Annotated in this window: 49 protein-coding genes (2 of these 49 cut by a window edge); 20 read left to right on the top strand and 29 right to left on the bottom strand. The window is 70.1% G+C overall.

What is annotated here, in order from left to right:
- A protein-coding gene (locus OHA21_RS05585; RefSeq protein WP_328470846.1) for an IlvD/Edd family dehydratase crosses the window boundary here: on the bottom strand, positions 1-1,157 show its 5' portion. Its footprint begins 559 nt before the window's first position; the window shows 1,157 of its 1,716 coding nt (coding positions 1-1,157); its start codon is at positions 1,155-1,157; its stop codon lies beyond the left edge, outside the window.
- A gap of 66 nt (positions 1,158-1,223) precedes the next feature.
- Between OHA21_RS05585 and OHA21_RS05580 the strand changes: the two genes are divergently transcribed.
- From OHA21_RS05580 to OHA21_RS05570, 3 genes are read left to right on the top strand one after another with little or no spacing between them, the layout of a single operon-like run.
- Positions 1,224-2,075, top strand: coding sequence for an SMP-30/gluconolactonase/LRE family protein (locus tag OHA21_RS05580; protein ID WP_328470844.1), 852 nt, complete (start codon positions 1,224-1,226; stop codon positions 2,073-2,075).
- Positions 2,075-3,079, top strand: a complete 1,005-nt coding sequence (locus tag OHA21_RS05575; RefSeq protein WP_328470842.1) for a zinc-dependent alcohol dehydrogenase — start codon at positions 2,075-2,077, stop codon at positions 3,077-3,079. Before OHA21_RS05580 ends, OHA21_RS05575 begins: the two co-directional genes overlap by 1 nt.
- 58 nt (positions 3,080-3,137) lie before the next feature.
- Entirely contained in the window at positions 3,138-3,731 is a 594-nt protein-coding gene (locus OHA21_RS05570) for a hypothetical protein (RefSeq protein WP_328470840.1), read from the top strand.
- A 62-nt stretch (positions 3,732-3,793) separates the two neighbouring features.
- On the opposite strand, the gene OHA21_RS05565 is transcribed toward OHA21_RS05570, so the two are convergent.
- Positions 3,794-6,790, bottom strand: a complete 2,997-nt coding sequence (locus tag OHA21_RS05565; protein ID WP_328470838.1) for an NACHT domain-containing protein — start codon at positions 6,788-6,790, stop codon at positions 3,794-3,796.
- Positions 6,791-6,831: 41 nt separating this feature from the next.
- Positions 6,832-7,656 (bottom strand): SAM-dependent methyltransferase, encoded by an 825-nt coding sequence (locus OHA21_RS05560; RefSeq protein ID WP_328470836.1) that lies wholly within the window; start codon positions 7,654-7,656, stop codon positions 6,832-6,834.
- A gap of 149 nt (positions 7,657-7,805) precedes the next feature.
- Between OHA21_RS05560 and OHA21_RS05555 the strand changes: the two genes are divergently transcribed.
- Positions 7,806-8,306: a carboxymuconolactone decarboxylase family protein gene (locus OHA21_RS05555; protein ID WP_328470834.1), complete on the top strand. Its 501-nt coding sequence runs from the start codon at positions 7,806-7,808 to the stop codon at positions 8,304-8,306.
- Here OHA21_RS05555 and OHA21_RS05550 read toward each other — a convergent pair.
- Together OHA21_RS05550 and OHA21_RS05545 are read right to left on the bottom strand one after the other, a co-directional pair.
- Positions 8,285-9,760, bottom strand: a complete 1,476-nt coding sequence (locus OHA21_RS05550; protein WP_328470832.1) for a hypothetical protein — start codon at positions 9,758-9,760, stop codon at positions 8,285-8,287. The two genes, OHA21_RS05555 and OHA21_RS05550, sit on opposite strands and share 22 nt — an antisense overlap.
- A gap of 32 nt (positions 9,761-9,792) precedes the next feature.
- Positions 9,793-10,425 carry a hypothetical protein gene (locus tag OHA21_RS05545; RefSeq protein WP_328470830.1) on the bottom strand — a complete coding sequence of 211 codons (633 nt, stop codon included), beginning with the start codon at positions 10,423-10,425 and terminating at the stop codon, positions 9,793-9,795.
- A 250-nt stretch (positions 10,426-10,675) separates the two neighbouring features.
- Between OHA21_RS05545 and OHA21_RS05540 the strand changes: the two genes are divergently transcribed.
- Entirely contained in the window at positions 10,676-11,113 is a 438-nt protein-coding gene (locus OHA21_RS05540; protein WP_328470828.1) for a hypothetical protein, read from the top strand.
- A 53-nt stretch (positions 11,114-11,166) separates the two neighbouring features.
- Here the strand turns inward: OHA21_RS05540 and OHA21_RS05535 are convergent, their stop codons facing one another.
- Both OHA21_RS05535 and OHA21_RS05530 read right to left on the bottom strand, forming a co-directional pair.
- A complete protein-coding gene (locus OHA21_RS05535) occupies positions 11,167-11,466 on the bottom strand; it encodes an STAS domain-containing protein (protein ID WP_328470826.1) in 300 nt (99 codons plus the stop codon).
- Position 11,467: 1 nt separating this feature from the next.
- On the bottom strand, positions 11,468-15,592 hold the full coding sequence (locus OHA21_RS05530) for a SpoIIE family protein phosphatase (protein ID WP_328470824.1): 4,125 nt from the start codon (positions 15,590-15,592) through the stop codon (positions 11,468-11,470).
- Between the two features lie 304 nt (positions 15,593-15,896).
- On the opposite strand from OHA21_RS05530, the gene OHA21_RS05525 reads away from it, so the two are divergent.
- Positions 15,897-17,855, top strand: coding sequence for an ABC1 kinase family protein (locus tag OHA21_RS05525; protein ID WP_328470822.1), 1,959 nt, complete (start codon positions 15,897-15,899; stop codon positions 17,853-17,855).
- Positions 17,856-17,889: 34 nt separating this feature from the next.
- Positions 17,890-18,225, top strand: coding sequence for a hypothetical protein (locus OHA21_RS05520; protein WP_328470820.1), 336 nt, complete (start codon positions 17,890-17,892; stop codon positions 18,223-18,225).
- Here the strand turns inward: OHA21_RS05520 and OHA21_RS05515 are convergent, their stop codons facing one another.
- The gene (locus tag OHA21_RS05515; protein ID WP_328470818.1) at positions 18,226-19,332 is read right to left on the bottom strand and encodes a LacI family DNA-binding transcriptional regulator; all 1,107 of its coding nucleotides are present in this window, start codon (positions 19,330-19,332) and stop codon (positions 18,226-18,228) included.
- 90 nt (positions 19,333-19,422) lie between these two features.
- On the opposite strand from OHA21_RS05515, the gene OHA21_RS05510 reads away from it, so the two are divergent.
- Entirely contained in the window at positions 19,423-20,592 is a 1,170-nt protein-coding gene (locus OHA21_RS05510) for a Gfo/Idh/MocA family protein (protein WP_328470816.1), read from the top strand.
- A gap of 11 nt (positions 20,593-20,603) precedes the next feature.
- Entirely contained in the window at positions 20,604-21,602 is a 999-nt protein-coding gene (locus OHA21_RS05505) for a sugar phosphate isomerase/epimerase family protein (protein WP_328470814.1), read from the top strand.
- Positions 21,603-21,613: 11 nt separating this feature from the next.
- Here the strand turns inward: OHA21_RS05505 and OHA21_RS05500 are convergent, their stop codons facing one another.
- Positions 21,614-22,582: a hypothetical protein gene (locus OHA21_RS05500; RefSeq protein WP_328470812.1), complete on the bottom strand. Its 969-nt coding sequence runs from the start codon at positions 22,580-22,582 to the stop codon at positions 21,614-21,616.
- A gap of 870 nt (positions 22,583-23,452) precedes the next feature.
- On the opposite strand from OHA21_RS05500, the gene OHA21_RS05495 reads away from it, so the two are divergent.
- Positions 23,453-24,247: an endonuclease/exonuclease/phosphatase family protein gene (locus tag OHA21_RS05495; protein WP_328470810.1), complete on the top strand. Its 795-nt coding sequence runs from the start codon at positions 23,453-23,455 to the stop codon at positions 24,245-24,247.
- Positions 24,248-24,400: 153 nt separating this feature from the next.
- Here the strand turns inward: OHA21_RS05495 and OHA21_RS05490 are convergent, their stop codons facing one another.
- A complete protein-coding gene (locus OHA21_RS05490; RefSeq protein ID WP_328470808.1) occupies positions 24,401-24,619 on the bottom strand; it encodes a hypothetical protein in 219 nt (72 codons plus the stop codon).
- Between the two features lie 322 nt (positions 24,620-24,941).
- Between OHA21_RS05490 and OHA21_RS05485 the strand changes: the two genes are divergently transcribed.
- Both OHA21_RS05485 and OHA21_RS05480 read left to right on the top strand, forming a co-directional pair.
- Positions 24,942-28,619, top strand: a complete 3,678-nt coding sequence (locus OHA21_RS05485; protein WP_328470806.1) for an nSTAND1 domain-containing NTPase — start codon at positions 24,942-24,944, stop codon at positions 28,617-28,619.
- A gap of 82 nt (positions 28,620-28,701) precedes the next feature.
- Positions 28,702-30,078 carry a cellulase family glycosylhydrolase gene (locus tag OHA21_RS05480; RefSeq protein WP_328470804.1) on the top strand — a complete coding sequence of 459 codons (1,377 nt, stop codon included), beginning with the start codon at positions 28,702-28,704 and terminating at the stop codon, positions 30,076-30,078.
- 48 nt (positions 30,079-30,126) lie between these two features.
- Here the strand turns inward: OHA21_RS05480 and OHA21_RS05475 are convergent, their stop codons facing one another.
- Complete coding sequence (locus OHA21_RS05475) at positions 30,127-31,782, bottom strand: methyl-accepting chemotaxis protein (protein ID WP_328470802.1); 1,656 nt, start codon at positions 31,780-31,782, stop codon at positions 30,127-30,129.
- Between the two features lie 348 nt (positions 31,783-32,130).
- Between OHA21_RS05475 and OHA21_RS05470 the strand changes: the two genes are divergently transcribed.
- Complete coding sequence (locus OHA21_RS05470) at positions 32,131-32,499, top strand: YciI family protein (RefSeq protein WP_328470800.1); 369 nt, start codon at positions 32,131-32,133, stop codon at positions 32,497-32,499.
- A gap of 10 nt (positions 32,500-32,509) precedes the next feature.
- Here OHA21_RS05470 and OHA21_RS05465 read toward each other — a convergent pair whose 3' ends face one another.
- Positions 32,510-33,280 (bottom strand): helix-turn-helix domain-containing protein, encoded by a 771-nt coding sequence (locus OHA21_RS05465; protein WP_328470798.1) that lies wholly within the window; start codon positions 33,278-33,280, stop codon positions 32,510-32,512.
- Between the two features lie 4 nt (positions 33,281-33,284).
- Positions 33,285-33,830 carry a carboxymuconolactone decarboxylase family protein gene (locus OHA21_RS05460; RefSeq protein WP_328470796.1) on the bottom strand — a complete coding sequence of 182 codons (546 nt, stop codon included), beginning with the start codon at positions 33,828-33,830 and terminating at the stop codon, positions 33,285-33,287.
- 61 nt (positions 33,831-33,891) lie between these two features.
- Between OHA21_RS05460 and OHA21_RS05455 the strand changes: the two genes are divergently transcribed.
- On the top strand, positions 33,892-34,554 hold the full coding sequence (locus OHA21_RS05455) for a GNAT family N-acetyltransferase (protein ID WP_328470794.1): 663 nt from the start codon (positions 33,892-33,894) through the stop codon (positions 34,552-34,554).
- A 221-nt stretch (positions 34,555-34,775) separates the two neighbouring features.
- On the top strand, positions 34,776-35,567 hold the full coding sequence (locus OHA21_RS05450; protein WP_328470792.1) for an alpha/beta hydrolase: 792 nt from the start codon (positions 34,776-34,778) through the stop codon (positions 35,565-35,567).
- Between the two features lie 74 nt (positions 35,568-35,641).
- Here OHA21_RS05450 and OHA21_RS05445 read toward each other — a convergent pair whose 3' ends face one another.
- A complete protein-coding gene (locus OHA21_RS05445) occupies positions 35,642-36,235 on the bottom strand; it encodes a hypothetical protein (protein WP_328470790.1) in 594 nt (197 codons plus the stop codon).
- Between the two features lie 233 nt (positions 36,236-36,468).
- Here OHA21_RS05445 and OHA21_RS05440 point away from each other — a divergent pair, with 233 nt between their 5' ends.
- From OHA21_RS05440 to OHA21_RS05425, 4 genes are all read left to right on the top strand, one after another.
- Complete coding sequence (locus OHA21_RS05440) at positions 36,469-37,401, top strand: carboxypeptidase-like regulatory domain-containing protein (RefSeq protein WP_328470788.1); 933 nt, start codon at positions 36,469-36,471, stop codon at positions 37,399-37,401.
- A 101-nt stretch (positions 37,402-37,502) separates the two neighbouring features.
- A complete protein-coding gene (locus OHA21_RS05435) occupies positions 37,503-38,324 on the top strand; it encodes a phosphotransferase (protein ID WP_328470786.1) in 822 nt (273 codons plus the stop codon).
- A gap of 169 nt (positions 38,325-38,493) precedes the next feature.
- Positions 38,494-38,883, top strand: coding sequence for a pyridoxamine 5'-phosphate oxidase family protein (locus tag OHA21_RS05430; protein ID WP_328470784.1), 390 nt, complete (start codon positions 38,494-38,496; stop codon positions 38,881-38,883).
- A 46-nt stretch (positions 38,884-38,929) separates the two neighbouring features.
- Positions 38,930-39,307, top strand: a complete 378-nt coding sequence (locus tag OHA21_RS05425; protein WP_328470782.1) for a VOC family protein — start codon at positions 38,930-38,932, stop codon at positions 39,305-39,307.
- 11 nt (positions 39,308-39,318) lie between these two features.
- Here OHA21_RS05425 and OHA21_RS05420 read toward each other — a convergent pair whose 3' ends face one another.
- The 12 genes from OHA21_RS05420 to iolC form a co-directional block, all read right to left on the bottom strand.
- Positions 39,319-40,998, bottom strand: a complete 1,680-nt coding sequence (locus tag OHA21_RS05420) for an insulinase family protein (RefSeq protein WP_328470780.1) — start codon at positions 40,996-40,998, stop codon at positions 39,319-39,321.
- The gene (locus OHA21_RS05415) at positions 40,995-41,948 is read right to left on the bottom strand and encodes a hypothetical protein (protein ID WP_328470778.1); all 954 of its coding nucleotides are present in this window, start codon (positions 41,946-41,948) and stop codon (positions 40,995-40,997) included. The genes OHA21_RS05420 and OHA21_RS05415 overlap by 4 nt, the downstream gene beginning before the upstream one ends.
- Positions 41,949-42,007: 59 nt before the next feature.
- Complete coding sequence (locus tag OHA21_RS05410) at positions 42,008-42,871, bottom strand: sugar phosphate isomerase/epimerase family protein (RefSeq protein WP_328470776.1); 864 nt, start codon at positions 42,869-42,871, stop codon at positions 42,008-42,010.
- On the bottom strand, positions 42,868-43,881 hold the full coding sequence (locus OHA21_RS05405; RefSeq protein WP_328470774.1) for a Gfo/Idh/MocA family protein: 1,014 nt from the start codon (positions 43,879-43,881) through the stop codon (positions 42,868-42,870). The genes OHA21_RS05410 and OHA21_RS05405 overlap by 4 nt, the downstream gene beginning before the upstream one ends.
- Positions 43,878-44,786 (bottom strand): TIM barrel protein, encoded by a 909-nt coding sequence (locus tag OHA21_RS05400; protein ID WP_328470772.1) that lies wholly within the window; start codon positions 44,784-44,786, stop codon positions 43,878-43,880. The genes OHA21_RS05405 and OHA21_RS05400 overlap by 4 nt, the downstream gene beginning before the upstream one ends.
- Positions 44,783-45,631: an ATP-binding cassette domain-containing protein gene (locus OHA21_RS05395; RefSeq protein ID WP_328470770.1), complete on the bottom strand. Its 849-nt coding sequence runs from the start codon at positions 45,629-45,631 to the stop codon at positions 44,783-44,785. The genes OHA21_RS05400 and OHA21_RS05395 overlap by 4 nt, the downstream gene beginning before the upstream one ends.
- Positions 45,628-46,692 carry an ABC transporter permease gene (locus OHA21_RS05390; RefSeq protein WP_328470768.1) on the bottom strand — a complete coding sequence of 355 codons (1,065 nt, stop codon included), beginning with the start codon at positions 46,690-46,692 and terminating at the stop codon, positions 45,628-45,630. Before OHA21_RS05390 ends, OHA21_RS05395 begins: the two co-directional genes overlap by 4 nt.
- 64 nt (positions 46,693-46,756) lie before the next feature.
- Complete coding sequence (locus tag OHA21_RS05385) at positions 46,757-47,758, bottom strand: sugar ABC transporter substrate-binding protein (RefSeq protein ID WP_328470766.1); 1,002 nt, start codon at positions 47,756-47,758, stop codon at positions 46,757-46,759.
- A gap of 8 nt (positions 47,759-47,766) precedes the next feature.
- On the bottom strand, positions 47,767-49,263 hold the full coding sequence (locus OHA21_RS05380) for a CoA-acylating methylmalonate-semialdehyde dehydrogenase (RefSeq protein ID WP_328470764.1): 1,497 nt from the start codon (positions 49,261-49,263) through the stop codon (positions 47,767-47,769).
- A 16-nt stretch (positions 49,264-49,279) separates the two neighbouring features.
- Positions 49,280-51,136 carry a 3D-(3,5/4)-trihydroxycyclohexane-1,2-dione acylhydrolase (decyclizing) gene (gene iolD / locus OHA21_RS05375; protein ID WP_328470762.1) on the bottom strand — a complete coding sequence of 619 codons (1,857 nt, stop codon included), beginning with the start codon at positions 51,134-51,136 and terminating at the stop codon, positions 49,280-49,282.
- A 10-nt stretch (positions 51,137-51,146) separates the two neighbouring features.
- Positions 51,147-52,004, bottom strand: a complete 858-nt coding sequence (locus tag OHA21_RS05370; protein WP_328470760.1) for a Cgl0159 family (beta/alpha)8-fold protein — start codon at positions 52,002-52,004, stop codon at positions 51,147-51,149.
- Positions 51,988-52,923 (bottom strand): 5-dehydro-2-deoxygluconokinase, encoded by a 936-nt coding sequence (gene iolC / locus OHA21_RS05365; protein ID WP_328470758.1) that lies wholly within the window; start codon positions 52,921-52,923, stop codon positions 51,988-51,990. Before iolC ends, OHA21_RS05370 begins: the two co-directional genes overlap by 17 nt.
- 201 nt (positions 52,924-53,124) lie before the next feature.
- Between iolC and OHA21_RS05360 the strand changes: the two genes are divergently transcribed.
- Positions 53,125-53,889, top strand: coding sequence for a GntR family transcriptional regulator (locus OHA21_RS05360; RefSeq protein WP_328470756.1), 765 nt, complete (start codon positions 53,125-53,127; stop codon positions 53,887-53,889).
- A gap of 188 nt (positions 53,890-54,077) precedes the next feature.
- Here OHA21_RS05360 and OHA21_RS05355 read toward each other — a convergent pair whose 3' ends face one another.
- The 3 genes from OHA21_RS05355 to OHA21_RS05345 form a co-directional block, all read right to left on the bottom strand.
- Positions 54,078-55,748, bottom strand: coding sequence for an ISAzo13 family transposase (locus tag OHA21_RS05355; RefSeq protein WP_442875070.1), 1,671 nt, complete (start codon positions 55,746-55,748; stop codon positions 54,078-54,080).
- Positions 55,749-56,479: 731 nt separating this feature from the next.
- Positions 56,480-57,238 (bottom strand): ATP-binding cassette domain-containing protein, encoded by a 759-nt coding sequence (locus tag OHA21_RS05350; RefSeq protein WP_328470754.1) that lies wholly within the window; start codon positions 57,236-57,238, stop codon positions 56,480-56,482.
- Positions 57,238-57,420, bottom strand: the final stretch of a protein-coding gene (locus OHA21_RS05345; RefSeq protein ID WP_328470752.1) for an ABC transporter permease. It continues 846 nt past the right edge of the window; only the last 183 of its 1,029 coding nucleotides appear in the window; its start codon lies beyond the right edge, outside the window; the stop codon is at positions 57,238-57,240. Before OHA21_RS05345 ends, OHA21_RS05350 begins: the two co-directional genes overlap by 1 nt.

Genomic DNA, 57,420 nt, shown 5'->3' with positions numbered 1-57,420 from the left:
ACCACCGCCCCGTCCGGCGCCAGGTTGCCGTAAAGCACCGCGATCCCCGCGTGCGGCAACAACGGCTCCTCCCGCGGCCGGATCACCTCACGGTCGTAGACGAGAGCCCCGTCCAGGTGATCGACAAGCGGCCGGCCGGTGACCGTGATCGCCGCCGGGTCCAGCAGGTCACGGATCTCCGCGAGCACAGCATGCAGACCACCAGCCCGGTACAGGTCATCCATCAGGAACCGGCCGGCCGGCAACAGATCCACCAACAGCGGCACGTCCGCGCCGATCGTGTCGAAGTCGTCCTGGGTGAGCTCGACCCCGAGCCGCCCGGCGATCGCCAGGAGGTGCACCACCGCGTTCGTCGAGCCACCCAGCGCGGCAAGCGCGACGATCGCATTGTGAAAGGAACCGCGCGTCAGAACCGTACTCGGCCTGCGGTCCTTCTCCGCCAATTCCACAGCGAGCACACCGGTCGCATGGGCCGCTTCCAGCAGGCGACTGTCCGGCGCCGGAGTGCCCGCCACCCCCGGCAGGGTCATCCCGAGCACCTCAGCGAGCAGGCCCATCGTCGAAGCCGTACCCATGGTGTTGCAGTGCCCCCGGCTGCGGATCATCGACGACTCCGACCGCTGGAACTCGGCCGCGCTCAACGTGCCCGCCCGAACCTCTTCGGACAGCTTCCACACGTCAGTCCCGCAGCCCAGCGGCACACCCCGGAACGTGCCCGTCAGCATCGGCCCACCCGGCACCACCACCGCGGGCAGATCCACCGAGGCGGCACCCATCAGCAGCGCCGGAATCGTCTTGTCGCAGCCGCCGAGCAGCACCACCCCGTCGATCGGGTTGGCCCGCAGCATCTCCTCGATCCCCATCGCAGCCAGATTGCGCCACAACATCGCCGTCGGCCGGACCTGGGTCTCGCCCAGCGACATCACCGGCAGGTTCAGCGCGATCCCACCGGCCTGCTGAATCCCGGCGGCCACACTGCGCGACACCTCGTCGAAGTGGGCGTTGCACGGTGTCAGATCCGAGGCGGTGTTCGCGATCGCGATGTGCGGGCGCCCGTCGAACGCGTCGGCCGGCAACCCCCGGCGCATCCAGGCGCGATGGATGTAGCTGTTGCGGTCGTCCCCGGCATACCACTGGGCGCTGCGCCGCTGGGGCATCGTCGACCTCCGATCCGATGGCGGAGTTATCCGGATCATAAGTGGCGGCGACTAAGATCGGCAGTCATGAGAGCCCGCGCGGCCAGCGACGACAGCTACTTCCTCGGCGAGGGCCCGGTCTGGGACGCCGTCCGGCAGCGGCTGCTCTGGGTCGACGTCGAGGCCGGTGACGTGCACTTCGGCGCCCTCGACGTGTCGACCGGGTTGATCCGGCACACCGACCGGATCTCGTTCGAGGAGAGCACCGGCGCGGTCGCCGTCGCCGAGGCCGGCGATCTGCTGGTCGCCGAACGCGGCTCACTCACCCACGTGCATTTGGACGGCACGCGTACGCATCTCGCGCGCGTCCTGCCCGAAGGCCGCCCCGGCCGGCTCAACGACGGCGCCGTGGACCCGGCCGGCCGGTTCCTGGTCGGCAGTCTCGGCGGCGACCGGGAGGTGCTGGTCCGCTACGAGAACGGCGCCTGCACCACGATCGACGACGACCTGACCCTGTCCAACGGCCTGGCTTGGAGTCCTGACGGCGGCCGCTTCTACAGCGTCGACACGATGACCAGCACCGTCTTCGTCCGCGACTACCCCGACGGTCCGCGCCGGCAGCTGTTCACGGTCGCCGACGGCTACCCCGACGGCCTCTGCGTGGACAGCGCCGGTGACCTGTGGCTCGCCGTGTGGGGCGGCAGCCGGGTCGAACACCGCTCCCCCATCGGCGATCTGCTCGGCATCGTCGAGGTCAACGCCCCGCACACCTCCAGCGTCGCCTTCGCCGGCCCCGACCTGGACGTCCTGGTGATCACCACCGCCACCCAGCACCTGTCCGCGAGCGACCAGGAGGCGTACCCCGACTCGGGCCGGCTGTTCACCGCCCGGGTCGGCGCGACCGGCCTGCCCACCCCGTACTGGAATCCGGTTCTCTGATGCGCGCCCTGGTCTTCACCGGTCCCGGCAAAGCCGAGGTCCTCGACGTGCCGGCCCCCGTCGCCGCGGCCGGGCAGGTCATCGTCGACGTGGAACGCGCCGGCATCTGCGGCACCGACGTCGAGCTGTTCACCGGCGAGATGAGCTACCTGCACTCCGGGGTGTCGTCCTACCCGCTGCGCCCCGGCCACGAATGGTCCGGCCGGGTGACCGCCGTCGGCGCCGGCGTCGACGAATCCTGGCTCGGCAAGCGCGTCACCGGCGACACCATGATCGCCTGCGGCAGCTGCCATCGCTGCCGCGGCGGCCGCCACCACGTCTGCGACGGCATGCGCGAGCTGGGCATCCGCGACGGCCTGCCGGGCGCGCTGGCCGAGCAGTTGGCCTTCCCAGCCCCTTATCTGTACGAGCTACCCGACACCGTTGACGCCACAGTCGGCGCCCTCGTCGAACCGGGCGGCAACGCCCAGCGCAGCGTGACCGCAGCCGCCGTCGACCCCGGCGAGCGCCTGCTGATCCTCGGCACCGGCACCATCGGCCTGCTCGCCGCGATGATCGCCCGAGCCCGCGGCATCGAGGTGCACCTGCTCGGCCAGCACCTGGACTTCGCCCGCGAGCTGGGCTTCACCCAGTCCTGGACCCGCGACACCTTGCCCGCCCTGGCGTGGGACGCCGTGATCGACGCCTCCAACGCCCCGGAGTTGCCCGACCTGGCGGTCCAGCTGGTCGAGCCGGGCCGCCGAGTCGTCTGGATCGGCCTGTCCGGCACCCCGAGCACCGTCGACACCCGCGACATCGTGCTCAAGGACGTCACCGCAGTCGGCATCCTGGGCGCCTCCGCCGGACTGGCAGACGCCGTCTCCGCGTACGCATCAGGCGCTGTGAACCCCCGCCCCCTGGTCGCCGCAACCGTCAGTCTGGAAGGCATCGCCGACGCCTTGGCCGGGAACCGGCCACCGGGCGCCGGCCCGGGCCCGAAGATCCTCGCCGCCCCCCGGAAATGATCACCGCAGCACTGAGTGGCTCCTTGCGACCGACCACTGTGGACGTGATGATGCTGCGATGTCATCCATGAACATCACGCTGGGCCGGCGTCGTGCTGCGTTCCGGCTCCTTGCCGCTGTCCTGGTCGGCGTCACCGTCGCGCTCACCGCGGTGGTGACCCCGGCGCAGGCCGTGGTCGGCCGGTACAGCCGCGCCATCGGCGCCCTCTGGAGCGGCAATTGCGTATGGACGCCCGCCGATCGGGGCCGCAACGTCTACGCCGCGGCCTGCAGCAACCCGAACAACCAGTACGCCAAGTGGTGGGTGCACGAGAAGGCGGAGGAGGCGTTCCCCGGCACCCACACGGGCAAGCTGTGGGTGCTGGAGAGCCAGGGCAGCCCCGGCTCCTGCCTCGTCCATGATGCCGCCACCGAGCAGGCCTTCCTCAGCAACTGCAATTGGACGGCCAACAAGTACCTGCAGTGGGAGGCGTTCTACAACGGCGCGACCAAGCGGTACATATTGAAGAACATCGGCTCGTGGCTGCACGAGGGCAAGGACGAATGCCTGGATCAGCACTCAACAACTCACCGCATCCTGGTGAAGAGTTGCTTCGGCAACCCCAGCGGCCAGACATGGTCGATCAACGCGGCGACTCCCTACACGCCGTAGGGGTCAAAGGCCCAACGGACCGGTCGTGCGCTCGGCGCCGCGAGGCCGGCCGGTCCGGGCATTCAGTCGCGGACCAGGTGAAGCGTCTCCGACCGGCGCATCGCCCGTCGCTCCAGCACGCACATGGCGGCGGCCAGTTCGACCAGGTCCCGGTGAAGTTGGTCGCTCTTCACAGGCACCGTTCGCGCGATGAACAACGCGGGGACGCGTACGCTCGCCGCCCTCGCCGGGGTGATCGGCAGCTTGCGGGTGACCACCGGCTCGGCGGCCCGCGCCAGCCGCTGGAGGACCCGGTCGAACTCGCTCAGGCCCGGCGGAAGCGCGAGAGCCGGGTCGGCCAGACGGTCGACCGTCGCTGTCAGCGCATCCAGATCGATATAGACGGTCCAGAAACCCTCCGGTAGTAGCGCCTCCGCAAGGAGCTCGACAGTGCTGCGATCGTCCAGCGGAGACTGCCGGCCGGTGATGTCCAGGCGCCGCCCCGGGCCGAGGACGTGGTCCACCGGTGACCGCGAAGGATCATCCCCGGGCGGGCGCGCGGTCACCAGCCGCGGTGCGCCGGCGAGACTCTGTCTGATTCTCTGCAGCGTGTCGTCGATCGACCTGATGCGCAGGTTGGGCATCCTGCTGTGTCGTGGGCGGGCCTGGCTCACGATGCGATGTGCCGGCCCGAGATCGATGCCGGCGAGAGCCGCGGAAAGATCGCTGACAGCGGCGTTCTCCAGCGAGGGAAGGCACTGCAGGTCGGTGATCAGCAGATTGACGTCATGCTGGAGTGCCGACATCACCCGGGACATCGCGTCACCGACGATGCGTTCGCTGCCTTGGCGGGCGTGCAAGCGTTCGAGATCCAGGTGGGCGTAGGTCTCGTCGGCTACCGCCTGCCGCACGGCCGCCGCGACGTTGGCCGCCTCCTTGTTGACGGCGGCCGCACGGTGCCGTAGCCCGGAGATTCTGTGCTGCACCCCCTCGAACAGCGCGAACGCGAGGAGCGACGAGTTCCGAAGATCGATGGCGAGGGCTTCCCGGAGGTCGCTGCCGGTGACGCTGACGCTCCAGCCGTCCGGCCAGGTCTGCTCCGAGTGTGCGTCACTGGTCCAAACCGGCCCCGGCGGCTCCAGCAGGCGAAGCTCCGCATAGGTGGGCAGCCGGAAAGTGGATCCGCCTGAGGTGGCCGCGATCTCCTCGTTGAGCCGGCCGAGAAACGCCAGCGCCTCGCTGCGCCACATGCCGCGTGCCGGATCATCCGGAGACGATGGGCTGGCGCTCGGACGGAACAGGTCGTAGATCTGGTTGCTGACCGGATGCCGGCAGATCTCGCCGCCGCCCGGGAGTTGCATCGCGTCCGACACCAGACGGTCGACGAGCACATCCACGGCGATCCGACGCCGGGTGGCATCCGACTCGGGGGCCACACCTTTGCGCAGCACCTCGTCGAGCCTCGCACGTGCTCCGGCCGAGACGGCGAACCCGAGGTCGACGATCTCGTACGCGAAGGACAGCGCCCGGGCGGTCCCGGCTCGCACGGCGCCTAGCACGATCGAGTCGGGATCGTTCTCAGGCGAGTAGAGCAGGTGGAGCAGGGTCGTCTCCCGCCACCAGGAATCACCGATCGCCTCGAGCGGCACCTCCTGCTCGGCGTGTTCGGTGAGGTGCCGGGCGGCCAGGAATTCCTGGAAGGTCAGGTGCGCGAACGCGTACAGATCCGGGGTCTGCTCGACCAGCAGGCCGGTGGCTTCCATCTCCGCCAGGAAGTCCTCGGGCGTGATCCCGGCGAGCCACGGCCTCAGCTCGTCCAGCAACGCGCGCCGCCCGGCGTCCCGGCGCGTCGTCAGCATCCAGGAGCAGGCGAGCCGTCCCAGCAGGTCCAGACGTTCGGCGCCGGACAGGGCGAACGTGACACCTTTCTCCTGGTCGCGGCGGAACAGCATGACGTCGCAGACCTCGCTGTAGAGCGTGGCACGGTTGTCCGGCAGTTCTCCCCGGTACCGGTGAACGTACGCGATCATGGTGAGCAGCAGCGGGTTCTCGGCGAGATCACGCAGCGCGGGGCTGGCGCAGAGCTGCCGGAAGAGCCGGTCGGCAGCCGTGGTATCGACATCCGCCTTCGGTTCGGCTGCTTCATACCACTTGCGCAGGAAGATCTGGACCTGCGCTTGGGTGAACGGCAGCACCTGCACGGTGTCTCTCGTGCGGACGAACGAGTCGCGATAGCCGTGCGGCCGGGACGTGACCACGAAGTCGTTGCCCGCGTGCACGTCGACCTGCGCGTTGATCCAGGACACCACCGCCCGTCGTGTGTCTCCCTCGGCCACCTCGTCCAACCCGTCGAAAAGCACCACGCATCGCCCCGCCCGGAGCTGCTTCTCCCACCAGCCGGCCGGTTCCGTGCCGATCAGCGGGGGCACGGTCGCCCTGATCAGTTCGGGCAGGGTGATCGACAGCTTGCCGCTGATCGTCGAGGCGTGGTCGCGCAGCTGCAGCAGCACCGGCACGGGCCGCAGCTTCTCCCGGTGGGTCGCGGCGGTTTCCCGGGCGACGTGGCTGAGCAGGGTGGTCTTGCCGCCGCCGGGAGCACCGAGCACGGCCAGCACGGTGCGGTCCCGTTGATCGAGGAACTCCCAGATCGAACGCCGCTTACCGTCGCCGGTGCCGCCGCCGACGACACCGGTGGACACCTTGCTGGGCGCCTGGGACATGAGGGCCACGTTCACGAAGACGGCGTCGAGTTCGGGGCTGGACGGGCCGATCGTGGCGAGTCCTTTGGCGTCGAGGGTGCGCCGGGAGTTCCGCACCCAGCGGCGGTAGTGGTGGCCGTACCGCAACGAGCGCAGCGGCCGTCGGATCGTGCGGCCGGCGCTCAGCATCCGGGTCCGCACGATGCTGACCAGAGTGACCAGGGCCAGGCCGGCGGCCATCAGTTTCCAGTCGCGGGCCCAGGTCCAGTCGGCCGGCAGCGCGCTGGTGAAGACGTTGGTGAACACGCCGACCGCGACGACGAGCAGCACTCCGATCGCCACCGGCAGCCAGCCGGTGGCGGGACGCCCGCCGTCGGTCATCGGCTCATGATGGCAGCGACCGCTGCGCGGCGCGACCGGCCTCAGCGGCTCCCGGTGATCCGTGCGACGGCGCCGTATCCGGTGGCTTCGGCGGGGGTCGGGCGCGGGCCCGGCTGCGGCCGCCAGTCGGAGACCGAGACCAGCCCGGGCTCCAGCAGCTCGAGGCCGTCGAAGAACCGGGAGACCTCCGCGAACGGGCGGGGAGAGAACAGCGGCTTGATGTTCTTGTTCACCGCGTCCATCGCGGCGATCGTCTCCGCGTCGAGCGGGTCGAACGTCGCATGTGACAACACCAGGTAGCTGCCGGCGGGCAATGCGGCGACCAGCTGTCTCACGATCTCGTACGGATCCTCGTGGTCCTCGACGAAATGCAGCAGGGCCACCATCAGCAACGCGATCGGCTGCGAGAAGTCCAGCGTGCTCCGCAGGGTCGGATCGGCGAGGATCTTCTCCGGCGTTCTCGCGTCCGCGTCGATGTAGGCGGTGGCGCCTTCGTCCGAGCTGGTCAGCAGCGCTCGGGCGTGCACGAGCACGAGCGGGTCGTTGTCCACATAGACGATCCGCGACTCGGGGGCGATCGCCTGCGCGACGTCGTGCACGTTGTCGGCGGTCGGCAGGCCGGTGCCGATGTCCAGGAACTGCCGGATGCCCGCCTCGGCGGCGAGGAACTTGACCGCCCGCTGCATGAAGGCACGGTTCTCGCGGGCGGCCGTGCGAATGTGCGGGAAGACAGCAGCGATCGCCTCGGCCGCGTCGCGGTCGGCCTGGAAGTTGTCCTTGCCGCCGAGCCAGTAGTCGTACCGTCGCGCGGGGTGCGGTCTTGTCATGTCGATGCGGGCCGCGATGTCCGAGCGGTCGGTGCTCACCAGGATCCCCCTGTCGTCCTTGACGCGAGGCGCCCGATTCTACGAGATCGGGACCACGAGATCCATTCGCGTTCGTCGTCGCCTATCGGACGGCCCAAGGCTGGCCGTTCGGACGTGGATATCGATCGCTGAACATGATCACGTGAGGTGTGCCGCACATCGATCTGCCGCCGCTGCCCGGAATCGCCGGGTTGCTGGCCGGCTACCCCCAGACCGCAGAACCGCTCAACAGCCTCGCCGAGACCCTGCTGCGAGGCCCTTCGCCGCTCACCCCGGCACAGCGGGAAACCATTGCCGCGTACGTTTCTCGCCGCAACGAATGCACTTTCTGCGCCGAGACGCATGGCGCCGTCGCGCGGCGGCTGAGCGACGGCGAGTCCGAAACTGATCCTCTGATGGCCGCGTTGCTGGCCGTCGCCGACAAGGTCCGGGTGGACGGCCGGTCGGTGACCCCCGAGGACATCGGGCAGGCACGCGCGGCCGGCGCCGACGACCGGACCATTCACGACACCGTGCTGATCGCGGCGGCGTTCAGCATGTTCAACCGCTATGTGGACGGGCTCAACACGCTCACCCCGACCGATCCGGCCGACTATGAGAGGCATGCCGGCGCTCTCGCCGAGCACGGCTACCTGCGACCGCCGGTCTGAGTGGCCGTCGCGACGGCGGCCTGGTGCCGGAGCCTGTCGCCGGGTGACCGCAGGCTGTCGAGGATGGCCTGCCCGGACTCGAGGGCTTCCTGAGCCAGGTCGGTGAGACCGAGGTGCGCGGCAGCCTGCGTGATGAGGAAGTGTTCCTCGGTGACTCGCAGCCCCAGCCCGACCTCCCGCCAGGTGATGGCCGGGCTGGGAGGTTGCGGTGGACCGGCATCAAGGACGGCGACCGCCTGCTGAAGCGACTGCCAGGCTGCCGCGACTTCGCCACCACGGCGCTGTAAAGAGGCCAAGCTCGTGAGGGCCACACCGCGCTTGCCGGCATCGTCCTGCAGAGACGCGTGCAGTCCGCGTGCCCGGATGGCCTGCGTGAGGTCGCCGAGGGTCTCGAACTCGCGGGCTAGCGACCCGAGCAGGATCTCATCGAATGGGCCCGCGTCGTCGAGCATGCGGATCAGCGCACAACGGGCGAGTTCGTGCTGGCCCTGGCGGCGGGCCAATGCCGTCCAGGTGAGGTCGTTCTCGTCGTGCGGGTCCTGGCCGTAGTTCGACGAGTCGAAGTCGGCCGCCCACCGAGCAAGCGCTTCAGCGGAGTCCGGGAAGCCGCCGAGCAGGAAGTGGACATCGGGGTTGGCCTTGCGCAGGGAGTCCAACAGGAGGTGATCGTCTGCCTGACCGTGCAGGCCGACCAGGACCGCGGCGAGACGCAACTCCTCGGTAGCGCCGCTGCGAGCCTCGTGCTGCAGGAGCAGGCGCAGCAGCTGCAGGTCAGCCGCCTGCCGGTCGTACTGCGCGGCGCGTAGGACGGTGGCCCGCCGTACCGGATCGTCCGCGATCTCACGGTCGGCCCGCATCCGGGCAAGATCAACCTGGCCGGGAGCCAGGACCGCCTGCCAGAGCGGCGGACGATCAAGGTGGTCCAACAATGCGTACGCGCAGGCTTCGTCCGTATTCAGCAGGAGAAACTCGGGCTCCGTACGCAGAAGTGCTCCCTGAAGCCTCCGCAGCAGCTCCCGCTTCGGGAGTTGGCGCAGCCCCAGCCCGTCGAGCAGCGTGCTGCGATCAACGTCCAGCCGAGGAGCGTACGAACTTCGGATCTCGTCCTCGGTCCGGGCGAAGGCCTCCTCCACCGCCTGGTCGTCGGCCTCGAGATCGATGTAGTCGTACCAGCCCGGCAGACCGAAAAGGATCTCCAAAGCCTCGTCCATGCTCGCGCCGATGAGCCCTGCTTCGCCTTCAGAGCTCGCGTAGAGCACGGCCCCGCCGGCACAGACGAAATAGGTCCCACCGGTGTCATCGCCGGCCACGGCCGTCAGCGGCGCTCCGCTCGCCAGCCGGACCTCTTCAACATGCTCGACGCGGTCGAGATCGAAGTCGAAGGAGCCCGCAGCCAGCCGAGCCAGATCAGGTCGCTGGCGCAGCACCGCGAGTACGTCGGAGTGGCCTGTCATGGGCCGGACCGTAACAGCCACCACCGACAGAATCAGCCGAAGGGCAACGGGACCGCGGTCGACACGGGATCGCCGGTGTCCTCGGGAAAGAAGTCCTCGCCGTCGCGTGTCTTCTGGCGTTCCACCCGGATCTTGGCGTCCGCGGTCTGCTGCGCATTGAACGCGTAGACCCGGCCGGTCCGGGTCGCGTCGGCGCTGGCGTCCTCGGGGATCGTGACTAGGAACGGGTCGTCATCACCGTGCAGCTCGAACCGCGGGTAGTAGTCGGTGTTCCCGTCGCCCCAGCTCACCGCGACGACGAACCAGTAGGTCAACCCCTTCCTCGCAGCACCGGTGGACGTGGGCGTCACTTCGACGGTGTGGGCGTCGACTCGCTCGCTGTCGAGCTTGAACCGGAGCGGACCGACGGGAGGCGAGGGAGAGGGTGAGGCGCCGGCGGGTGAGGGCGAAGCACTCGATGCGCCGGAGATGGCGCCCTGTCGCTCCTTCTCGTCGCCGCGCCAGGAGGCGTAACCGATGAACGCGCTGATGATGGCGACACCGAGCCCGGCCATCCCGACCAGAGCACCGATGTGGGGAGCGCTGACCGACCTGCGCCACCCCGACGATTCGGGCGGATCGGAGGGCGGTGAAGTGGTGGCGGCTATGGAGAACACCTCCGTCATCAAGGTAGACGTTCTGCCTACCAGTGCCGTCGAGGTGCGCAAAGGGACGCCACGTCCAGTCAAGGCGATACGTTCGGCCGATCGACCGACTCGGGATGACGAGGTGGCCCGTCCGCGGGCGCTGCGGTGAACCGCTGGTGTCATCCGGGAGGGTGATGGTTGGTCAGGTGCTGAACCGTTTCGGTCGAAGTGGGGTGCTGACCAGTGAGTTCGCGAGACGCGCGGACCTACTGAGGAGCAAGGAACACCCATGGACCTTCGCCGGATCGCCGCCTTCGTCATCGCCGTCGTCCCGCTCGCCACCGTCGCGGCCCTCGGGGGCGGCACCCCCGCCTCGGCCGCGATCGGCTGTGACGGCGGCCTACGGTCGACGGCCCGCTACTGGGCCTCCATCGATGATTTCACCACACCGACCACCGAGACCTGGATCGACGGGACCAGCTTCAACAAGGTCGAACTGCGTTACAACGGTGACGCCGACTGCGCCTGGGGGCTCTACAACGGCGGCCGGAAGGCCAGTGTCTACGTGGAGTTCTGGGAGAACGGCATGCTCTCCCGGTACGACCGCCAGGACGGCAGCAAGTCTGCCTACACCGGAGTGTGGCCGATCGGCCGAAACGAGTACATCCGTGCCTGCGCCCAGGACGCGGCGCGGATCTACTGCACCAAGTGGCTCCGCGGGCGCTGAGGGCGGGACGCGGCGATTGCCGCGTCCGCCGTGCGCTGCGGAACGGGTGCGGCTCAGGCGTGCTCGACCGTGGTGAGATCGGCCAGGCCGGAGACCTCCAGCAGCGGCGCGATCAGCGGCCCGGTCCGCACCTGCAGGTGGGCCGCCTGGGCGAACAGCGCGGCCAGCCCGGCACTGTCGAGATACTGCACCCCGGTGAGGTCGACGACGAGCCGTTCCCCGTCGGCTTCGGCGACGGCCGCGGTCAGCGCGTTCGCGAAGATCTCGGCGTTGCTCATGTCGATCTCGCCCACGGCGGTGAGCTGCAACCCGTCGGGCCGGGAATCGGTGGTGAGGGTGAGCGCGGTGGTCATCTCAGGCGATCCTCGTGTGCATGTCGACGATAGTGCCGGTCTTGCCGGGAATCACGGTGACCGCTTGCATGAAGGCGTGCATCAGTTTGAGGCCGCGCCCACGGTACGGGTTCGCGGCGGGGTCCGGCGCCCGCCATTCGCCGCTGTCGGCGATGATCAGGCGCAGGTCGCTGGCGGTGGCGGCGGCCCGCAGCCGGATCCGGCCGCCGGGGCTGGCGCGGTGGCCGTGCTCGACCGCGTTGGCGCAGGCCTCGCCGACGGCGACGAGCACGTTCTGCGCGGTGGCCGGGTCGATTCCGGCGCGGTCGAGCCAGCCGCGCAGCGCCGTGCGGACCTGCGCGAGCCGGGTCGCTTCGGCCGGGAATTCCAGCTCCAGCGGGCCGGGGTGGCGGTAGATCAGCAGCGCCACGTCGTCGTCGTAGCCGCGTTCGGGAGTGAGCCGGTCCATGATCTCGGTGGCCAGGTCCTCGATCGGGGTGTGCAGGCCGTGCCGGACCGCGTCGCCGGCCTCGTCGATGCCCGCGGTCAGCGGCTGTCGCCGGCGTTCCACCAGGCCGTCGGTGTAGAGCAGCAGGGTGGCGCGCGGCGGCACCATGTACTCGGCTTCCGGCCGGTGCAGGCCGGGACGGATCGCGACCGGACGTGACCGGCCCTGGTCGAGCAGGTGGGTGGTGCCGTCGGCGTGCCCGACGATGGCCGGTGGATGTCCGGCGCTGGAGTAGGCGAGCCGGCCGCTGACCGGGTCTAGCACACCGCAGAACACCGTGGCGCAGGCGGCGCCGGGCAGCAGGGCGGCGAACCGGTCGAGGGCCATCAGCGCGCGGGACGGGCTGGAGTCCTGCAACAGCAGGGCCCGGCAGGCGCTGCGCAGCTGGCCCATCACGGTGGCGGCGCGCAGACCGTGCCCGACGCAGTCGCCGACGACGATGCCGATCCGGCCGTCGGCGAGCTGGATGGTGTCGTACCAGTCACCGCCGACCTTCAGCGGGCGGGTGGCCGGCTGGTAGCGCACGGCGAACCCGGACGGCAGCTGGGCCGGCCCGAGGATGGCGCGTTGCAGGGCGAGGGCGGTCTCGCGCTGCTCGTCGATCTGGTGGATGCGGTGCAGCCCCTGGCTGATGTGCCCGGCCAGCAGGGCCAGCAGCGTCTGGTCCTGCGCGGTGAACGGCCGGCCGCCGGCCAGCTCGATCCACAGGGCCATGGTGCCGCCCGGATGGTCCAGGGAGATGCCGGTGAGCGTGGTGGTGTCGGTGGCCGAGGTCAGCACCGGCCGGTCACGCACCGCCAGGACCGCGCTGCGCTGCTCCTCGGACAGGTTCTCCCAGGTCACGCCGGGGTCGGTGGCGGTCACTCCGGGGGTGCCGGAGTCGTCGAAGACGGCCGCCAGCACGTACCGCGCCTGCCACAGGTCGCGCAGCTCACGCAGCACGCCGCTGAGCGCCTCGGTGATGTTCTCGGCGCGCGACAGGTGCATGCCGAGCGCGGCCAGCGCGCTGTCCTGCTGCACGGCGTAGTGCTCGGCGGTGACATCGCGGAAGGTGCCGACGATGACGCGTTTGCCGGTGTCCGGGTCGACCACCTGGTTGAACGAGGCCGCGGCCCACAGTCTGCGGCCGTCGCGGTGCACGACCGGGATCGTGTACGTGCCCTGCGACTGTTCGAGCAGCATGTCGAAGGCGTCGGCGACCGCCTGGTGCCCGCCGGCGTCGAGGCTCGCGTCCGGCCACCACGGGTGGACCGGGGCGTAGGGCAGGCCCTCCGGCCCGTACCCGAGGATGTCGGTGAACGCCGTGTTGATCTCGATGACGGCGCCGCTGTCGTCGCAGACGAAGAACGCCTCCTGCAGCGAATCGATCAGGGCGGTGCGCCAGCGGGCATGGTGGTTGCGCAGGCGGGCGAGGGCGACATTGCCGCGTACGCGCGCCAGCAGCTCCGCCGCCGAGAACGGCTTGAACAGGTAGTCGTCGGCCCCCGCCTCCAACCCTTCGATGGAGGCCTCCTGCCCGGCCCGCGCCGACAGCAGCAGCACCGGCGTCCCCGCAGTACGCGGGTCGGCGCGCAGCGCGGCGACCAGTTGCAACCCGTCGAGGCGGGGCATCATCACGTCGCTGACGATGACGTCCGGCACGTCGTGGCGGGCCGCTTCCAGGGCGGCCTGCCCGTCGCTGACCGCGGTCACGTCGTGCCCGGCGGCGCGCAGCAGCCGGGTCAGGTAGTCGCGCATGTCCGCGTTGTCGTCGGCGACCAGCACCGCCGCCGCGCCGTCGGCCGGCTGCCCGGTCGGCTGCACCGCCAGCACCGCCGCATCCCCGGCCGGGCCGGAGGCGGGCAGCCAGCGCAGCGCCTCCTGCAGGAACGGGTCGGCGTTGACCGAGACCGGGGTGACGTCGTCGGGTGCGGTGACCGGGTCGTCCGGCAGGTGCGCGGTGCCGAACCGCAGCCGGATGGTGAAGACCGTGCCCTCGCCGAGGGTGCTGTCCGCGGTGATGGTGCCGCCGTGCAGGCCGACCAGCTCTTTCACCAGCGCCAGGCCGATGCCGCTGCCCTCGTTCGAGCGGGACCGCGCGTTCTCGATGCGGTGGAAGCGTTCGAACAGTCGCGGCATCTCGGCCGCCGGAACGCCGACACCGCTGTCCGCGATGGTGACGACGGCCTGGTCATCGCCGGCACGCACCGCCACCCGGATCCCGCCGTCGAAGGTGAACTTGAGGGCGTTGCTGAGCAGGTTGAGAACGACCTTCTCCCACATGCCCCGGTCCAGGTAGACCGGCTGCGGCAGCGGTGGGCAGTCCACCTCGAACGTCAGGCCGGCCCGGTCGACGGCGGAACGGAACACACTCGCCAGATCAGCGGTGGCGGCGGCCAGGTCGACCGGCTCGTAACGGGCCTGCATCCGGCCCGCCTCGATCCGGGAGAAGTCGAGCAGCGTGTTGACCAGCTTGCCGAGCCGCAGCCCGTTGCGGTGGATGACCTCCAGCTCCTCGTGCACCCGGTCGCCGGAGCCGGCCAACTGGGTCCGCAGCTCCTCAACCGGGCCCATGATCAAGGTCAACGGGGTACGGAACTCGTGGCTGATGTTGGAGAAGAAGGCGGTCTTCGCCCGGTCCAGTTCGGCAAGCTCCTCGGCCCGCCGTTGCTGAGCCTGGTAACTGCGGGCGCTGGCGATCCCCGCCGCGATGTGGCCGGCGGTCAGCTCGACGAAGCCGCGGTAGCCGTCGTCGAGTTGCCGGTACCGGTTGAGCCCGGCGACCAGGAACCCGTACGGCGCCCCGCCCTGCCGCAGCAGCGGCACCACCAGCGCCTGGGTGGGTGGCTCCGGCCAGTCCCCGGCGGGCAGAGCGGCGAACGCCTCGCCGTCGAGTGCCATCAGCACCGGCTCCTGCGCGGCCAGCGTCGCCGTCGGCCACAGCCCGGCGGCCGACGCCGGGTGCTCGGCGGTGATGCCGGTGGCCGCGGCCAGTCGCGCGCCGCCGTCCTCGCTGAACAGGTACGTCAGCGTGAACGGCAGATCCCGCAGGTTGCGGTCGAGCTGGCGGCCGGCGAAGGCCAGCATCTCCTGCTCGGTGCGCACCACGCTGGGATCCGAGCCGAGATCGCGCAGCGTCGCCATCCGCCGCTCGCCGATCACCCGTTCGGTGTCCTCGCTGACCACGCAGAGCATGCCGATCAGCGTGCCGTCGTCGTCGCGCAGCGGGCTGTAGGAGAACGTGTGGTACGACTCCTCCGAATACCCCGAGCGCTCCAGGAACAGCAGCAACGCCTCGTCCCAGGTCGCCTCGCCGGTGGTCAGCACGGTGTCGATGCGCGGGCCGATGTCGTCCCAGATCTCCGCCCACACCTCGCCGGCCGGCCGGCCCAGCGCCCACGGGTACTTACGGCCCAGCGTGTCCCGGCGGTAGGCGGCGTTGCAGAAGAACGTCAGCTGCGGCCCCCAGGCCATCCACATCGGGAACCGCGACGAGAGCAGGATGCTGACCGCGGTCTGCAGACTCTGCGGCCAGCCGGCCGGCGGGCCCAGCGGCGTCGACGCCCAGTCGACGCCGGCCAGATCCGTTCCGACCTCACGGTCGGCCGCGAAGACGTCGACCCCGGACCGTGGCGACGGCCGGTGTTCGCTACCGCTCATCCTGTGCAGATCTCCTTGCCGCGGGCCAACCCGGTCTCACGGTAACCGGCCGTGCGGCCCTGTGGGGACACGGGTCACTCGCGAGCGGTCTTGCGCGCAACGCCGTACCCAGGAAACCCGCGGTTCAAGCCGGGCCGGCGCCGTTGCCGCCCGGGCGTACCGGATCGGCTCGTCGGTGACGCCGTTGGTGAGCAGGTGCTCCGGGACCGGGTCGGCGGGCCGCGGCGGCCGCGGAGTCGGGATTGCGCCCGCTCAGGTTGTCGTCCAGCCCCTCGGTGGCAATCTGCGGATATCGTCGCTCCCCGTGGAGAACGCGATAGGGGCCACGCTGTTCATTCCGACGCTCGCGGTGACGGTGCTGCTGTTCGCCGCGGTGATCCGGCGCCTGCTCGGCGTACGCGTCGGTCCGATCCGGACGCTGGCGGCAGCCCTGCTGGCGCTGTTCATGGCCACCCCGATCCTGGCGGCGCTCGCACCGCCCGACCCGGATGCGGTCAGCGGCGGCCAGGCCTTCCTGCTGTTCCTCACCTCGGCCACCGTGGCGGCCCTGCTCGCGATGGCCGTCCTGGTCGTCCTCGAAGTGCTGCTGCCGACCGGTTCGCTGCCCGGGCCGGTGGAGATGTGGCGCAGCGCGCGCCGGCGGGTCGCCCGCACCCGGCGCTACTGGAGCATCATGCGGATCGCGCTGCGGCACGGCCTCGGCCGGTTTCTGCGCGGACGGCCCGGCCCCGGACCCGACTCCGCGGCGTCGCGGCGGCGGCTGGCCCGCTCGCTGCGCGCCGCCCTCGACGAGGGCGGCGTGACCTTCGTGAAGGTCGGCCAGTTGCTCTCCACCCGGCGTGACCTGCTGCCGGCCGAGTTCGTCGACGAACTGACCGCGCTGCAGGACAAGGCCGCCCCGGTGCCGTGGGAGCAGGTCTCGGCCGCGCTCACCGCCGAACTCGACGCACCGGTCGAGGACGTCTTCGCGACCATCGACACCGAACCGCTCGCTGCGGCGTCGGTGGCCCAGGTGCACGCGGCGCGGCTGCACGACGGCACCGACGTGGTGGTCAAGGTGCGCCGGCCCGGCATCGCCACCGTCGTCGAACGCGACCTGGACATCGTGTCGCGGCTCGCCGACACCCTGGAGACCCGCACGTCCTGGGGTCGCTCGTTCGGCGTACGCAATCTCGCCCTCGGCTTCGCCGAGGCCTTGCGCGAAGAGCTCGACTTCACCGTGGAACGCGACAACCTGCAGACCATGGCCGCCGCGCTGGCAACCTCACCCCACCGCGGGGTACGGGTACCGCGCGTGCATTCCTCGCTCAGCTCGGAACGGGTCCTGGTGATGGACCGGCTCCCCGGCACCACGCTCGGCACGGCCACGCTCGACGACGCCCAGCGCGAGACGGCGGCGGCCGGGCTGCTCGACAGCATGCTCGACCAGGTGCTGATCCACGGGGTCTTCCACGCCGACCTGCACCCGGGCAACCTGCTCGTCGACGACGACGGCAACCTCGGGATGCTCGATCTGGGCTCGGTCGGCCGGCTCGACGCGGTGACCCGGACCGCGATCGGCCGCCTGCTCGAAGCGGTCGGCCGCGGCGACTCGGTGGCCGCCAGCGACGCCCTGCTGCAGCTCGTCGACCACAGCGGCGAGGTCGACGAACGGCAGTTGCAGCGCACCATCGGCACGCTGCTGGTGCGTTACGCGGCGCCCGGCGCCACCGCCGGCGTCACCGCGGTGACCGCTCTGCTGCGCACCTTCACCGCGTACGGGCTGGGCGTGCCCGCGCCGGTCGCCGCGGTGTTCCGGGCCTTCGCCACCCTGGAGGGCACCCTGACCCTGCTGCGGCCCGGCTTCGACCTGATCGGGCAGGCCCGGGCGTCCGGCGGCCGGCGCATCGCCGAGGCCATCGCCCCGCATCGGCTGCGCGGCACCCTGGAAGAGGAGCTGCTCGCCCTGCTGCCGCTGCTGCGCGGCCTGCCTCGTCGTCTCGACCGCATCGGCGACGCCGTGGAGAACGGACGGCTGCGCCTCAACGTCCGGCTGTTCTCCGACGACCAGGACCGGCGGCTGCTCACCGGGCTGTTCCATCAGGCGCTGCTCGCGGTGATCGGCGCGTCCGCCGGGGTGATGGCCACCCTGCTGCTGGGCAGCGGCGATGGGCCGCGGACGGGCACCGGCATCGGGTTGTTCTCGCTGCTCGGGTACGGCCTGCTGATCGTCTCGGTGGTCCTGATCCTGCGCGTCCTGGCGGTCATCTTCCGCCGCGAATGATCTTCAGTGGCCGGCACCGCCTACGGTGGCGACCATGCCGGATAGATCGACACCGAAGTCGCGGGTGATAGCGCCGCTCACGATCGCTGCCCTGACCGTGGGCTGGCTGATCGGTACCGTCAGCCTGGCGCTGGTGTCCTTCTGGTTCTTCATGTCGACCTGGGGAGAGTCTCCCGGCGGCGGCGAGTCCATCGAGAGCATGGCGATCCTCACCCTGGTGGCCGCCGTGGCGTTCGTCGGCCTCGGCCCGCTGGCGATCGCCGGTGCCGCCTACTCGAGCGGTCTGCGCCGGACCGCCGTGGCCTACCTGGTGCTGGCCGCTCTGCTCTTCGTCGGGGCGGTGATCCAGCTGACCGTGTTCCTGTTCTGATCATGGCGGCGCTGTGCTGCCGCGGATCACGAGGCTGGGGACCAGGACCGTTTCAATCCGGCGGTCGCGGCCGTGGTCGAGGCGGGAGATCGCGGCCTGCACGGCGTGGTGGGCCTGCTCCGGCGCCTTCTGGTTGACCGAGGTCAGGTCGATGTGGGCGAGCCGGGCCAGGGTGCTGTCGTCGTACCCCACCACGGAGATCTCTCCGGGCACGCTGACGCCGGCCCGCAGCAGCGCGTCCATCAGGCCGACCGCGAGGCGGTCGTTGGAGGCGACGACGGCCGTCGGCCGGCCCTTCTCTCCGGCCGGGCTCCGCTCGCTTCGTTCACCGGCCGGGCTCCGCTCGCTCTTTTCGGCCGCCGTGCTTCGCTCGCTTCCTTCGCCCGCCGTGCTTCGCTCGCTTCCCTCGCCGGCCGGGCCGGTCAGCAGGGCCCGGCCGGCTCGGATGCCGCCGGCCTCGGTGTGGTCGCCGGGCAGGACCTGCTCGGGGAGCCCGGCCCGGCGCATGGCCCGGCGGTAGCCGCGGCGGCGCATCGCGGCCACCGGGCCGGCGCCGCCGTCGAGGAACGCGATCCGGCTGTGCCCGAGCCCGATCAAATGATCCAGGGCGGCCTCCACCCCCACGTCGTCGGCGGAGCGGACCACGTCGACCGCGGCCCCGCGCACGGCGGTGCCGACGGCGACGCACGGCACCTGCGCGGCCAGAGCGTCCAGCTCGGACGGCGCCGACTCGGGGCCGAGCAGGATCAAAGCTTCGCAGCGGAAGTCGAGCAGGGTCTCGGTGGCGCTGCGCTCGTCGCTGTCGCGGGTCAGGGTCGCCAGGACCACCTCGTAGCCCGCGTGGCCGGCGGCGACGTGGATCTCCTCGGCCAGCTCGGCATGGAACGGGTTGCGCACGTCCAGCATCACACCGAGCAGCTGCCGGCGGCGGCGGGCGAGCATGCTGGCCGTGCGGTCAGCGCGGTAGCCAAGCTCGGCGGCGGCCGCCAGGACCCGGTCGCGGGTCTCGGCGCTGGGACCCGGAACGCCGCGCAGGACGAGCGACACCGAGGCGGGCGACACCCCGACCCGGGCGGCGACGTCGGTCAGCCGCGGACGCTTCACCATCTGAACACCTCGCGTGACGGCATTGACACAGCTCGTGATCGACATTGAGAGTACAGGGGTCCTAAAGCGTTTTAAAGCCAGGAGCCCACGATGACACACCCCTCCCCCGGCGTCGCCGTGATCGGAGCCGGCATGGTCGGCCGGGCCCACGCGAATGCGTACCGGAATGCCGCCACCGTCTTCGATCTGGACCGTCCGCCGCCGCGCCTGGTGGCGATCGTGGACGTGTACGAGCCGTTCGCCGCCGACGCCGCCCGGCGTTACGGCTTCGAGCGCGCCCTCACCGACTGGCGCGCCGCGATCGACTCCCCCGACATCGACGCCGTCAGCGTCGCCGTCGCCAACAACCTGCACCGCGAGATCACCGAGGCCGCCCTGGCCGCCGGCAAACACGTCCTCTGCGAGAAACCGCTCGCCCCCACGGTCGCCGACGCCCAGGCCATGGTCGACGCCGCCGCGGCCGCGTCCGGGCAGGTCGACGCGGTCGGTTTCACCTTCCGCCGCTCCCCGGCGATCAACGCGATCCGCCGCGAGGTCGAGCAGCGGCTCGGCCCGGTCCGGCACTTCGTCGGCAACTACTGGTGCGACTACGGGCACGACCCGCAGCGCCCGATGAGCTGGCGCTACCAGGGCGCCCCCGGCTCCGGCGTGCTCGCCGACATCGGCAGCCACATGGTCGACCTGGCCGAGTTCTTCTGCGGCCCGACCAGCGCCGTGCAGGGCACCATGATGGCCACCCTGGTCAAAGACCGGCCCAGACCGCTCGGCGTCGCCGTCGGGCACGCCGGCGGGGTGCAGCTCAGCGACGAGCGCGTCCCGGTGGAGAACGAGGACGTCTGCACCTTCACCACCAGCTACGACAGCGGCGCGGTCGGCACCTTCTCGCTGTCGCGGGTCGCCTACGGGCACGCCAACACGCTGCGCATCGACCTGTTCTGCGAGAACGGCTCCGCCTCGTTCGACCTGACCCGCCCGGCCGAGTTCACCATCGTCGACGGCGCGCCCGCCGCCGTGGTCAACGGCCCCCGCCAGGTCTTCATCGGCCCCTGGCACCCCTATGTGGCGCAGGGCCTGCCGATGGACTTTCCCACCGTCGGCCACGGGCAGAACGACTTCTTCGTCTACCAGGCCCGTGCGTTCCTCGACCAGATCGCCGGCGTGACTGCCCTGCCGCCCTGTCCGACCATGGCCCACGGCCTGCACAACCTGCGCGTCCTCGAGGCCGTCGTCGCGGCCGTCGACAAGCCCAGCCACCTCTGAGGAGTTCCCCGATGCGACTCGGCGCCTACACCGCCTGCCTGCACGACCGTCCCCTCGACGAAGCCCTGAAGATCCTCGGCGAACTCGGCCTGACCAGCGCCGAGATCAACGCCGGCGGCTTCGTCGGCACCCCGCACCTGCCGATCGGCGACCTGCTCGCCAGCGCCGGCGCCCGCGAGGACTACCTGGGCCGCTTCACCCAGGCCGGCGTCGCCCTGACCGGCCTTAACGTCAACGGCAACCCGCTCAACCCGGACCCGCTTGTCGGCCCGAAACACGCCGACGACCTGCACCAGGCCATCGACGTCGCCGCCGCCCTCGGCGTCAGACGGGTCGTCGCCATGTCCGGCCTGCCCGGCGGCCATCCCGGCGCCACCGCCGCCAACTGGATCGTCAACCCCTGGGACAGTCAATATCTGGACGTGCTCGACTACCAGTGGCAGCTCGCCGTCGACTTCTGGAAGGACATCCAGGCCCGCGCCGCCACCGCCGACGTCAAGGTGTGCATCGAGATGCACCCGCACAACCTGGTGTTCAACCCACCCACCCTGCAACGCCTCGTCGAGCAGACCAATGCCACCCACGTCGGCGCCGAGATGGACCCCAGCCACCTGTTCTGGCAGGGCATCGACCCGGTCGCCGCGATCGAGCACCTGGGCTCGCTGGTCTTCCACGCCGCCGCCAAGGACACCCGCATCAACGCGGACAACGTGCGGCTCTACGGGGTCCTGGACGACCGTTTCTCGCGTACGCCGTCCGACCGCAACCCGCTCAACATCGGCGGCAACAACACTCTCAACCAGTGGCCGGCCGACGCCGCCTGGCAGTTCGTCGCCGTCGGCCGCGGCCACGGCGAGGAGTTCTGGGTCCCGTTCCTGCAGGCCCTGCACGCCGTCAACCCGGACATGGCGGTCAACATCGAGCACGAGGACACCGAGCTCGACCAGATCGAGGGCCTGCGCCAGGCCGCCCAGAACCTGATCGCCGCCGGCCAGAAAGCCGGCATCTGAAACGCAGGCGATCAGCGGCCGGCAACCAGGCGTTCGACCAGGAGGGTGCTCACCTGGGCGGTGGCGCGCACGTCGTACTTGTCTTCGGCGGCGGACCAACCGGAATCCCGCAGGGCCGTGCCGGCCTTGACGCCGCGCCTGGCCTTGCCGTTGATGGTGGCCAGGCCGGCGCCCTTGCCCAAGCGGACCCGGACCGGGACGCCCGCGTCGGTGCGCACGGTCAGCTCGCCCACCGAGCCGGAGATCGTAAACGGCACCGCGCCCTTGGGCTTTGCCAACTGCAGCACCCCGCGGGACACGCCTGCGGTCAGTTCGAGGCCCACGAGACCGCCGGCCCGCGAGTCCACGTCGAGCTCGGTCGCGCCGCCGGTGAGCACGAGCGTCCAGGCCACCTTGGCGTTGAGCACCACGTCAGCGCCGACCGTGCCGGTCAGCCCCGGGGTCAGGGTGAGCAGCGAGCCGTTGCCGGTGTCGGCCAGTTGGGGCACGGCGCTCTGGTCGAGCGCGGCGATCGTGAAGAGTGACTCACCCAGCTCTGCCGTGCGGATGCGCAGTGTGGTCGCCGCCCCGGCAATCTCGAGCCGGCGCTGCTGGAGCGCGCCGAGCGGGGCGGTCAGCGGCGCCGGGGGCGTCGGGATGGCGGCGGACGGCGGCGGTGCTGCGTCCCCGCCGACCTGCGCGGTCGACGCCGAACGCGACGACGCCGGCCGGTAGGCCTCTGCCTGGCCCAGCACCACCCCGATGGTCAAGGCCACGAGCACGGCCGTGAACACCAACAACCGCCAGGGCCGGCGGATCTGCTCCTCATAGATGAGCACAACCCGCCCGGCGAACCGCGGTGGCACGGTGCGCGATGCCGGCTCAGCAGGCAGCCTTGGGCCCGCAGGGCTGCCCAGCAGCCGGGAGCCGCCGGGTGGGGCGCTGACCGGCCGCGCCTCAGCCAAGCCGCTGGGCGGCAGCATCGGCGCGTTGCCGGTCAACGGAACGGTAGGGCGACCGGACGCCGGACTGCCGACCGGAACTCCGGTGGGGCGGCCGGACGCCGGACTGCCGGCCGGGACTCCGGTGGGGCGGCCGGAGGCCGGACTGCCCGCCGGGACGCCGGTAGGGCCGCCGGACGCCGGACCGCCGACCGGGACTCCGGTAGAGCCTTCCGGCGGCGCCCATGGGCCGGCCTGGAACCAGGACCCCGACCCGGCGTTCGCGCGTCGCTGATCCGACGACGCTCGGTCGAACTGGTCGGTCACCTGGCACCTCCATCCACCGGAATGCATATCCCGGCGCTACGCAGTACGGCAAGCAGCAGGTTTCGGATCGATCCATCGCCGACCGGCTTCCCTCATGCGACGAGGCCGCCCGGGTGGCGTACCCCGGGCGGCCTCGATGAACGAACGGTCAGCAGTTGGTGATGGAGTGCACGGGCCGCCAGTTCACGTCATTGGGCTGCCAGGATGGCGCGGGCGGCATGTCCCACCAGGAGCCGTTGGTGAAGAACAGCCGAGGCCGGGTGCCGTCGGTCTGCTTGTTGACCCAGGACCCGACGCTGAACCACGGTACTGGTCGACCTTCGCCTGCAGTCCCTTCGCCTCAACGGCCGACAGGCCGGCCGAGCGGGCCTGCTCCGTAAACCCCGGCGACGCCCTCGCGGCACTCTGCACACCCGCCAGGAGCAGCCCCATCGCCACCAGGCCCACCAGCACTCGCATTGCCGATCTCATCGCTTGCTCCCATCAATCCCGATCACGTCGATGAGAGTCGAACATCAACCGGTTGCACTACGACTCCAGTCCGGCTTCACCCCGGCGAGCCCCTTGCGATCCGCGACGCGCTTGGCGAATAGATTCGGGCGTGTGCGCATTGTGAGCCTCAACGCCTGGGGCGGAGCCCTGGCCGACGACCTCCTCAACTGGCTGCCGAACTGCGAGGCGGACGTCCTGTGCCTGCAAGAGGTGACGCGAACTGCGGGCCTCACCGGCTGGACGCATTTCACCGACGGAGAACGAAGCCTGCCGCAGCGGGCCGCCCTGTTCGACGACGCCCGCACCGCGTTGCCCCGGCATCAGGCGATCTTCGTGTCCAGCGATTCCGGCCCGGTGCGCGACGACACGGGCCGCACCTTCCGCCAGGACTTCGGCTTGGCAACCCTGGTCGGGGAGGATCTGCCGGTCGTCGGCGTCGACTCCGCGTTCGTGCACGGCCAGTTCACCGATCACATCGCATGGGCGGCGGGTGACCGTCCCCGGGTCGCCCTCGCGGTGCAGACAGTCGACCGCGCCGCCGGCCGTGCGGTGTGGGTCGTACAGATGCATGGCCTGCGCGACCCCTCCGGCAAGGCCGACACGCCGGCCCGCCGCGGCCAGGCCGAACGGCTCGCCGAGCTCGTGCAGCGCATCCGCAGGCCCCATGACCTGGTCGTGGTCTGCGGCGACTTCAACCTGCTGCCCGGCAGCGAGACGTTCGGCATCCTGGCCGAAGCCGGCCTCACCGACCTGGTCGGCGCCGCCGACACCCGGACCTCGCACTATCGAAAGGCCGTGAGGCACGCCAGCTACATGCTCATCTCGGACACGGCCGCCGTCAAACACATCGAAGTCCTGGCCGAACCAGAGGTCTCGGACCACCGCGCGCTGGTTCTGGACATCTAGAAAATCTTCAAAGCAGCGGCGCTCCGCAGAACCCGTTGAAGTCGCAAACCCGGTGGCCTCACCGTGTCGCTGCGGCACTCAGCGCGACACTGACGATGACGTTGTAGCGAATCCCTTCCTGGCCGCTGCAGTACGCACTGCCGCCGCGCCGGGTCAGCAGTGGCGGTTCGCCCCGTTCTGCTCCAGGTAGAGATCCGACATCCAGCCCACCGGCTCGCCCCAAGCGGCAACGCTCACGAAAGACCAGGTGTTCGACGACTGGTTACCTCTGGTGACGTTGTCACCGCTCGTCCAGCACCACGGCGTCATGTACGTCCCACTGAAGTAGCTGACCGGGTCGCATCCGATGTGCGGACCCGTGCGCATGGTCACCGAGGTGCCTGTCACCCGTAGAGGCCCGTTGGTTGCGAGCGGGCTGTGGCCGTGGGAACAGCTGGCGGCTGCGGGTGCTGCCGGACCCGCCGCCACTCCTCCTGCGGCGGCGATCAGGGTGGTTATCGAGATCAATGAGATCCGGGTCCGTAACGTCGATCTTCGGTTCACCGCGGGGCCTCCTCAGGTCCGTCCGGCTGACGAGATCTCTGTCTAGTGCCGCAACGGTTGTCTGGCCCCCGCGCCCGGCGGTCAGACAAACAACACTGGACAACGCAGAGACAATTGACGATGGATGTCAGGGCGTCACGGGGAGGGTGGAGTGCCGAGACCGGAGCGGCCCCTGGACGGGCTGGACAGCCCGGTCGAGCAACTGGCGGCCGGGCTGCGGCAGTTGCGGGAGAAGGCCGGCAAGCCGGGTTACCGGCAGATGGCCGCGCGGGCGAACTATTCGGTGGCGACGTTGTCGGCGGCGGCGTCGGGGCGGCGGTTGCCGACGCTGGAGGTGACCCTTGCGTACGTTGCTGCGTGCGACGGTGATCTCGTCGAGTGGGAGCGGCGTTGGCGGGAGGCGGAACGGCTGAGCGTGGCGCCCGCCGAGGACCCGGCTGCGGCGAACGGGTACGGGCGGTCGCCGTATCCGGGGCTGGCGATGTTCCAGCCGGAGGACGCGCAGCTGTTCTTCGGCCGCACCACGCTGGTGGACGACCTGGTACGCCGACTGCAGCAGAAGCGTTTCCTGGCGGTGTTCGGGCCGTCGGGTACCGGTAAGTCGTCGCTGGTCCGGGCGGGGCTGGTCCCGGCGGTCGCGGGGCCGGCGGTGGTGTTGACACCGGGTGCGCACCCGATCGAAGAGCTGGCGGTACATCTCGCGCGGCATGCCGGTGTGTCGGCCGCCGGGCTGCCGGAGGAGCTGCGTAAGGACCCGGCGCAGGCGAATCTGCTGGTGCGGCAGGGCCTGTGCGGCGTACCCGAAGATCTTTTGTTGGTGGTGGATCAGTTCGAGGAGACCTTCGCGACCTGCGCCGATCCGGCCGAGCGGGCGGATTTCGTCGCGGCGTTGCTGGCGATGTGCCGCGGGCCGGACAGCCGGGCGCGGGTGGTGCTGGCGGTGCGCGCCGACCACTACGCCCGGTTCACCGAGCACCCCGAGCTGCTGACCGTGCTGGCGGACGCGCAGATGCTGATCGGCGGGATGAGCCCGGCGGAGCTGCGCGAGGCGGTGACCAGGCCGGCCGAGCAGTACGGGGCCCGGGTGGAGGGGGCGCTGGTGGCCACGATCGTGGCCGAGGTGGCCGACTCCCCGGGCGCGCTGCCACTGGCGGCGCACGCGCTGCGCGAGGCGTGGCGCCGCCGCCAGGGCGCGATGGTCACCCTGGCCGGATACCAGGCCGCGGGGGGTGTGGCCGGGGCGGTGGCCCACACCGCGGAACAGACGTATGAGCGGCTGCCCGAGCCCGAACGGCTCGTCGCCCAGCGACTGCTGCTGCGGATGGTTGACGTCGGGACCGACGGGTTGATCACCCGACGGCGGCTGAGCCGCGCTGAAATGGGAACGATCGAGTCGGCGACGGCGGTGATCGACGCGTTCACCGCCGCGCGGCTGGTCAGCACCGACCGTGACACCGTGGAGATCGCGCATGAGGCGCTGATCCGGGCGTGGCCGCGGCTGCGTGGCTGGGTGGAGGAGAGCCGGGCCGGCCTGCGGCTGCACCGCCAACTCACCGAGGCGGCCGCCGCCTGGGAGTCGCTGGGCCGCGACGAGGGCGCGTTGTACCGAGGACTTCGGCTGTCCAGCACCGTGGAGGCGGTGGACGCCGGAGTCATCGCCCTGAGCGCAGCGGAACGGGATTTCCTGGAAGCCGGCCGCGCGTTACGCGACGGTAAGGCGCGGCTACGTCAGCGTCGTACCCGCTGGGTTTTCGCCGGACTCGCCGCGGTCATGGCTGTCGTCTGCGTGCTCGCAACCGGCGCGGTCGTTTCCGCGCGGCGCGCCGCGGCCGAGCGGGACCGGGCCGTGGCCCGGGAGCTGGCGGCGGGCGCGCGGGCCGAACGGATGACCGATCCTGAGCTGGCGCTGCTGCTCGCATCGCAGGCGTACCGTATTCATCCGGATTCGCAGACCGAGTCGGTGCTGCGCCAGGCCACGGCCGACGCACGCTCGACGTTCACGATGGATGCGCACGACGCGGAGGTCTATTCGGTCGCCGTCAGCGGTTCCCGGGTGGCCAGCGCGGACACCGACGGCATGGTCCGGGTGTGGGACCTCCAGGGCCGGACGCCACCGGTCACCGCGCCCGTGCGAGGCACCTTCGTCGACCTCGGCCCGGACGGTGAGCTGGCGATCGCCAGTTCGGACCGGAAAGGCTCGGGCAATCAGATCGTCCTGTGGCGCCCCGAGGACCCGGACGGTCCTCGACTGCTGAACCCGGTCCTGCCGGCCGGTGTGGGCGACGTGGCCTACAGCCCGGACGGCCGCTGGGTCGCGGCGATCGGCAACGACTCGATGGTGCACGTCTGGGACACCACCCGAGGCGGTTCACCGAGATCAATGCCCTACACGGGGTGCTCCGGCAACGTCGCCTTCGGCCCGGACGGGCTGCTGGCGGCTGCCGCAGATGACGGCACCATCAGGATCTGGGACCTCGACAGTACGGCCGCGCCAGTCATCATTCGTCAGCCGGCGGGAATCCTGCCCACCTCGGTGGCAGTCAGCCCGGACGGGCGCCGGGTCGCCGCCGGCGGATTCGAGGGTGTCCGAGTGTGGTCCACTGACGGGCGCACCGGACCGGAGCTCTACCGCGGCCAGGAGTTCCAGTACGCCAGCGTGGCGTTCAGCCCGGACGGACGCCGCATCGCCGCCGGAACGGAGCGGACCGTGCGGGTCTGGGACGTCTCCGACAACACCCGCGGACTCGCGCTGCGCGGTCACCGCGGCGCCGTGTGGGACCTGGCGTTCAGCCCGGACAGCCGCCGGCTCCTGTCCGGCAGCGACGACTCCACCGTACGGGTGTGGGACACCGCCGCCACCAACCGCACGACGGTCGAGCTACCCCCGCCGTCGCAGGGCATAGCGGCTCAGCTCAGCGGCGACGGCACCGTCGCGGCGGCGTCCTCGGCGTCCGGCGTGCTCTCGATCTTTCCCACCCGTACGCCGCAGAACGCGACGACGCTGCGCGACGTTTCGAAGGACTTCCGGTTCCTCACCGTCAGCGGAGGCGGGCACGGCGTCGCGGCGACGAGCGTCGACAGTGAGGAGATCCGCTGGTGGCAGACCGCGGCAGGAACTGAACCGGCGACTCTCGAATGCGGGCGCCGGCTCGCCATGTTCACCACCAACCAAGCTGTCTTGAGCGACGACGGACACGTGCTCGCCGTCGACTGCGGCGACCTCCAGATCCGCGTGTGGCGGGCCGGCGATCGGCAGGTGGTGAGCCGGGCCGCCGGCTCGGGCCCGATCGCGATCAACCATGACGGAACCCTCATGGCGATGCTGCAGCAATCGCAGGAGTTGGTGCTGTGGGATCCGGAGACCGGGCGGACGGTGCGGACGTTGCAGGGCCACAGCGGGCATCCCGACCAGATCCGGTTCAGCCGGGACGGTCGGCGGCTGGCCGTCGCGGGCGACGACGGGGCGATCCGGGTCTGGGCCATCGACCGCGACGAGGACCCGGTCGTGCTCACCGGCACCGTGGGGACCATCTCGGCGATGAGCTTCAGCCCGGACGGCAAACTGATCGCCGGCGTCAGCACCGACGACGTCGTACGCCTGTGGAACACCGACGGCAACGGCGAGGTCCTGACCTTCGATCATCCCGCTGACGCCCGGCAGATCGCCTTCAGCGCCGACGGCCTGCAGCTCATCACACTGCACGGGACGACTGTCCACTTCACTCCGTGCGAGGTGTGCCGACCGATCGACGAGGTGCTCGCGCTGGCCCGGCAGCGGACCACACGGGACTTCACTCCGCAGGAACGCGCGAAGTACCTACGGGATTGATTCGATCGCCCCGTGCGGTGGACAGGACTGTTAACTGCCTTAATAATTAGGCCCCCGTCAATATCTGCGGAGGGCTTTCCCCATGCGCCGCACCCGTTCCCTCATCCTGTCCGTCGCCGCCGCGGTCGTCGCCGCCGGTCTGGCCCTCTACGCCGTCTCCCCCGCCTCGGCCGCGACTCCCAGCGCCACCTTCGCGAAGGTGTCCGACTGGGGGTCCGGCTGGCAGGGCGAGTACACGATCACCAACGGCGGCACGTCCGCCCTGACCTCGTGGCGGGTCGAGTTCGACCTGCCGGCCGGCACCTCGCTCGGCTCCTACTGGGACGCGCTGGTCAGCGTCTCCGGGCAGCACGTCACCGCCACGAACCGGTCCTGGAACGGCACCGTGGCGCCCGGCGCCTCGGTCAAGTTCGGCTTCCTCGGCTCCGGGCCCGGCACTCCCACCGGGTGCAAGCTGAACGGCGTGTCCTGCACCGGAACCACCACCCCGACGACCTCACCGGCAACCTCGCCGCCTCCGGTGGGCACTACGCCGGCCGCCAAGAACGGGCAGCTCAAGGTCTGCGGCCGGCAGCTGTGCAACGCGCAGGGCAAGGCGATCCAGTTGCGCGGCATGAGCACGCACGGCCTGCAGTGGTACGCCAACTGCGTCACCGACAGCTCCCTGGACGTGCTCGCCAAGGAGTGGAACGCCGACGTCCTGCGGATCTCGATGTACATCCAGGAGGGCGGCTACGAGACCGACCCGGCCGGATTCACCGCCAAGGTCAACGACCTGATCGAGAAGGCCACCGCCCGCGGCCTCTACGCGATCGTCGACTGGCACATGCTCTCGCCCGGTGACCCCAACTTCAACCTGGCCCGCGCCAAGACGTTCTTCCAGCAGATCGCGGCAAAACACAAGAACAAGACCAACATTCTGTACGAGATCGCGAACGAGCCCAGCGACGTCCACTGGTCGTCGATCAAGTCGTACGCCGACCAGATCATCCCGGTGATCCGTGCCGAGGACGCGGACGGTGTGGTGCTGGTCGGCACCGAGGACTGGTCCTCGCTGGGCGCCTCCGGCGACGGTCAGGGCGTCGCGCGCATCCTGGCCAGCCCGGTGAACGCCACCAACATCATGTACACGTTCCACTTCTACGCCGCCTCGCACGACGACTACTACCTGAACACCTTCCGCGACGCCATCGCAAAGCTGCCGATGTTCGTCACCGAGTTCGGCACGCAGCAGGCCTCCGGCGACGGCGGCAACAACTTCACGCAGGCCCAGAAGTACCTGGACCTGATGGCCCAGAACAAGGTCAGCTGGGTCAACTGGAACTACTCCGACGACATGCGCACCGGCGCCGTCTTCACCCAGGGCACCTGCAACGCCGGCGCCTACTCCGGCACGGGCCGCCTGAAGGAGGCCGGCGCCTGGATCCGCGACCGTATCCGTACCCCTGACGATTTCTGATTCTCTCGGGCCGGCCACGCCACCCGGCGTGGCCGGCCCGGCCGGCGTTCAGCGTGCCAGCTGGTAGTCGCTGACCAGTTCGTGCAGCCGGGCCGCCATGGTGGCCAGGTCGTCGCAGGCCCGCTGGGTCACGTTGGCGGCGGACTGTGCCTGCTCGCTGGCAGTTCGCACGTCGGCGGTGTTGCCGGCGATCTGCTGTGCGCCGCCCGCGGCCTGGTTGAGGCTGCGGCTGATCTCCGAGGTGGTCGCGGTCTGCTCCTCGACGGCGGAGGCGATCGTGTTCTGCGAGTCGCTGATGCGGTCGATGATCGCGCTGATCTCACTGATCGCCGTCACGACCGCGGCGGTGTCGGCCTGGATGGTGTCCATCCGGCTGGTGATGTCACCGGTGGCGCGGGCGGTCTCCTGGGCGAGGTCCTTGACCTCGCTGGCCACCACCGCGAAGCCCTTGCCCAGTTCACCGGCGCGCGCCGCCTCGATGGTGGCGTTGAGCGCGAGCAGGTTGGTCTGCTCGGCGATCCCGTTGATCAGGCTGACCACGCCGCTGATCTCGGCGGAACTCTCCCCCAGCCGGGCCACGGTGTTGCGGGTCGACTCGGCCACCTGCACGGCGGAGGTCGCGACCTGTGCCGCGTTGGCGGCGTTCTGGGAGATCTCGGTGATCGAGGCGGACATCTCCTCGACACCGGCCGACACGGTCGCCACGTTGTAGGAGACCTCGTCGGCCACGGTGGAGACATTGCCGGTGCGGTCGGAGGCCGTGGCGGTCGACGACAGCAGGTCGGAACTGAGCCCGGTCAGCTGCTGCGCCGAGGCGTGCACCTCGTCGGCGCTGGCGCAGACCGCCGTCACCAGCTGCCGGACCTGGTCGAACTGGCTGTTGAAGCCGTCCGCCAGCTCCCGCAGCTCGGTGGTGCCCTCGGGCCGCAGGACGAAGTCGAGGTTCTTCGGGTCCCGATGACGCAGCACGGTCGCGTACCGAACGATGATGCGGCCCATCAGCCGGTGGATCAGCACGAGCGCCGCGGTGATGCCGGCCGCGACCAGCACGGCCAGGACGACCAGCGTGGTCATCAGCCGGCGCGTGGTCGACTCCGCCTCGGCGACCTGCTCCTGAGCGGCACGCTGCAGTTGCTCCTGGAACTGCCCGACCGGCGCGGTGATCAGCGCCTTGTCCTTGGCGTACTGCTCGTCGGACATGATCTGCGCGGCCCGGGCCATCTTGCGCGAGTCGCTCAGCGCCGCGTCGGCCGCGCTGAGCTGGAAGTCGGCGACCGGGGCCGGCATCTGCGCGGGCGCGGTGTCGTCCGCCTCCAGCACCAGGCGCATCGCCCGGGTCTCGGTGTTGATCAGCGCATCCGAGTTCGTCTTCGCCGTCTCCAGCAGGTCGAACAGGGCGTCCGGGGCGCCCAGGCTCTCCAGTTCGGCGATCACCCGGTCCCGGGTCTTGGTCTCGTCGATCTCTTTCCAGTACGCATCCAGGTGGCCCTTGTCCCCGGTGACCGCGTACATCCGGGCCTCATTGGTCAACAGGTCCGACGCTGCGCCCAGGTCGATGGCGAGCTGCTTGTACTGGCCCTGCCGCTCGTACGCCACCCGCTCGTCGGTGATGGCCTGCCCGAGAGTCAGAGCGGTGTAGCCCAGCAGGACGGCGAGCACGGCGAGCATCACCGCGGTGCCCCAGGTCAGGGTCGCTTGCTTCACCGATCGCCCGGTACGTTGCTCCACGACAGCTCGACCTCCCCGTACCGGAGATTACGATCCGCTGTCCGCGGCAGTGCCGAATCGCGGATACCGAACCGGGGCCACTGCCGACCAACTATCGTGCGGCCGGTTGAGCGCCCGGCATGCCAGGCCGGTGACGAGCACCGCCGCGACCAACAGGTTGAGCATCGCGAAGACGGCTTGCCGGCCACCATCGACCGGCGGCCAACCGGTGGAGTCCACGGTCGCCCGAAAAATTCTTGTGACATAGCGTCGGATCCGGGATGGGCCGTTCGTAGAGCACGTGAGGGCGGCTGGACGAGGCCGCCGGGACAAGGGAGTCGATGGATGAAGCGGTACCTGATCTCGTTCAACGACGGCGCGATGGACCACATCCCCGCCGAGGAGATGCCGGACGTGGGCAAGGCCGCGCACGCGGTGATGCAGGACGCGGTGAACGCCGGGGTGTTCGTGTTCGGCACCGGACTCGAACGGCAGCGGGCGAGCATCGTGGGCACGGACGGGCTGGTCACCGACGGACCGTACCCGGAGACCAAAGAGGTCATCGGCGGGTTCGTGGTCCTCGACGTGGCCACCCGCGAGGAAGCGGAGACCTGGGCCGGCCGGATCGCGGAATCATGCCGGTGCGCGCAGGAGGTTCGGGAGCTGATGCCCGATCCCGAACTCGACGAGATGCTTCGCCGGGCGTGCGGCTGATGCGGACGCGTCAGCGCATCCGTTCGCCGGCCGGGAAGAAACACTCGATCCGCAGCTCCTGCAAGGTCACGTCCTGCGGCGTGCCGAGCGTGGTCACGGTGGAGAAGTAGTCGAACTGCCGGCCGTCCCGGGCGAAACGCACCGGCACGATCGGCAGTTGCGGTGCCAGTGGGTCGGTTTTGGCAACCGAGAGGGGTACGCCCGGATAGGCGAGAACCTCGGCGAGGATGCGCTGGGCGCGCTCGTCGGTCACCCCGCCGAGGGCCTCCCGGCGTACCCGTCGCACCAGCGCCTGAGCCACCTCGGGCCAGTTCGTGACGTGTGGGCGTACCCCATCGGGGTGAAACATCAGCCGAAGCACATTGGCCGGACCACTGATGGGCTGGTGACCGGCGAGCAGGAAGCCGAAGAACCGTTCGGCGGCCGTGTTGGTGGTCCGGATGGTCCAGTCGCGGTCCATCACCACGGCCGGGTACGGCTCCTGCTGCGCCAGGATCGCGTCGATCGCCACCTGCACGGCGGCGAGCGCGGGGGCGTCGAGAGCCGACTCCTCGTACTGGGGAGCGAAGCCGGCGGCGAGCAGCAGGGTGTTGCGTTCGCGCAGCGGCACGTCGAGGACCTCGGCGAGGCGCAACACCATGGTCCGGCTGGGCCGGGCCCGGCCGGTCTCGATGAAACACAGATGCCGGATCGACACGGCGGCCTCGGCGGCGAGTCCCAGCTGGCTCAGCCGCCGAGCCTTGCGCCACCGCTGCAGCAGGGCGCCGACGTCACCGCTCATCCGGTCAGTATCCGTCGTTCCAGGCCTGCGCCCGGAACGGCGGATCCAGCGGCGGATCGGCGACGTTGCCGGTGTAGTTGGCCATCGTGGAGATCGCCAGGCCGGTGATCACGTCGAGGAGCTGTACCTCGTCGAAGCCGCCGGCCGTGAATGTCTTGACGTCGCCTTCGTCGAGGTGGCCGCGCTTGTCGATGAGCGCCCGGGTCGTCGCGGACAGGGCGGCGAGCCGCGGATCGTCGGGGAGCTCACGGCGGCGAATCGCTTCGACCGCGTCTGCGGGGGCGCCGTGAGCAAGCGCGACCGTGGAGTGGAAGGCCACCGCCCAGGCGCAGCGGTTGGTGACCGCGTTGGACAGCAGCAGCACCTGCCGTTCGGCGTCGGTGAAGCGGGTGCCGCCGAACTGGCCGAACGCGGCAACGAAGGTGCTGATCAGCGAGGGGGCGTTGGCCATCGTGGCGGCCAGATTCGGTACGAGGCCGAGCGCTCCCCGCAGCGCCGCCAGGGCTGGCCGGGAACCCTCTGGGGCCGTGTCGATCGGGTATGTCGTCATGCCCAGTAACATTCGCCGGTCCGCCTCGCCGAACCAATTCCCTGACAGGTAAACAGTACGGGTGACTGAACTGCGCGATCTTGTCGTCCGGTGGCAGCGCGGCTGGAGTGTGGCCCGCGCGCTGCCCACCGCGGAAGATGTCGGCGGCGGGTTGCGGGTGCGATGCCTGCAGCCCGGCCGCGACGTCGAGTACGTGGCGCTCGACTCGGCGTCGCTGAGCAGGCTGGCGAAGCTCGTCGCCGCCGAGGACGCCGTCACCTGGCTGACCGTGCCGACCACCGACCCGGTGGGGACGGCCTCGGCGCTGGAGGCCGCCGGGCTTAGCCTGATCAAGCGCTCAGAGATGCTGATGACAGCCGATCTGCGCGGGCTGCCGCAGAAAGCGCCCGCCGCGCCCTACCGGTTGCGGACCGAACTCGACGCCGAGGTGGTCACGGCCACGGTGCAGGACGAGTCGGGAGAGGTGGGCGCACGCGGCACGATGGGCCTGACCGGTACGGACGCCATCGCGGACCGGATCGAAACGGTGCCCGCGCATCGCCGCAGAGGGCTGGCCAGCGCAATCATGAGCGGCTTGACCCGTGCGGCAATTCTCGAGGGCGCCGAACACGGCATTCTCATCGCCAGCGAAGAGGGTCAGCGCCTGTATTCGACGCTCGGCTGGCAGCCGGCGGCCGACGTTCTGATCGCCACGACACCCGGCAACGTTCCCGACCCTAGGTAGCCGCATGGTGCTCCTCAGCAACACCGGGGCCCCGATGTCCCGATGGAGCGCGACCTGCAGTCGTTGCACGCGGGCGTTGAAGGAACAACAGAAAGCGCGTGTGATCCCTCTCGCCAATGTGCCGCCAATGTCTGACAAAGATCCGTTCAACCCGATGAGGACATGCTTACCGGCGCTGGGGCCACTATCGGCCTGAGCATGACCCTCAGGAGGACGAGCGGATGTCCGTGCGTCTGAACCAGGTGAGCAGGCAACCGTGCGGTTCGCCGCGCGCTACGCCGGTGGTGTTCGTCCACGGCGCCTGGCACGGTGCGTGGTGCTGGGCCGAGCATTTCCTTCCATACTTTGCGCGGCACGGCTATGCGGCGCACGCCTTTGATCTGCGCGGGCACGGTCGCAGCGACGGCGCCGGTGGTCTGCGCACGCACCGGATCGCCGACTACGTCGACGACCTGGACTGCGTCGTCCGCGGTCTGGACGGCACTCCTGCGCTCGTCGGGCACTCGATGGGGGGCGTGGTCGTACAGAAGTATCTGGAGTCTCGGGCCGGGGCCGGCGCTGCCCTCCTGGCGACCTTGCCACCGTCCGGGGGCTTGCACCCCGCTGTGCGGCTGGCCCGGCGTTACCCGGTTGCCATGCTGAAGGTGGCCGCGACCCGCTCGCTGCGCCCGTTGATCGCGACGCCCCAGCAGACTCGGACGGCGTTCTTCAGCGCCGGCATCGCCGAAGCCAGGCTGATGGCGTACCACGCTCGATTGCAGGACGAGTCGTTCCGGGCGTTCCTCGACCTCATCGCGTTGGACCGGCCTGACCCGAAACGGGTGCGAGCGCCGGTACTCGTTCTCGGTGCCCACCGCGACACGATCATCAGCCGCTCGGAGGTCGAAGCCACCGCGGCGGCGTACCGAACCTCGGCGACGCTGCTGCCCACAGCGCACGACATGATGCTCGACGACGGCTGGCAGGAGGTCGCCGACCATATCCTCCGCTGGCTCGACGACCTCCCGAGGTAACGACACCGGCGCACTCATCCGGCCCGGCTCAGTGGAGGACCTGAGCGCGGCCCGCCGATCGGCAGGTCGCTGGGCTACCGGCTCGGCGGCGGTGTCAGCTCGGCGTGCCGCATCCGGAAGTCGCCGCGTGTCACCGTGCCGAATGCGGCGGTGGACAGGCACGGCCCGATCCGGGACGGGCCCCACTCACCGGCCTCGTTCTGGTCGAAGGTCGCGTCCCAGGTGAAGCCGACCCGGTCCCGGCCGCGGCCGCCGTCCTGCACGCTGAAGCCGACGCGCGTACCGAGCAGGCTTTTTGCGTAGTCGTCAGCGCGATTGACGATCGCGGTCACCGTGGCGTGCCCCGGGCTGGTCATCAGGCAGTCGACCGCCGCCTCCCAGCGAACGGTGACATTTTTGGAGGCCAGGTAGTGCGTCACGCGTACGGTGCCGGTGGCATCTGCCGGTGAGCCGTGCTCCCCGCCCTTGACCGGGATCGGCCGGCTCCACGGCACCGATCGGGCATCGAAGGCGAACGAGCGCACATCGGCGTCCGCTCCGAAGGGCAGGGCGAACTCCGCCCAGCCACTCACCCGTGCGGGCCCCTGCTCCGTCGCCCCGGCCGGCACCCCCGCCACGGCCACGAGCAGAGCCGCTGCGGCGGCTCCCCATCCCACTGCCTTGCGCATCGTCGTCTCCTTCCGGCCGCGTGGTCGCGGCTTCGTGAGCTCTACGTTCGACGACGCGGGACGCGCTTCGATCCCCTTGGAGAGGGAGATCGCCCCCTCCGGCGGGTGGGTCACTTTTCGTTGGTGACCTTGAACTGTGGCCCCGCGGGTCGCGCGATCCTCCCCGGCAGGGCATAGTGTCCGCGGCGTCATCGGCCGGTGTTGCCTGCTCCTGGTGAAAGTGGTGGGAAGTAGTGACGCGCTTACGTGCGCGATGGGCCCGCGCCGCCGCATTGGTTGCGCTGCTCGGGGGGACGCTTGTGGTGGCGGCGGCGCCCGTGGCGGGCGCGCCGACACCCATCCGCATCCTGAGCGTGTCCGCGGAGAACGTGGAGCCCGGCGACAAGGTGCGCGTGCAGTTCCGCGTGACCAACACCGGGCAAGGGGCCGAGACCGCCGTCGTGGTGGTCGGTGGTGGCCTGGATTGCGCTACCGGATGCCGGGCTGAGCCCAATCTCCGACCCGGCCAGAGCCAGGACTTCGGGGCCACCCTCGTCGCGCCCAAGGTTGCCGCAGGTGAGACGAGCGGTCGCAACATCTCGGTCGCGGTGCGGCTCGGCGGGCAGAACAGCTACGACCACAAGATGGTCTACGTCCATGGCTCCGGCACCTCGACTCCCGGCACGGACAAACCGTCGCCCGGGGTCAAGCAGGTGTCCGGCCGGGTCCGCGACACCGGCGGGAAAGCGATCGGCGGCGTAGCCATCACCATGCGCGACAGCGCCGGGCACGAATACCGCGCGACCAGCAACCAGGACGGCCGGTTCTCGATCAAGTCGCGCGCCGGCAAGCCGATCGCTGCGGGCGCGATCAAGGTCGTCGCGGTCAAGGACGGCTACCGCACCGCCCGCACCACCGTTCAGGGCACCGCCGGTGACGCGGCGAAGGCGCAGCTGACTCTGAACGCCGTGGCCGTGCCCGTCAAAACCTCGCCGTCACCTGTATCGGTGGTGGACGCGGTACCCGAGCCGGAGACGAGCGTGGCCGCGGGGGCGCCGCCCGATCTCGAGGCTGTGAGCGGCGAGAGCAGCAACTCCTTGCCGTTCGCCGTGCTGGGCGGCTCGCTGGTCGCCGTGGGCGTAGGTGCGCTTGCGCTGATGATGATCCGCCGACGGAGAACACTCTGAACGACAGCCTGGACGAGCTCCCGGACTGGTTACCGGCTTGGTGTCTTGAGCATCTGGGCGGCGTACCCGTCGGCGTGCTGTTCCGGTCGCGGCAGGTCGCGATGGTGTTCGGTCTGCGGTTGGACGGTGGCAGGGACGTCGTGGTCAAGGCGCGTGCCGACGCCGGCCGGGCCACGTCGTGCGTCGCGGCGCAGACCAGGTTGGCCGAGCGGGGGTTTCCGTGTGCCCGTCCGCTCACGCCGGTGGTCGGCGTCGGTGCGCTGGCCGTGCACGCCGAGGAGTTCCGGCCCGGCGGTGAGGTGGTGCACGGGGATTCGCCGGACACAGCCCGTGGCTGCGCGGAGGTGTTCGCGCGGCTGATGGTCGAGCTTGCCGGAGTGGCCGTCGCGCCGCCGCTGCCGAATCCGCCGTGGGTGCGCTGGGACCACGCCGATGCTGCGTTGTGGCCGGCGAACGCCCTTCTCGACAACCGGGACCAGAGTGTCGTGTCGGAGCACATTGTTCGGACGGCGGAGCGGGCTCGGGGACGGCTGCTGGCCACCGGTCTGCCGTGCGTACTCGGGCACGCCGACTTCGAGGCGCAGAACCTGCGGTGGCGGGGCGGGCAGGTGTGGACGGTGCACGACTGGGACAGTCTGGCGTGGCAGCCGGAGGCGGCGCTGGTGGGAGCGGCGAGCGGGTCATTCGCCAGTTCCGGGCCGCCGACGCTGGCGCCGATCGAGAGCTCCGAGGCGTTCCTGACGGCGTATCAAGATTGTCGAGGGCGGATGTTCACGTCTGGTGAGCTGGAGATCGCTTGGGCGGCCGGTTTGTGGATGGCCGCGTACAACGCCCGGGAGATGGCATTGTGCGGTGGCGACCCGGCCGGCGGCGATGCGCTGCGAGCGCAGGCTGCCGAACGCCTCCGCCGGGCTGACGCGTGACTGAGCCGGCTCGCGCCTTGCCGGCGCCGCAGTCGGCCGAGGGTGATGCGAAGGTCATCACGCTCTGCGGCTCGACCAGGTTCGAGGCTGAGTTCGCGGAGGTCAATCAGCGGCTCACGATGGACGGTTGCGTCGTGATCAGCCTATCGGGGGGATCTACGCTCATCGTATGGATGTTCTTCAGCGGCCCGAGGTTGGGCGACTGCTCGCCGACGCGCGTCATGCTGTCGTCGGGGTCAACCGGGCGCAAGGTGCGCCGCAGCTGAGTGTGGTGTGGTTCGTGTGGGACGGCGAGGCCTTTCGGTTCAGCACCACCCGCGGCCGCGCCAAGTATCTGAATCTGCGGCGTGACCCGTCGATCTCCCTGCTCATCGATGATTTCGACAACAAGTTCTATGTCGCGGCGTACGGCACGGCTCGGCTCGTCGAGGACGGCCATGACGAGTTGGCCCGGCCGTTGCTGGCCAAGTACATGCCGGAGCGGCTCGATGACCCGGGGTGGACTCCGGACCGCGTCATCGTGGAGCTGCGGCCCGACCGCATTCTTGTCGGACACTGACCGCAAGCGGACAGATAGTGACCGCAATGGTTGGCACGATGAATCCATGACAACGACGTGGAAGATCGAGCTCATCCCGGTGCCGGTGACCGACGTCGACCGGGCCAAGGCGTTCTACGAGAAGATCGGCTTCAACGCCGACTACGACCACCAGGTGCATGAGGGGCTGCGGTTCGTGCAGTTCACCCCGCCCGGCTCGGCGTGCTCCATCGCGCTCGGTGACGGCATCACCGAGAAGGTGCCGGGCAGCCAGGAGATCCAGGTCGTGGTGCCGGATGCGTACACCGCACGCAAGCACCTGATCGAGCTCGGTGTCGAGGCCGGCGAGGTGGACGAACAGCCGTGGGGCAAGTTCGTCCACTTCCGGGACCCCGACGGCAACAGCTGGTCACTGCAGGCCATCGACCGCCGGCCCAACGGCTGACGGCGTACGGATCAGCGCCTTCGCAAGCGACGCAATGCGCGACCGACGCGCCCGCCGGTGCAGCACCTGCCCTGGCAGGCGTCGTCGGAGCAGCAGTCCCCATCGCAGCAGTCGCTGTCACAGCAGTCGTCGTCGCAGCACTGATCGCAGCAGTCACCGGCGCAGTCGTCGTCGGAGCAGCAGTCCCCGTCGCAGCAGTCGCTGTCGCAGCAGTCGTCGTCGCAGCAGGTCTCCTCGACCTTCGGCTGCGGGATGTCCTCGGCGTCCCGAGCCGGCAGGTCGATGCGCAGATCCGGGTGGATGCGGGCGTCGACCTGCGCGACCACGGCCGTCCCGTTCTCGAACAGGGTCGGCTCGATCGGGACGGTGAGGCCGTCGTTGCCGATCAGCCGGCGGCCGCCGTCGGCGTGGGCGAGCATGGCCGCGCATTCGTCGAAGCGGACGGTGACGCAGTCCGAGTCGCCGCTGACCAGGGAGATACCGGGCCGGCCGACGACGAGGCGGATCTCGTCGTCGGCGATCGCCGGGTACGCCGTGCCGGTCACCGCGAACGGTGAGCGGGTCGGCACCGGCACGAGTCCGGTCCAGGCGGCGTTGGCTTCGGCCGGCGCCATCAGCAGGCCGTCGGCCCAGGCCTCGGCGGCCACCTCGCGTACCTCTTCGGCGGTGACCGCCCGAGTTTCGGCCAGCTGTTGTTCCGCGTCGCGCACCGGTTGACCGGTGAGCAGGTCGCACACCAGGCCGGGCAGCAGCGTGCCCTGCCGGGCGGCGTCCGCGATGCTCTCGCAGCGCTGCCCGACGACCGCGGTGACCTCGGCCGGGTCCGCGCCGACGTAGCGCAGCGAGGCCATCACGTCGACGAAACCGCCGACGACGGCGGACTGTTTGGCCGGTAGCGCGTCCGCGGTGGCGGTGAGCACCGTCGTGCCGTCGCCGCGGGTGTCATGGCCGGCGGCGACGGTGTAGGAGATGCCGGCCTGTTGGCGCAGCGACCGGAACATGGCCCGCTGCAGCACGCCGGCGAAGACCGCGGCGGCGGGCCGGCGGCGCACCACGGCGTTCCAGGTCAACAGGCCGGGCGGACCGGACAGGTGCGCCGGGCGTTCCGGAAGTGCGGACGACGCGGCGGGCACCGGCTGCCGGTAGCCGCCGGGAAGCGTCAGCTGCAACCCGGCCGGCAAAGTCCGGCCGGAGATCCACACTGCCGCGTTGGCCCGGTTGAAGAACCGGGCGGTCCAGGCCCGCAACACCTCCGGGGTGATGTTGCTCAGACCCATCTCGAGGTAGCCGCGCATGCCGAAGTCGCGGGCGCCGTGCCGGTGCAGGGCCAGCATCTCGTCGACCGCGACCTGCTGGCTGTGCTGTTCGACGCGCAGGATGTCCTTTTCGATCGGCAGGCGGTGCACCGGCAGGTCGGACAGGGCCGCACAGACCCCGTTGAGGAACTGGACCACCTCGGTCTCGGAGCCGCCGATGTGGAAGTAGGTGATCTCGTCGCCGACGGTGCTGTAGCTGTGGTTGTCGGCGACGCCGCGGAAGTTCAGTGCGAGGTGTTCGACGAGGTGGGTCAGGCCGCGCCGGGCCAGCGGCTCGTCGGCGAGACCGACCCGGAACGCGATGCCGGCGTGCAGCGGCCCGTCGGTCGCGGTGTAGAGGACGGGGAGGCCGTCGACGTCGTAGTAGTGGATCATCGGGTCAGCTCCCCCTCGCCGCGTGCCCAGGCCCGGCGCTCGCGGATGTTGTCGACGACCTCACCGCGCAGCCAGTGCCAGGGATGCTTCGTGGCCAGCGTGCCGAGGCCGTTGAACAGCCAGGCCGCCGCGGCCCGGTCGCCGTACTCGCTGAACAGGAAGGCGAACTCGTTGCCGACGCCCACCCAGCCCCATTCGCGCCGGAACTGCGGCGAGCCGACCGAGCGGTGCGCGGCCTCGTAGATCTCGTCGCGCACGGCGGGGCTGTGCAGGTACGCGGTCGCCTCGTCCTTGTCCTTGCGCCGCAGGGTGACCCAGTGCTCGATGTGCGCCTCGGCGACCAGCCCGCCCTGCAGCCCACCCGCCGGTGCGGCGAGCATCGCCTCGCGGGCGAACCCGTGGACCTCCTCCCAGGTTCCGCCCCACTTCGGGTAGAGCTGCTGAATCAGGGTGGTCTGCGCCGGGTAGTGGTGCGGGTCGATCTCGGCGGCCCGGTCGTAGCGGCGCCGGGCCTCGGCGTGCCCGGCCTCCAGGCCGCGTGCCGTGGTCAACCGGCAGGTCCAGATCGCCGGATCCCGGGGCGAGCGTGCGGCACCTTCGATCATCACCTGCTCGGCCTCGCGCAGCCGGGCGTGGAAGCCGTCCCACTGCTCACGGCTCACGTCCTTGGCCCACCCGCTGCCACGGATCTCCCAGCCGACGTGGGTGAGGCAGGCGCCGAGCATCGCCGCGGCCGCGCCGTCGCCCGGATCGTGGCGGAAGACCTCGCGCAGGAACTGCTCGTCGCCGGTTCCGGCGCAGCGGATCAGGTTGGTCCGCAGAATGGAGCTGCCGGAATCGAGCACGGTGCGGCAGCCCGGCCAGTCGCGGCGGGCCAGCGCGGACCGGAGATGCTGCAGGACCGGGAAGGCGGCCTCGGTCTCGAAGACGACGTCGGGATGTTGCGACACGCAGGGAGCATAAAGATCAACAACGCGCTTGAGTAGAGGCCGGTCGGCTAACTCAGTGTCTAAGGGTGCGGGTATTTCTCCAGGTAGCGGTTGACCTCGGCGAGGTTGTGGCGGGCGCTGTCCTGGGCGCGTTCCTCCCAGGCGAAGACGCAGACCGTGGCGATGCCGTCGAAGCCGACGTCGGCGAGGGTGCGGAAGAACAGGTCCCAGTCCACCTCGCCCTGGCCGATGTCCAGGTGCTGGTGTACGCGCGCGGTCGAGCCGGGCGGGTTGACGATGTAGCGCAGGCCGGATGAGGCGCGGTGGTCGAACGAGTCGGCCAGGTGCAGCTGGGTGAGCAGCGGCCCGGCGTGCCGGATGATGGCTTCCAGGTCGCCGCCCTGGTGGAAGGTGTGCGGCGCGCAGTACAGGAAGCTGACCAGGTCGGAGTTGATGCCGCGGATCAGGTTGATCGCGCCGATGCCGTCCTCGAGGAAGTCGTCCGGGTGCGGTTCCAGCACCAGCCGTACGCCCTCCCGCTCGAAGACCGGCAGCAGCTCCTCCATGGACCGCCAGAACTGGGCCTCGCTCGACGACGCCTCCGACGGCCGGCCGTTGAACTCGGAGTTCATCACGCTCACCCCGAGCTCCGAGGTGATCTCGATGGCCCGTTTCCAGTACCGGACCGCCGACTGCCGCTCGTCCTCGTCCGGCCCGGACCAGCGGTAGAGCGGCAGCACCGACGCCACCTCGACCTGCGCCGCCGCCAGCTCCCGGCGGAACGCCTGCACCCCGGCCCGGTCGACCCTTGGGTGCAGGAAGAACGGCAGGAAGTCGTCGCGCGGCGACATCTCGATGTAGCGGTAGCCCAGTTCGGCCACCGTGCGGGGCAATTCCAGCAGGGGAACGGATCGGAGCATGTACGGGTCGAGGGCGATCTTCATGCGGCCACCTCCGCGTACAGCTTGGGCTTGTCCATCAGATCGATCGGTACGCGCTCCCCGCTGCGCAGAGCGCTCACCCCGGCGTCCGAGACGACCGCGGCCGCGTACCCGTCCCAGCTGCTCGGCCCGGTGGCCGCCGCGCCGCCGGCGATCCCGTTGATCCATTCCTGCAGCTCGATGTCGTACGCCCGAAGGAACCGTTCCCGCCAGTCGGCCGGCACCGGCGTGGCGACCTGCCCCGCGTGCCGGACCACGAGCGGGCTCAGCTCCCCCAGCGCCGCGGTCCCGTCCTCGCCGACGATCTCCCCGCGGATGTCGTACCCGTAACGGATGTTGACCGAGATCTCCACGTCCGCGATCGCCCCACCGGCCATCTCCATCACGAAGAACAGCGGATCCTGCAGCGGCCCGCCGTTGCGGCTGCGGCGGGGCACCAGGACCCGCACGGCCGCGACCTCGTCGGCGAGCATCCAGCGGATCATGTCGATCTCGTGCACCGCGGTGTCGGTGATCGCCATGTCCTTCTCGTAGAACGAGGGCACGCTCGGATTCCGGTGGGCGCAGTGCATCATCAGTGGCGTACCGATCTGCCCGGTGTCCAGGACCGCCTTGAGCGCGCGGTAGGCGCTGTCGTAGCGGCGCATGTAGCCGACCTGGACGAGCCGGCTGCCGTACGCGGTCTCCGCCTCGATGATCCGCCGGCATGCCTCGGTGGTGGTGGCCAGGGGTTTCTCGCAGAAGACCGGTTTGCCGGCGGCGATGGCGGCGAGCACGTACTGCTCATGGGTGGGTCCCCAGGAGCAGACCACCACCGCGTCGACCTGCGGCGAGACGATCAGCTCCTGGCCGGTGGTGTGCACCCGCGCCCCGATCTGCTCGGCGACGGCGGTGGCCGCTTCGGCGTTGACGTCGGACACCGCGGTCACCTCGACACCGGACAGCACGGTCGTCATCCGCCGGATGTGGTCCTGCCCGATCATGCCGGTGCCGATCACGCCCACCCGGATCACGATGACTCCCCGATCCCGCAGGAACGCAGGTACGCGTAGGTGCGGGCGGCGATCGGCGCCGGCTTGTCGAACTCGACCGGGTACATGTCCTGCTCGACGATCACGAAGGTGTCCTGACCGCGCTGTCGCAGGGCCTCGACGACGGTCGGGATGTCGGGTTCGCCGGCGGGTGGTTCGCAGCTGGCGCCCATCGCGACGGCCTGGCCGAAGGCGAGGTCCTCGGTGCGGGCGCGCCGGACGATGGCCGGGTCCATCTGTTTGATGTGCAGGTAGCCGACCCGGTCCGGGTGCTCGGCGATCAGCATCGCCGCGTCCCCGCTGCCGTACGCGAGGTGCCCGGTGTCCAGGCAGAGTGACACGTACGCCGGGTTGGTCTCGGCGAGCAGCCGGTCGATCTGCGGGCGGGTCTCCACGTAGCTGTCGGCGTGGTGGTGGAACTGCAGGCGCAGACCGTACTCCTCGAACAGCACCCGGCCGAGTTCGTCGGTGCCGCGGACCAGCGTCTTCCAGGCGTCGTCGTCGAGGGTGCCCGGTTCCAGGTAGGCGCCGGTCACGTCGTCGCGGTAGCCGGGCACCGGCACGAACACCAGGTGCTCCGCGCCGAGGGCGGCGGTCAGTTCGGCGACCAGCCGGGTCCGTTCCAGAATCTCCGGGAAGTCGCCGGCGCGGTGCAGGCCGCTGTAGCCGTGCATGGTGCCGCCGGCGACCCGCAGGTTGCGGCGGGCCAGCTCGTCGCTGAGCTGGGCCGGGTCGGTGGGCAGGTAGCCGTACGGGCCGAGCTCCAGCCACTCGTAGCCGACGCCGGCCAGCTCGTCGAGGAACCGGTGCCAGGGTGTCTGGCGCGGGTCGTCGGCGAACCACACTCCCCACGAGTCGGGGCAGCTGCCGAGTTGAAGCCTGGTCACGGCGTCTCCTTCGAGTGCACCCGGTCGATGCCGAGGTCGTGGACCTCTTCACCGAGGATCTTCGCCACGTCGGCGGTGCCGGCGCCGGCCTGCTCCAGCTCGTGGCTCAGCTCCTCCAGCTCGGCGCCGCCGGCCATCAGCGCGGTCAGCTCGTCGCGGGTGATCTCGGTCTTGCGGTAGTAGCCGATGCTCTGCCCGCGCTTGAGCAGTAGGAACCGGTCGCCCACCGGGTACGCGTGGTGCGGGTTGTGGGTGATGAAGATGACGCCGAGGCCCCGTTCGCGGGCCTGGATGATGTAGCGCAGCACCACCCCGGACTGTTTGACGCCCAGCGCCGCGGTCGGCTCGTCGAGGATGAGCACCTTGGCGCCGAAGTACACGGCCCGGGAGATCGCCACGCACTGCCGTTCGCCGCCGGAGAGGGTGCCGATCGGCTGGTCCACGTCGCGCAGGTCGATGCCCATGTCGAGCAGTTCCTTCTTGGTGGTGCTGCGCATCTTCGGGATGTCCATCCGGAAGCCCTTGCGGATCTCGTTGCCGAGGAAGAAGTTGCGCCACACCGGCATCAGGGGCACGACCGCCAGGTCCTGGTAGACGGTGGCGATGCCGTGGTCGAGGGCCTCGCGCGGGGAGCTGAACTGCACCGCCTTGCCCTCGACCTCGTACGTCCCGGTCGTGTGCTGGTGCAGACCAGCAATGATCTTGATGAGGGTGGACTTGCCGGCGCCGTTGTCGCCGAGCACACAGGTCACCTCGCCGGGGCCGACCTCCAGGTCGACACCGCGCAGCGCGATGATGTTGCCGTAGTTCTTGCCGGCGTCGGCCAGCCGGACCAGCGCGGTCATCGCATGGCCTCCGCTCGTCTGCGGACGAAGGAATTGAGCAGGATCGCGCCGAGCAGCAGCGCGCCGAGGAAGAAGTAGAACCAGTCGGGATCCCAGCCGGCGTAGACGATGCCGAGGTTGGTCATGCCGAAGATGAAGGCGCCGATGGCCGCGCCGATCACCGAGCCGTAGCCGCCGGTGAGCAGGCAGCCGCCGACCACTGCGGCGACGATGTAGATGAACTCGTTGCCGAGGCCACCGCCGGACTGCACGGTGTTGAAGGCAAACAGGTTGTGCATGCCCATGAACCAGGCCAGGAATCCGACGCCCATGAAGAGGCCGATCTTGACCTTGTTGACCGGCACGCCGACCGCCCGCGAGCTGGGCGCCGATCCGCCGACCGCGAAGATCCAGTTCCCGATCCGGGTACGCAGCAGCAGCCACGTGCCGACGGCGACGAACAGGATCCACCACAGCAGGGTGATCCGGATGGAGACGCTGCCGATCGAGAACGACGAGGCGAACACCTTCTGCGCGGAGTCGAAACCGTCCATGTTCGACACGTCGTTGGTGGCCACGTTGCCGGTGACCGCCTTGGTCAGCGCCAGGTTGAGGCCGCGCAGCATGAAGAAGGTGCCGAGGGTGACCAGGAAGCTGGGTATGCCCGTCTTCACCACGAGGTAGCCGTTGATGAAGCCGACGAGCAGGGAGAACACCAGCGCGGCGGCGACGCCGACCCACAGGTTCAGGGTGAACTGGTAGGCGAACATCGACGCGAACAGCGCCGACGAGGTGACCGCGACGCCGGCGGACAGGTCGAACTCGCCGCCGATCATCAGCAGGGCCACGGCGACCGCCATGATGCCGAACGTGGAGCTGACGTAGAGCACCGACGACAGGGATTCGGGCTGGCGGAACGGCGGGGCGACGATGAAGAAGACGATGTAGATCAGGATCGCGCCGACCAGGGCGCCCACTTCGGGCCGGGCGAGCAGGCGGGACAGCGGGGACTGCCGGGCGACCCGCTCGTCCGCCGGCGCGGCCGGCGGCGGACCGGGTCTGGTCTCGAGAGTTGAACTCATGACGATCTCCGGATTCCTTCAGAAGAGTTCAGTGCCCGGGGCCTGCCGGCCCCGGGCGGAACGGCTACCGGTTACCGGCCGCCGCGAACTTCGCGACGAAGTCGACGTTGTTCTTGTCGACCAGGTACGGCCCGGTCAGCGTGGCCTTGCCACCGCCGAGCACGTTGCCGTTGTTCTTGTAGAGCCACAGTCCGTCGACCGCCGAATAGCCCTGCAGGAACGGCTGCTGGTCGATGGCCCACTGCAGCGCGCCGGACTGGATCTGCTCCGGGATCTGCGGGTTGAAGTCGAAGGTGGCGACCTTCGCCTGGCTGCCGGTGTCCTTGACCGCCTGGATCGAGGCCAGCGCGAACGGCGCGCCGAGGGTGATGACCAGGTCGATCGTCTTGTCCTGCTGCAGCTTCGTGGCGATCGTGGTCTGCACCGACGGCATGTCCCGGCCGTTGACGTAGATCTTGTCGTACGCGCCGCCGCCGAAGCCCTTCTGCACGCCGTCGCAGCGCGCCTCCAGCTGCACCTGGCCCTGCTCCTGGACCACGCACAGCACATGCTTGGCGCCGTCCTGGGCGGCCCGCTGCCCGGCGGTCTCACCGGCGACCGACTCGTCCGAACCGAAGTACGCCAGCGCCCCGGAGTCCTCGAACGAGGTGATGCCGGCGTTGAACGCGATCACCGGGATGCCGGCCGCGATCGCCTTCTGCACCACCGGCACCAGCGCCGGCGGGTCCGGCAGGGTGACCGCGATGCCGTCGACCTTGCTGTCGATGGCGCTCTGGATCAGCGTCGCCTGGTTCGCCGAGCTCGGGTCGGCCGAGTACTTCAGGTCGACGTTGTCCTTGGTGGCCGCTGACTGGGCGCCTTTCTTGATGATGTCCCAGAAGGTGTCGCCGGGCGCCGCGTGGGTGATCATGGCGACCGTCATGGTGGGGGTGTCGGCCTTGCCACCGGACAGGCCCTCGGCGTTCTCCTCGGCCTCCTTGCCGCCGGAGCTGCTGCAGGCGCCCACGGTGACCGCGAGGCCGATCGCCACGGCGGCCGCAACCGCCCGTTTCCCATATCTGGACATGACTCTCCTTACGAGGCTGTCGGGAAGTGCAGGGATGCGTCAGCGGGGGTGGTGACGTGCGGCCAGCGTGAGGTGACCACCTTGGCCCGGGTGTAGAAGGAGACGCCCTCGGGCCCGTGGATGTGCTGCTCGCCGAAGAGCGAGTCCTTCCAGCCGCCGAAGGAGTAGTAGGCCATCGGCACCGGGATCGGCACGTTGATGCCGATCATGCCGACCTTGACACCGCGCTGGAACCGGCGGGCCGCCTCACCGTTGTTGGTGAAGATGGCGGTGCCGTTTCCGTACGGATTGCTGTTGATCAGATCGATGGCCGACTCGACACTGTCGGCGCGCACCACCGACAGCACCGGCCCGAAGATCTCCTCGGTGTAGACGTCCATCGAGGTCTGCACCTGGTCGATCACGGTCGGGCCGACGAAGAAGCCGTCCTCGTGGCCGGGCACGCTCAGCCCGCGCCCATCCACCAGCACCTTCGCGCCCTGCTGTTCACCGCTGCCGATCAGCGACTCGATGCGCTGCTTCGCGGCCGCAGTGACGACCGGGCCCATCTCGCTGCGTGGGTCACGGCCGGGGCCGACGACCACCTCCGAGGCCATCCGGGAGACCTGTTCCATCAGCGGGTCCCCGGCCGCGCCGACCGCCACCGCTGCGGAGATCGCCATGCACCGCTCCCCCGCCGAGCCGAACGCGGCGGCGGTCAGGTGCCCGGCGGTGAAGTCCAGGTCGGCGTCGGGCAGCACGATCGCGTGGTTCTTCGCGCCGCCGAGCGCCTGCACCCGCTTGCCGGCCGCGGTGGCCTTCTGGTGGATGTAGCGGGCGATCGGGGTGGAGCCGACGAACGAAACCGCGACGACCTCCGGATGCTCCAGGATGGCGTCGACGGCCTCCTTGTCGCCGTGCACCACGTTGAAGACGCCGTCCGGCAGGCCGGCCTCCCGCCACAGCCCGGCCACGTAGTTCGACGCGGACGGGTCGCGTTCGCTGGGCTTCAGCACAAACGTGTTGCCGCAGGCGATCGCGACCGGATGCATCCACATCGGCACCATGGCCGGGAAATTGAACGGGGTGATCCCGGCGCACACGCCGAGCGGCTCCCGGAAACTGAACACGTCCACGCCGGTCGACGCCTGATCCGAGTACGAGCCCTTGAGCAGCTGCGGGATGCCGCAGGCGAACTCGATCACCTCGAGGCCGCGCTGCACCTCACCGGCCGCGTCCGAGAGCACCTTGCCGTGCTCGTCGGAGATGATCTCGGCGAGCTCCTTGACCCGCGCGTTGACCAGCTCCCGGAAGCTGAACAGGATCTTGGTACGGCGGGACAGCGACGCCTGGCTCCACTCCTCGAACGCGGTGGCCGCGGCCCGTACGGCGGCGTCCACATCGGCCGTGGAGGCCAGCACCACCTCGTGCTGCTGCTGCCCGGTGGCCGGGTTGAAGACCGGCCCGCGGCGCGTCGACGTGCCGGCGGTGAACTGGCCGCCGATCCAGTGCTCGATGGTTGCCACTTCGGGGGCTCCTTGTCTACAGGTGGTGCCGCTGAGCGCGCTTGGCGGCGTCGTAGGTCTCTCGAGCAGCGCGCGTACTGTCCAGCGTGGACACGGCGGCCACCGGCACGTCCCACCACGACTCGGAGGACGGCACCGGCGACAGCGGGTCGGTCTCGATGTGCACGACGGTCAGCCGGTCGGCCTCGCGGGCACGTTTCAGGCCGTCGGCGAGGTCGGCGACGGTACGGCAGCGGATCACCTGCGCGCCCAGACTCTCGGCGTTCGCGGCCAGGTCGACCGGCAGCCGGGCGCCGTCGTAGTCGCCGGTCACGGGATTGCGGTAGCGGTAGGCGGTGCCGAACCGCTGTGAGCCGGACTGCTCGGAGAGCGCGCCGATCGACGCGAACCCGTGGTTCTGCACCAGCACCACGATCAGCTTGATGCCCTCGGCGACCGCGGTGACGATCTCCTGCGACATCATCAGATAGGACCCGTCGCCGACCAGCGCGTACACCTCGCGGGACTCGTCGGCCAGCTTGATCCCGAGCGCCCCGGCGATCTCGAAACCCATGCAGGAGTAGCCGTACTCGACGTGGTACTGCTTGGGGTCGCGCGAGCGCCACAGCAACTGCAGGTCGCCGGGCATGCTGCCGGCCGCCTGCACCACCACGTCGCGTGCTCCGCACGCTTCGTTCACGATCCCGATCACCTCACTCTGGGCGGGCAACGGGCCATGATTGAGGTGGTACGCACGATCGACGCTCTCCTGCCACGCGGTGACCGCGTCGGCGTACCCGAGGTCGAAGTGGGTGCCGTCCAGCGCGGCGGTCAGCGCGGCGAGCCCGGCGCGGGCGTCGGCGACGATCGGGTACGCGGACTGCTTGGCGGCGTCGAAGGCGGCCACGTTGACGTTGACGAACCGCACGCCCGGGTGCTGGAACGCGGTCCGCGACGCGGTGGTGAAGTCGCTGTACCGGGTGCCCACCCCGATGATCACGTCAGCGTCGCGGGCCAGATTGTTGGCCACCGGCGTGCCGGTCGAGCCGACGCCGCCCACCGAGTTCGGGTGGTCCCAGCTCAGCGCGCCCTTGCCGGCCTGGGTGTCGGCGACCGGGATGCCGGTGGCCCGGGCGAACCGGTCGAGGGCCTCGGACGCCTCGGAGTAGATGACTCCCCCACCGGCGATCAGCAGCGGGCGCTGAGCGTCACGGATCACCTCGGCGGCGCGCTGCACGAAGGCCGGCTCGGCGACCGGGCGGGCCACATGCCAGACACGTTCGGCGAACAATTCGTCCGGATACTCGTACGCCTCAGCCTGCACGTCCTGGGGAAGACAGAGGGTGACCGCACCTGTCTGCGCCGGGTCCGTCAGGGTCCGCATCGCGGACAGCAGCGCCGCAGGCAGCTGCTCGGGCCGCCAGACGCGGTCGAAGAACGCCGAGACCGGCCGGAACGCGTCGTTGACCGACACGTCGCCCGCGCCCGGATGCTCGAGTTCCTGCAGCACCGGCGTGGCCACCCGGGTGGCGAACACGTCCGAGGGCAGCAGCAGCACCGGCAGCCGGTTGACGGTGGCCAGGGCGGCGCCGGTCAGCATGTTCGTCGAGCCGGGGCCGATCGACGCGGTGCACGCATAGGTCGACAGCCGGTTGCGCATCCGGGCGAAACCGGCAGCGGTGTGCACCATCGCCTGCTCGTTGCGGGCCAGCCGGTACGGCAGATCGGGGGTGCCCTCGCGCTGCGCCTGCAGCAGTGCCTGGCCGACACCGGCGACGTTGCCGTGACCGAAAATGCCCAGGCAGCCGGCGATCGTCCGCTGGCGCTCGCCGTCCCGCTCGGTCCACTGGTTCGCCAGGAACCGCACCACGGCCTGCGCGACCGTCAGTCTCATGATCTTCCCTTCACAACAGGTCCACGGCCCGGTCGACGGCGTCCGCGACCGTGCCGTCCGGCGGGTACAACAGGGACCGGCCGATCACCAGGCCGCGGACCGTGGGCAGGCTCAGCGCCTTCTGCCACTGCTGGTAGGAGGCGGCCTTCTCGCCGCCCAGAATCAGGGCGGGCAGCGTGGTCGCTGCCATCACCCGGTCCATCTCCTCGACCACCGGCACCTTGAGCCAGGTGTACGCCGACGTGGTGCCGAGACCGGCCGCCACGGTGACCGCGCGGATCATCGCCTCGGCGGTGAGCTCGTTCTGGATCCGGCCGTCCACCCGGTGCGAGATGAACGGCTCGACCATCGCCATGGCCTGCCGCACGGCCAGCTCGGTGACCGCGTTGCCGCAGGCCTGCAGGGTGGCCACGGTGGACGGATCGGCCGGGTCGATGCGCAGCAGCATCTTGCCGCCCTCGAAGCCGGCGGCCGCGATGCTCGGCGCGTCGTACGCGGTGAACCGGTCGTCGATCTCGAACGCGGTGCCGGCCAGGCCACCGCGGTTCATCGACCCGATCACCACCTTGTCGTCCAGGACGCCGAGCAGCAGCAGGTCCTCGAGGATGTCCGGGGTGCCGAGCACACCGTTGACGCCCGGCCGCGACAACGCGACCGCGAGCCGGTCCAGCAGCTCCGCGCGGTTGGCCATGGCCATCGGATCGGGGCCGGCGCGCAGGGCGCCCCGCGCGGGGTGGTCCGCTGCGATGATCATGAGGCGGCCGTGCGGGCCGAGCAGCGATGCGGGACGGCGGCGCCGGGCGGCCGCGGCGGCGATCGTCTCCGGGCGGTTCACCCGGGCCTCGACCAGGTCACCGACGTCCGGCATGGGTGGCCTCCTGCAGCAGCTCGCGGACCTCGGCCTCGGTGGGCATGGCGTCGGCACAGGACAGTCGCGAGGCGACGATGGCTCCGGCGGCGTTGGCGAAGCGCATCGTCGTCTCGAGATCCCAGCCGCCCAGCAGCCCGTGGCAGAGCGCGCCACCGAAGCTGTCGCCGGCGCCCAGGCCGTTGACCACCTGGACCGGGACGGGTGGGACGGACACCTGGGTGCCGTCCCGGGAGGCGAGGACGCCGGCCGGGCCCTGCTTGACGACGGCCAGTTCGATGCCGGCGTCGTGCAGGGCGGCGGCCGCCTCCTTCGGGCTGCGCTGCCCGACGGCGGTGTCGGCCTCGTCGAGGTTGCCGACGGCGACAGTGGCGTACGGCAAGGCCTCGGCGTACCAGCGGCGGGCGTCCTCGCGCGCCGGCCAGAACATCGGCCGGTAGTCGAGGTCGAGCACGGTGATGCCGCGACGGTCGCGGTGCCGCAGCGCGGCGAGGGTCGCGGAGCGGGACGGCTCGTCGGACAGGCCGGTCCCGGTGACCCAGAAGATGTCGGCGGCGGCGATCGCGTCCAGATCCAACTCGGACTCGTGGATCTCCAGGTCCGGCGCCTTCGGGTAGCGGTAGAAGTAGAGCGGGAAGTCGTCCGGCGGGAAGATCTCGCAGAACGCGATCGGGGTGGGCAGGCCGGGGACCGCAGTCACGTACCGGTCGTCGACGCCGAAGCCGCGCAGCGCGTCGTGCAGGAACTCGCCGAACGGGTCGGCGCCGGTGCGGGTGATCACGGCGGCGCGCCGGCCGTAACGGGCGGCGGCGACCGCCACGTTGGACGGACTGCCGCCGAGGAACTTCTCGAAGGTGCTGACCTCACGCAGCGACACTCCGGTCTGCTGCGGATAGAGATCGACCCCGATACGCCCCATGGTGAGTACCTCGTCCGCGGGCATACGTGTCCCCTCTGATGCGGGCTCGGAGATCAACTGCGCTTACCAAAGATCAACCGTTAGTGATCAATAGATAACTCTATGTTCGTTAACGTCGATGTAATAACGTGAAGGCTTCCCCGTCAATACTTTGTCCTGACAAACTCACAAAGCCGCGCCGACCGACTACAGGGGGATGTCGTGACCTCGGAACTGTCCGACCCAGGCAACCTCGTCCGCCGGGTCGATGTGGACCGGACCAGCCCCGTCCCGCTCTACTTCCAGGTCGCCACGCAGCTGCAGGAGCTGATCGAATCCGGCGACATCGGCGTCGGCGCCCGCATCGAGAACGAGGTCGACCTGGCCGAACGCCTCAAGGTCTCCCGGCCCACCACCCGCCGCGCCATCCAGTACCTCGTGGAGCGCGGCATGCTGGTCCGCAAACGCGGTGTCGGCACGATCGTCGCGCACCCCAACGTGCGGCGCCCGGTCGAACTGTCCAGCCTCTACGACGACCTGGTCGCCGGCGACCGCCAGCCGCGCACCGAGGTCCTCAAGCTGGAGGTCATCCCGGCCGGCGACGTGGTCGCCCAGGCACTGCAACTCCCGCCCGGCACCGAGATCACCTGGATCGAGAGACTTCGGTACGCCTCCGGCGAACCGCTCGCACTGATGCGCAACGCCATCCCGCGCACTGTCCTGCAGCCGGCCCGTGAGGAGCTCGCCGAGCAGGGCCTCTACGTGCTGCTGCGCCGCGCCGGCCACGTGCCGCGCATCGCCACCCAGGTGATCGGCGCCCGCTCCGCGACCAGCGCCGAGGCGCGCACCCTCGGCGAGAAGCGCGGGGCGTCACTGCTCACCATGACCCGCACCGCGTGGGAGGCCAACGGCCGGGTCCTGGAGTACGGCAGCCACGTCTACCGGGCCAGCCGCTACAGCTTCGAGATCAACCTGTCGGCGGGCTGACCGAGTCGGTCACCCGCCCCACCAGCGCGACCGCCGCTAGCACCGCCGCGGCGACCGCCAGCGATGCCATCCGTCGATCCTCGCCGATCCCGCCGGATGAGGCAGCCCGATCCCCCGGCGGCGATCGCATCTCATGGCGGTGTCCGCGAGCCCAGCCGTCGCCCACGCTGGTTAGGGCTCGTCGATTTTTAACTCGCTGTTTTGATCAAGGCGGGTGCGGTGAATCCGGCGGTGCGGGTGTGAGCGGCGAGGTCGGTGTGGTTGGTGAGGCGGATGTTGCTGGGTTCGATGGGGTGCTGGATTTGGGTGAGCAGGGTGCGGGTGTTGCGGATGGCGACGTTGATGGTGGTGCCGGCGACGCCGAACAGATCGGCGATGACCTTGCGGGGCAGTTGGTAGCGGTCGTGGAGCAAGGTGGCCAGTAGTTGGTGGCTGAGGGTGACGCGGATCTTGCGGCCGCCGCCGCGGGGCCGGGCGTGGCCGCGCAGGTTGTGCAGGAACGCTTCGTGTTGGGCTTGATGGGGAACGGTGAGCCGGTTGATCAGGTCGTTCCATGCGCTGTCGGGCATGCCGGTGATGGCCGGGTGCACCAGCGCGGCCAGGTGATGCAGCGGTGGTAGGGCTGTCGCGGGTTCGCCGGCGGGTGTGGCCGGGTCGGGGCGCAGGGTGTAGTTCCAGTCGCCGTGCCAGTCGTGACGGTCGATGGCCAGGGTGCTCATCTGCTCGTCGGTGATGACGACGCCGGTCGGGTAGTGGCCGGTGTCGAGTTCGGCGTGCACGCGCAGCCCGCTGCTGGTGGTGGTCGCGGCGATCGTGTGGACGATGGTCTCGTGGCTGGTCAGGGGTCGTGCCCGCCAGTTCATCGAGATGTGGGCGAACAAGCGATGCTCGATACGGTTCCATTTACTGGTGCCGGGCGGGAAGTGGCAGACGGTGATCGGTAGCCCGATTTCGGCGGCGAGAGCGGCCAGATCCGTTTTCCAGGCGCGAGTGCGGTAGCCGTTGGATCCGCCGGCGTCCGCGGTGATCAAGAGCCGTCCGGCGTTCGGGTAGCGGTCACGGCCGTAGCCGTCCCACCAGCGGCGCAGAGTGGCGACGGCGAACGCGGCGGTGTTGTGGTCGGTGCCGACGGCGACCCAGCCGGTGTCGGCGGCCAGGTCGTAGACCCCGTAGGGGATCACCTGCCCCAGCTGCGGATCGGCGAAGTCGTGGGTGCGGACTACAGCCGGCTCACCGGCAGGCCGCCACTCGCGGCCCTTGTTCGCGAACGCGCCGACGAGTTCCTTCTTCTTCGTATCGACGCTGACGACCGGGTCACCGCTGGACAGATAATCCTTGACCTGCTCGTTGATGTAGCCGAACTGGGCGTCGCGGTCGGGATGGCGTCTGCCTTCCAGAGTCTTGGCATTGCCCTGAAGGCTGAATCCCTCACCGTACAGCAGAGCAGCGATCGTGTCCGGCCCGGCCTTATGACCCCGCCCGGCCAGTTCCTGCGCAAGGTGGCGCAACGACTTCGTCGTCCATCGCAGCGGCGACATCGGGTCCCCCCGCTCGTCCGGCTCGACCAGCCCCAACAACGCCGGCATCAGAGCGGGATCATGTTCGGTCACCGGTTTCCGGCCGCCACCGGCACGGCGGACCCGGCCCAGCGGCGCCACCCCGGCCTCCAACTCATCGACGCCCGCAGCCACCGTGCCCTCCCGGACCCCGGCAGCTCGCGCTACCGCCCGGATCCCGCCATGCCCCAGCACCCGAGCCTCAGCACCCAGCAGCAACCGGCGTTGCCGCTCGTCCAGATGCGGCAAGATCACCTCAAACTTCGCTGCCAGCCTGCCCCGTTCCTCCTCCGATACCGCCATAACAGATCAACGCATCGAAATCCGCCAAGCAACGGCTTGTTCTTCGACGAGCCCTTACATTCTCCGGCAATCACCGGCCGAGCACCGGCTGGGTGGGGTGCAGCGTGGGCGGACGGACGGCGAGCAGCCAATTAAAGATCGTCGATGTCGGGGTCTCACGGCCGCCTGTCTGCTCCGGCCGCCGGCCGGAGGCCGCCTCGACCCGGCCCTGGTCGCCCCTCGCACAGGTCGGGATTCCGCCGGACTCGCACGGGCGGGTAGATCATCACGCGCGGCGGGTACCGCCTCCCGGGAGACCTCCGTGCAAACGGCCACACCCGCAGCGGGTGTGCCTACACCCACTACGGATGTGCCGGCATTTCGGGAACCTATGGATCGCCGGAGTAGCCGTGACACTCCCGCCGGGTGGTCCAGCGGCCGGGTTCCAGCGGGTGGCCCCACGGCTGGGTCGGTCGCCAGCGGGTGGCCCCACGGCCGGGTCCCAGCGGGTGGATCCGCGGCCGGCCTGGGAAAGCGGTGTTGCCTCGACTTGGGGAAGGGTGCGCAGTTGCCGGCCGGATGACGGCGCGGCGCCGTGCTGCGTAGCGCTGGATGTGGACCACATGACCGGGCCCGGCACAGCACCTGACGGGAGCGGCGCAGCCGTGGTGACGGCTCTGCCGTGCGGCTGGAGCCTCGCATCACGCTCCGTTGCGGTGAACCGGCCTCCAGACCTCCATTCCGAAGGGTCTCTAGCGGCCGGGGCGGCGCCGGGAGGCCCGGTATTCGGCTACGACCAGTTCGGTCAGCTCCTCCAAGGAGGTTTCGGTGGCTCGCTTGTCGAAGGTGATCTCGCCGTGCCGGAGCAGGTTGACGCGGTCGCAGACGTCGAGGACCTGGGCGTAGTTGTGGGCGATGATGATGATCGAGACTTCGCCGCGCTGTTTCAGGTCTCGGATCAGGTCCAGGATCAGGGTGCCCTCCTTGGCGCCCATCGCTGCCAACGGCTCGTCGAGCAGCAGGATGCGGGCGTCTGAGTAGACCGAGCGGGCCACCGCGATCGCCTGGCGCTGGCCGCCGGACAGCTTCGCCACCTCGACCGTGACGTCGGGCAGGTTCACGCCCATGTCCTTCAGGTGCTCTTCCGCGCGGCGGCGCATGGCGCGGTTGTTGAGCAGCGGCCAGCGCACCAGCTCCCGGTTGAGGAACATGTTGTGATAGACCGACAGCTCGTTGACCAGCGCCAGGTCCTGGTAGACGGTGTCGATGCCGAGCGAGCGGGCATGGTCCACGCTGCGCAGCGTCACCTCCGTGCCGTCGACGAGGATGCGGCCGGCGTCGGGGCGGTGGAAGCCGCAGATGATCTTCATCAACGTGGACTTGCCGGCGCCGTTGTCGCCGATCAGGCCGAGCACCTCGCCCTTCGCCACGTGCAGGTTGACGTCGCGCAGCGCGGTGAGGGCGCCGAACCGTTTCGCCACGTTGACCACGCGCAGCGCGTCGTCGGCCATCACGTCCTCCCGGCTCGGCGTAGTCGTGACAGGTACTGGTTGGCGATCATCGAGACGAGGATGGCCAGCCCGAGGATCAGGTAGATGGTGTTGGCGCTGTAGCCGATCAGGTTGAAGCCGTTCTGCAGTTCGGCGAGGACCAGGGCGCCGAGGAACGCGCCGACGATGGTGCCGGAACCGCC

The organism is Actinoplanes sp. NBC_00393 (assembly GCF_036053395.1).
In the GTDB taxonomy this organism is placed as follows: Bacteria; Actinomycetota; Actinomycetes; order Mycobacteriales; family Micromonosporaceae; genus Actinoplanes.
Note: the sequence above shows the minus strand (reverse complement) of the source record. Positions and strands in the feature narration are given on the sequence as shown.

Bases quoted from the DNA above. Each gene is read 5' to 3' on its own strand.
- iolC (WP_328470758.1), bottom strand. From the start codon at position 52,923: ATGGGGCGTATCGGGGTCGATCTCTATCCGCAGCAGACCGGAGTGTCG.
- OHA21_RS05550 (WP_328470832.1), bottom strand. From the start codon at position 9,760: ATGACAGGCCACTCCGACGTACTCGCGGTGCTGCGCCAGCGACCTGAT.
- OHA21_RS05505 (WP_328470814.1), top strand. From the start codon at position 20,604: ATGCGACTCGGCGCCTACACCGCCTGCCTGCACGACCGTCCCCTCGAC.
- OHA21_RS05435 (WP_328470786.1), top strand. From the start codon at position 37,503: ATGGTGTTCGGTCTGCGGTTGGACGGTGGCAGGGACGTCGTGGTCAAG.
- OHA21_RS05430 (WP_328470784.1), top strand. From the start codon at position 38,494: ATGGATGTTCTTCAGCGGCCCGAGGTTGGGCGACTGCTCGCCGACGCG.
- OHA21_RS05410 (WP_328470776.1), bottom strand. From the start codon at position 42,871: ATGAAGATCGCCCTCGACCCGTACATGCTCCGATCCGTTCCCCTGCTG.
- OHA21_RS05480 (WP_328470804.1), top strand. From the start codon at position 28,702: ATGCGCCGCACCCGTTCCCTCATCCTGTCCGTCGCCGCCGCGGTCGTC.
- OHA21_RS05530 (WP_328470824.1), bottom strand. From the start codon at position 15,592: ATGAGCGGTAGCGAACACCGGCCGTCGCCACGGTCCGGGGTCGACGTC.
- OHA21_RS05445 (WP_328470790.1), bottom strand. From the start codon at position 36,235: ATGCGCAAGGCAGTGGGATGGGGAGCCGCCGCAGCGGCTCTGCTCGTG.
- iolD (WP_328470762.1), bottom strand. From the start codon at position 51,136: ATGAGACTGACGGTCGCGCAGGCCGTGGTGCGGTTCCTGGCGAACCAG.
- OHA21_RS05470 (WP_328470800.1), top strand. From the start codon at position 32,131: ATGAAGCGGTACCTGATCTCGTTCAACGACGGCGCGATGGACCACATC.
- OHA21_RS05350 (WP_328470754.1), bottom strand. From the start codon at position 57,238: ATGGCCGACGACGCGCTGCGCGTGGTCAACGTGGCGAAACGGTTCGGC.
- OHA21_RS05575 (WP_328470842.1), top strand. From the start codon at position 2,075: ATGCGCGCCCTGGTCTTCACCGGTCCCGGCAAAGCCGAGGTCCTCGAC.
- OHA21_RS05510 (WP_328470816.1), top strand. From the start codon at position 19,423: ATGACACACCCCTCCCCCGGCGTCGCCGTGATCGGAGCCGGCATGGTC.
- OHA21_RS05580 (WP_328470844.1), top strand. From the start codon at position 1,224: ATGAGAGCCCGCGCGGCCAGCGACGACAGCTACTTCCTCGGCGAGGGC.
- OHA21_RS05395 (WP_328470770.1), bottom strand. From the start codon at position 45,631: ATGACCGCGCTGGTCCGGCTGGCCGACGCCGGCAAGAACTACGGCAAC.
- OHA21_RS05570 (WP_328470840.1), top strand. From the start codon at position 3,138: ATGTCATCCATGAACATCACGCTGGGCCGGCGTCGTGCTGCGTTCCGG.
- OHA21_RS05450 (WP_328470792.1), top strand. From the start codon at position 34,776: ATGTCCGTGCGTCTGAACCAGGTGAGCAGGCAACCGTGCGGTTCGCCG.
- OHA21_RS05535 (WP_328470826.1), bottom strand. From the start codon at position 11,466: ATGACCACCGCGCTCACCCTCACCACCGATTCCCGGCCCGACGGGTTG.
- OHA21_RS05545 (WP_328470830.1), bottom strand. From the start codon at position 10,425: ATGACGGAGGTGTTCTCCATAGCCGCCACCACTTCACCGCCCTCCGAT.
- OHA21_RS05390 (WP_328470768.1), bottom strand. From the start codon at position 46,692: ATGAGTTCAACTCTCGAGACCAGACCCGGTCCGCCGCCGGCCGCGCCG.
- OHA21_RS05370 (WP_328470760.1), bottom strand. From the start codon at position 52,004: ATGCCGGACGTCGGTGACCTGGTCGAGGCCCGGGTGAACCGCCCGGAG.
- OHA21_RS05520 (WP_328470820.1), top strand. From the start codon at position 17,890: ATGCCGGATAGATCGACACCGAAGTCGCGGGTGATAGCGCCGCTCACG.
- OHA21_RS05420 (WP_328470780.1), bottom strand. From the start codon at position 40,998: ATGATCCACTACTACGACGTCGACGGCCTCCCCGTCCTCTACACCGCG.
- OHA21_RS05425 (WP_328470782.1), top strand. From the start codon at position 38,930: ATGACAACGACGTGGAAGATCGAGCTCATCCCGGTGCCGGTGACCGAC.
- OHA21_RS05385 (WP_328470766.1), bottom strand. From the start codon at position 47,758: ATGTCCAGATATGGGAAACGGGCGGTTGCGGCCGCCGTGGCGATCGGC.
- OHA21_RS05565 (WP_328470838.1), bottom strand. From the start codon at position 6,790: ATGACCGACGGCGGGCGTCCCGCCACCGGCTGGCTGCCGGTGGCGATC.
- OHA21_RS05515 (WP_328470818.1), bottom strand. From the start codon at position 19,332: ATGGTGAAGCGTCCGCGGCTGACCGACGTCGCCGCCCGGGTCGGGGTG.
- OHA21_RS05460 (WP_328470796.1), bottom strand. From the start codon at position 33,830: ATGACGACATACCCGATCGACACGGCCCCAGAGGGTTCCCGGCCAGCC.
- OHA21_RS05540 (WP_328470828.1), top strand. From the start codon at position 10,676: ATGGACCTTCGCCGGATCGCCGCCTTCGTCATCGCCGTCGTCCCGCTC.
- OHA21_RS05355 (WP_442875070.1), bottom strand. From the start codon at position 55,748: ATGGCGGTATCGGAGGAGGAACGGGGCAGGCTGGCAGCGAAGTTTGAG.
- OHA21_RS05465 (WP_328470798.1), bottom strand. From the start codon at position 33,280: ATGAGCGGTGACGTCGGCGCCCTGCTGCAGCGGTGGCGCAAGGCTCGG.